Annotated in this window: 37 protein-coding genes; 11 read left to right on the forward strand and 26 right to left on the reverse strand. The window is 70.7% G+C overall.

What is annotated here, in order from left to right; translation table 11 throughout:
- Positions 1-127: 127 nt before the first annotated feature.
- Positions 128-1,306: a glutathione-independent formaldehyde dehydrogenase gene (locus tag AB0J36_RS26215; RefSeq protein ID WP_357120326.1), complete on the reverse strand. Its 1,179-nt coding sequence runs from the start codon at positions 1,304-1,306 to the stop codon at positions 128-130.
- Positions 1,307-1,463: 157 nt separating this feature from the next.
- Here AB0J36_RS26215 and AB0J36_RS26220 point away from each other — a divergent pair, with 157 nt between their 5' ends.
- Both AB0J36_RS26220 and AB0J36_RS26225 read left to right on the forward strand, forming a co-directional pair.
- On the forward strand, positions 1,464-3,143 hold the full coding sequence (locus AB0J36_RS26220) for an ATP-binding cassette domain-containing protein (RefSeq protein ID WP_363661212.1): 1,680 nt from the start codon (positions 1,464-1,466) through the stop codon (positions 3,141-3,143).
- Complete coding sequence (locus AB0J36_RS26225; RefSeq protein WP_363661213.1) at positions 3,133-4,581, forward strand: aminotransferase class V-fold PLP-dependent enzyme; 1,449 nt, start codon at positions 3,133-3,135, stop codon at positions 4,579-4,581. Before AB0J36_RS26220 ends, AB0J36_RS26225 begins: the two co-directional genes overlap by 11 nt.
- Positions 4,582-4,595: 14 nt before the next feature.
- On the opposite strand, the gene AB0J36_RS26230 is transcribed toward AB0J36_RS26225, so the two are convergent.
- Positions 4,596-4,994: a hypothetical protein gene (locus tag AB0J36_RS26230; RefSeq protein WP_355050417.1), complete on the reverse strand. Its 399-nt coding sequence runs from the start codon at positions 4,992-4,994 to the stop codon at positions 4,596-4,598.
- A 291-nt stretch (positions 4,995-5,285) separates the two neighbouring features.
- Between AB0J36_RS26230 and AB0J36_RS26235 the strand changes: the two genes are divergently transcribed.
- The 4 genes from AB0J36_RS26235 to AB0J36_RS26250 all read left to right on the forward strand — a co-directional run bounded on the left by AB0J36_RS26235 (position 5,286) and on the right by AB0J36_RS26250 (position 9,385).
- Positions 5,286-6,542: a family 16 glycosylhydrolase gene (locus AB0J36_RS26235; RefSeq protein ID WP_363661214.1), complete on the forward strand. Its 1,257-nt coding sequence runs from the start codon at positions 5,286-5,288 to the stop codon at positions 6,540-6,542.
- A 153-nt stretch (positions 6,543-6,695) separates the two neighbouring features.
- Positions 6,696-7,718, forward strand: a complete 1,023-nt coding sequence (locus tag AB0J36_RS26240; RefSeq protein ID WP_357120341.1) for a DUF4331 family protein — start codon at positions 6,696-6,698, stop codon at positions 7,716-7,718.
- A gap of 121 nt (positions 7,719-7,839) precedes the next feature.
- Positions 7,840-8,385 carry a hypothetical protein gene (locus AB0J36_RS26245; protein ID WP_357120344.1) on the forward strand — a complete coding sequence of 182 codons (546 nt, stop codon included), beginning with the start codon at positions 7,840-7,842 and terminating at the stop codon, positions 8,383-8,385.
- Between the two features lie 16 nt (positions 8,386-8,401).
- On the forward strand, positions 8,402-9,385 hold the full coding sequence (locus AB0J36_RS26250; RefSeq protein ID WP_357120347.1) for a hypothetical protein: 984 nt from the start codon (positions 8,402-8,404) through the stop codon (positions 9,383-9,385).
- Between the two features lie 345 nt (positions 9,386-9,730).
- Here the strand turns inward: AB0J36_RS26250 and AB0J36_RS26255 are convergent, their stop codons facing one another.
- The 3 genes from AB0J36_RS26255 to AB0J36_RS26265 all read right to left on the reverse strand — a co-directional run bounded on the left by AB0J36_RS26255 (position 9,731) and on the right by AB0J36_RS26265 (position 13,855).
- Complete coding sequence (locus AB0J36_RS26255; protein WP_363661215.1) at positions 9,731-12,691, reverse strand: fibronectin type III domain-containing protein; 2,961 nt, start codon at positions 12,689-12,691, stop codon at positions 9,731-9,733.
- Between the two features lie 200 nt (positions 12,692-12,891).
- Complete coding sequence (locus AB0J36_RS26260; RefSeq protein WP_355050424.1) at positions 12,892-13,122, reverse strand: DUF2188 domain-containing protein; 231 nt, start codon at positions 13,120-13,122, stop codon at positions 12,892-12,894.
- 73 nt (positions 13,123-13,195) lie between these two features.
- Positions 13,196-13,855 (reverse strand): M23 family metallopeptidase, encoded by a 660-nt coding sequence (locus AB0J36_RS26265; protein ID WP_357120805.1) that lies wholly within the window; start codon positions 13,853-13,855, stop codon positions 13,196-13,198.
- A gap of 83 nt (positions 13,856-13,938) precedes the next feature.
- On the opposite strand from AB0J36_RS26265, the gene AB0J36_RS26270 reads away from it, so the two are divergent.
- From AB0J36_RS26270 to AB0J36_RS26280, 3 genes are read left to right on the forward strand one after another with little or no spacing between them, the layout of a single operon-like run.
- Complete coding sequence (locus AB0J36_RS26270) at positions 13,939-16,353, forward strand: PEP/pyruvate-binding domain-containing protein (protein WP_363661216.1); 2,415 nt, start codon at positions 13,939-13,941, stop codon at positions 16,351-16,353.
- A 26-nt stretch (positions 16,354-16,379) separates the two neighbouring features.
- Positions 16,380-17,072 (forward strand): hypothetical protein, encoded by a 693-nt coding sequence (locus AB0J36_RS26275; protein WP_357120359.1) that lies wholly within the window; start codon positions 16,380-16,382, stop codon positions 17,070-17,072.
- Between the two features lie 13 nt (positions 17,073-17,085).
- A complete protein-coding gene (locus AB0J36_RS26280) occupies positions 17,086-17,673 on the forward strand; it encodes a TetR family transcriptional regulator (protein WP_357120362.1) in 588 nt (195 codons plus the stop codon).
- Between the two features lie 37 nt (positions 17,674-17,710).
- Here the strand turns inward: AB0J36_RS26280 and AB0J36_RS26285 are convergent, their stop codons facing one another.
- The 4 genes from AB0J36_RS26285 to AB0J36_RS26300 form a co-directional block, all read right to left on the reverse strand.
- A complete protein-coding gene (locus AB0J36_RS26285) occupies positions 17,711-19,027 on the reverse strand; it encodes a hypothetical protein (RefSeq protein ID WP_363661217.1) in 1,317 nt (438 codons plus the stop codon).
- A 13-nt stretch (positions 19,028-19,040) separates the two neighbouring features.
- A complete protein-coding gene (locus tag AB0J36_RS26290; protein ID WP_357120368.1) occupies positions 19,041-20,567 on the reverse strand; it encodes an alkaline phosphatase D family protein in 1,527 nt (508 codons plus the stop codon).
- Positions 20,568-20,680: 113 nt separating this feature from the next.
- A complete protein-coding gene (locus tag AB0J36_RS26295; protein ID WP_357120809.1) occupies positions 20,681-21,658 on the reverse strand; it encodes a hypothetical protein in 978 nt (325 codons plus the stop codon).
- Between the two features lie 5 nt (positions 21,659-21,663).
- Positions 21,664-22,938 carry an MFS transporter gene (locus AB0J36_RS26300; RefSeq protein ID WP_357120371.1) on the reverse strand — a complete coding sequence of 425 codons (1,275 nt, stop codon included), beginning with the start codon at positions 22,936-22,938 and terminating at the stop codon, positions 21,664-21,666.
- A 224-nt stretch (positions 22,939-23,162) separates the two neighbouring features.
- Between AB0J36_RS26300 and AB0J36_RS26305 the strand changes: the two genes are divergently transcribed.
- Positions 23,163-24,539: a DNRLRE domain-containing protein gene (locus tag AB0J36_RS26305; protein ID WP_357120374.1), complete on the forward strand. Its 1,377-nt coding sequence runs from the start codon at positions 23,163-23,165 to the stop codon at positions 24,537-24,539.
- Positions 24,540-24,735: 196 nt separating this feature from the next.
- Complete coding sequence (locus AB0J36_RS26310; protein WP_363661218.1) at positions 24,736-25,779, forward strand: hypothetical protein; 1,044 nt, start codon at positions 24,736-24,738, stop codon at positions 25,777-25,779.
- Between the two features lie 108 nt (positions 25,780-25,887).
- Here AB0J36_RS26310 and mmsB read toward each other — a convergent pair whose 3' ends face one another.
- The 17 genes from mmsB to AB0J36_RS26395 form a co-directional block, all read right to left on the reverse strand.
- Entirely contained in the window at positions 25,888-27,138 is a 1,251-nt protein-coding gene (gene mmsB, locus AB0J36_RS26315; RefSeq protein WP_357120380.1) for a multiple monosaccharide ABC transporter permease, read from the reverse strand.
- Positions 27,135-28,673, reverse strand: coding sequence for a multiple monosaccharide ABC transporter ATP-binding protein (gene mmsA / locus AB0J36_RS26320; RefSeq protein ID WP_357120383.1), 1,539 nt, complete (start codon positions 28,671-28,673; stop codon positions 27,135-27,137). Before mmsA ends, mmsB begins: the two co-directional genes overlap by 4 nt.
- Before the next feature lie 82 nt (positions 28,674-28,755).
- On the reverse strand, positions 28,756-29,901 hold the full coding sequence (gene chvE, locus AB0J36_RS26325; protein ID WP_357120386.1) for a multiple monosaccharide ABC transporter substrate-binding protein: 1,146 nt from the start codon (positions 29,899-29,901) through the stop codon (positions 28,756-28,758).
- Positions 29,902-30,110: 209 nt separating this feature from the next.
- Positions 30,111-31,106, reverse strand: a complete 996-nt coding sequence (locus tag AB0J36_RS26330) for a LacI family DNA-binding transcriptional regulator (RefSeq protein ID WP_357120389.1) — start codon at positions 31,104-31,106, stop codon at positions 30,111-30,113.
- Positions 31,107-31,506: 400 nt separating this feature from the next.
- Complete coding sequence (locus tag AB0J36_RS26335; RefSeq protein WP_357120392.1) at positions 31,507-33,642, reverse strand: RICIN domain-containing protein; 2,136 nt, start codon at positions 33,640-33,642, stop codon at positions 31,507-31,509.
- A 354-nt stretch (positions 33,643-33,996) separates the two neighbouring features.
- Positions 33,997-35,499, reverse strand: a complete 1,503-nt coding sequence (gene araA, locus AB0J36_RS26340) for an L-arabinose isomerase (RefSeq protein ID WP_357171503.1) — start codon at positions 35,497-35,499, stop codon at positions 33,997-33,999.
- A gap of 26 nt (positions 35,500-35,525) precedes the next feature.
- Positions 35,526-36,518, reverse strand: coding sequence for a galactofuranose ABC transporter, permease protein YjfF (gene yjfF, locus AB0J36_RS26345; RefSeq protein ID WP_357120398.1), 993 nt, complete (start codon positions 36,516-36,518; stop codon positions 35,526-35,528).
- Positions 36,515-37,585, reverse strand: a complete 1,071-nt coding sequence (locus AB0J36_RS26350) for an ABC transporter permease (protein ID WP_357120401.1) — start codon at positions 37,583-37,585, stop codon at positions 36,515-36,517. Before AB0J36_RS26350 ends, yjfF begins: the two co-directional genes overlap by 4 nt.
- Positions 37,582-39,123 (reverse strand): sugar ABC transporter ATP-binding protein, encoded by a 1,542-nt coding sequence (locus tag AB0J36_RS26355; RefSeq protein ID WP_355050441.1) that lies wholly within the window; start codon positions 39,121-39,123, stop codon positions 37,582-37,584. Before AB0J36_RS26355 ends, AB0J36_RS26350 begins: the two co-directional genes overlap by 4 nt.
- Positions 39,124-39,311: 188 nt before the next feature.
- A complete protein-coding gene (locus tag AB0J36_RS26360; RefSeq protein ID WP_357120405.1) occupies positions 39,312-40,304 on the reverse strand; it encodes an ABC transporter substrate-binding protein in 993 nt (330 codons plus the stop codon).
- 120 nt (positions 40,305-40,424) lie between these two features.
- Entirely contained in the window at positions 40,425-41,117 is a 693-nt protein-coding gene (locus AB0J36_RS26365; protein WP_357120408.1) for an L-ribulose-5-phosphate 4-epimerase, read from the reverse strand.
- On the reverse strand, positions 41,114-42,796 hold the full coding sequence (araB, locus tag AB0J36_RS26370; RefSeq protein WP_363661219.1) for a ribulokinase: 1,683 nt from the start codon (positions 42,794-42,796) through the stop codon (positions 41,114-41,116). Before araB ends, AB0J36_RS26365 begins: the two co-directional genes overlap by 4 nt.
- Positions 42,797-43,340: 544 nt before the next feature.
- Entirely contained in the window at positions 43,341-44,129 is a 789-nt protein-coding gene (locus tag AB0J36_RS26375; RefSeq protein ID WP_363661220.1) for an ABC transporter permease, read from the reverse strand.
- Positions 44,126-45,094: an ATP-binding cassette domain-containing protein gene (locus AB0J36_RS26380; protein ID WP_363661221.1), complete on the reverse strand. Its 969-nt coding sequence runs from the start codon at positions 45,092-45,094 to the stop codon at positions 44,126-44,128. Before AB0J36_RS26380 ends, AB0J36_RS26375 begins: the two co-directional genes overlap by 4 nt.
- A 32-nt stretch (positions 45,095-45,126) precedes the next feature.
- Complete coding sequence (locus AB0J36_RS26385) at positions 45,127-45,969, reverse strand: DUF4097 family beta strand repeat-containing protein (protein WP_357120420.1); 843 nt, start codon at positions 45,967-45,969, stop codon at positions 45,127-45,129.
- A gap of 61 nt (positions 45,970-46,030) precedes the next feature.
- On the reverse strand, positions 46,031-46,558 hold the full coding sequence (locus tag AB0J36_RS26390) for a hypothetical protein (protein ID WP_357120423.1): 528 nt from the start codon (positions 46,556-46,558) through the stop codon (positions 46,031-46,033).
- A gap of 66 nt (positions 46,559-46,624) precedes the next feature.
- Positions 46,625-47,743, reverse strand: a complete 1,119-nt coding sequence (locus AB0J36_RS26395; RefSeq protein WP_357397059.1) for an FUSC family protein — start codon at positions 47,741-47,743, stop codon at positions 46,625-46,627.
- Positions 47,744-47,830 lie beyond the last annotated feature (87 nt).

Genomic DNA, 47,830 nt, shown 5'->3' on the forward strand with positions numbered 1-47,830 from the left:
CGGCGGGGCGAGGCGGGGCGGGCGGGGCGGGGCGGGGGCGGGGCGGGGGCGGGGCGGGGGCGGGGGCGGGGGCGGGGCGGGGGCGGGGGCGGGGGCGGGGCGGGGGCGGGCGGTGGAGGTCGACCGGTCAGCTGGGGTGCAGCACCGCCTTGATCACCGCGTCCTCGCGGCGGTCGAAGCTGCGGTACAGCCCCGGCGCGTCGTCGAGAACGCCGTGGTGGGTAACGATCACACCGGGCCGGGCCCGGCCGGCGACGACCATGTCCCGCAGCAGCACCGTGTAGCGACGATCGTGCGTGCGTCCGAACCGCACGGCGACGCCCTTGGTGAACAGCGTCCCCCAGGGCGCGACGAGATCCTCGCGGGCGCTCGCGCCCGGCCGCGGGTGTAGGTCCTTCTCGGGGTAGACGCCCGCCACGGCGATCGAACCCGCGGGATTGACCAGCCGGGCGGCGTCGGCGATCACCTGGTCCGGGCGCTCCTGGTCGGGGTGCTCCCGGTCGCGCGCCTGGAAACCGACCGCGTCGATGACCCGGTCGATCCCGCCCAACTTCTCCTCGCCCAGCGGCAGACCGGCCCGCGCGCGGTCGGCGCGGATCTGCTCCACCGGGTCACCGAGGCGGAAGTCGACCGGAACCGCGCCGAGCTCACCGGCCTTGTCGAGCCGGGCGTCCACCCCGTCGACGCAGTAGACGACCCGGGCGCCCCGCAGCAGCGCCGAGTACGCGCCGAGCAGACCGATGGTGCCGGCGCCGAACACGGCCACGGTGTCGCCGGCCTGCACCTCGGCGAGGGTCGCCGCGGCGTGCCACCCGGTCACGAACGCGTCGGCGAGCAGCACGAAGTCGTCCTCGTACGCGTCGCCCGGCTCTCCCGGCACGGGCACGCAGTTCGCGTCGGCCCACGGCACCCGCAGCAGGTCGGCCTGGGCGCCCCGGTACGGACCCATCCCGGCGTAGCCGTAGGCGGCGCCCGGCCCCTCGGCCCGTGCCCGCAGGCAGGCCGCCGAGAGCCCGCGCGAGCACATCACGCAGGTGCCGCAGAACAGGTGCGTGGGGATCACCACCCGGGTGCCGGGTCGCACGGTCTGCACCGCCGAGCCGACCTCCTGCACCACACCCAGCGGCTCGTGGCCGAACACCAACCCCGGTTCGGCGCCGGTGCGCCCGTCGTACATGTGCAGGTCCGTGCCGCACAGGGCGGTGGACGTGATCCGCACGAGCGCGTCCGTCGACGCCTCGATCCTCGCGTCGGGCACCTCCCGTACCGCGACGTCCCGAACGTCTACGTAGACGACGGCTCTCATACCGGCTCCCCCTCAGATGGTGGAGCGTCGGTCTTCCCCCGGTTGGCCGATTCATGCCGGGGCGATCGACGGGCAGGACGGTCCGCCGCGCGACGTAGCATCGGCGAAGCACGATGTCAGGGGCACCACCTCGCCGACCGGATCGGGCACCTTCGACATGACGACCGAACAGACCACGTCCCCACCGCGCACCGGCGTCGGCATCGTGGCCCGTGACCTGGGGGCGACCGTCCGAGGTGGACGTCGCGTCCTCGACGACATCTCGCTGACCGTCGCGCCGGGCGAGCTGGTCGCGATCATCGGGGTCAGCGGCGCGGGCAAGACCACCCTGCTGGAGACGCTGGCCGGGGTCCGCCGACCGGCGGCCGGCACCGTGGGGTACGACGATGACGGTGTCCCGGGCTCGGTCGGCTTCGTCCCGCAGGACGACATCATCCACCGCGAGCTACCGCTGGCCCGCACCCTGCGGTACGCGGCCCAGCTGCGCCTGCCACCGGGGACCGGCCCCGCCGAGGTGTCGCGCCGGGTGGCCGAGGTGCTCGCCGAGCTGCGGCTCACCGAGCGGGCCGACGTGCCGGTGGGTCGCCTCAGCGGCGGTGAACGCAAGCGCGCCAGCATCGCCGTCGAGCTGCTGACCCGACCCGGCGTGTTCTTCCTCGACGAGCCCACCTCCGGGTTGGATCCGGCGATCGCCGTGGACCTCCTGCGGGCGCTGCGGACGCTCGCCGACGCCGGTGCGACCGTCGTGCTCACCACCCACCAGGTCACTGACGTGGACCGTTGCGACCGGGTGGTCGTGCTGACCCGCGAGGGGCGGTTGGCGTACGCCGGCACGCCCGACGCCGCCCGGGAGTTCTTCGGCCTGCGGTCCCTCGCGGAGGTCCACCTGCTGCTCGATGAGGAGTCCGACCAGACCGTCTGGCCCGAGCGCTTCGCCGCGTCGCGCGCCGTTGGACCGACCGCCACCACGGGCGACCCAGGCGGCAGGGGTCCGGGACGGCCGGTCGGCCGGCTGCGCCAGTGGTGGGTCCTCGCGGCGCGCAACGCGGAGATCGTCGCCCGCAACCGACTGACGCTGGCGATCCTGCTCGGCTCACCACTGATGGTGCTGGGGATGTTCGCGCTGCTGTTCCGCCCCGGCGCGTTCGACCCGGCGAGCCCGAGCCCGACCGTCACCGTGATGATCCTCTTTTGGATCGCGTTCGGCGGCTTCTTCTTCGGCCTGACCTACGGTCTGCTCCAGATCTGCACGGAGCTGCCGATCCTGCGCCGGGAGCGCCTGGCGGGTGTCCGGCTGCTGCCGTACCTGATGGCGAAGGTCGCGGTGTTGCTGCCGCTGCTCGCCCTGGTGGACCTGGCCCTGCTCGGGGTGCTGCGCGGCATGGACCGACTGCCGCCGGTCGGCGGCGGCGACTTCGCGGCCCTGTACGCGACCCTGCTGCTCTCCTCGGCGGCCGCGCTCGCGCTCGGCCTGCTCTGCTCCGCGGCCGTCTCGGACGCGGCCCAGGCGACCCTCATGCTGCCGATGCTGTGCTTCCCGCAGGTGCTGTTCGTCGGGGCGATCCTGCCGGTGCCGGCCATGGCGGACGGCGGCCGGTGGCTCAGCTACGCGATGTCGAACCGCTGGGCGTTCGAGGGGTTGGGGCACACCGCCGGGGTGGAACGGCTGTGGCGCGACGGCGGCTCACCGCTCGGCCCGCCGCTGTCGCAGACGTACGGCGACACCTTCGCGCGAGCGGTCTGGGTCGACTGGCTGGTACTCGGCGGGTTTGTGCTGCTCTCGCTCGCGGCGACCTGGGCGGTGCTGGTACGGCGGGAGGCCCGCCGTGCGGCCTGAGCGCGCCCCTGCCCTCTCGCCGACAGACCTGCCCGGGTACGCCGACACCGCGCGGATCGACGAGTTACGCGCCACCGAGTACCCGCACCTCGACCGGCACGGCCAGGTCTACCTCGACTACGCCGGGGCCGGGGTGACCGCACGGGCCCAGGTGCGGGCGCACCACGACCGGCTGCTAACGGGGCCGTACGGCAACCCGCACTCGGAGAGCCCGACCAGCGCGGCGGCCGGCTCGCTGGTGGAGTCGGCCCGGCGGGCGGTGCTCGACTTCTTCTCCGCCGACCCCGCCGAGTACGCGGTGGTCTTCACCCCCAACGCCAGCGGCGCCTGCCGTCTGGTCGGCGAGGCGTACCCCTTCGGACCGACCGCACCCTTCGCGCTGACCTGGGACAACCACAACTCGGTCAACGGCATCCGCGAGTACGCCCGGGCGGCCGGCGCGGCGGTGCGGTACGTGCCGTTGAGCGGCCCGGAGCTGCGGGTCGCCGAGGCAGACCTGGTCTCGGTGCTCGACGCCGGCAGCGGGGTTCGGTCCGGCCGTCGGGGGCTGTTCGGGTACCCGGCGCAGAGCAACTTCTCCGGCGTGCAGCATCCCCTTGGCTGGGTCGAGCTGGCCCACCGGCACGGCTACGACGTGCTGCTGGACGCCGCCGCGTTCACCGCCACGAACCGGTTGGACCTGCGCGCCGTCCGACCCGACTTCGTCTGCCTGAGCTGGTACAAGCTGTTCGGTTATCCGACCGGCGTCGGCGCGCTGCTGGCGCGTCGTGACGCGCTGGCCCGGCTGCGCCGTCCGTGGTTCGCCGGGGGCACCATCAGGGCGGTCAGCGTGCAGGGTGACTGGCACCGCTCGATGGACGACGAGTCGGCGTTCGAGGACGGCACGCTCAACTTCCTGAGCATTCCGGACGTGGAGTTCGGGCTGCGGTGGCTCGACTCGATCGGCGTGGATCTCGTGCACAGCCGGGTCGGCCTGCTCACCGCCTGGTTGCTGGACCGTCTGACCGCGCTGCGGCACCGCACCGGCCAACCGCTGGTGCGGGTGTACGGGCCGGCCACCGGCGAGGGCCGGGGCGCGACCGTGACGTTCAACGTGCTGCGGCCGGACGGCACGCCGGTCGACGAGCGACTTGTCGCCCGGGAGGCCGCCGCGGCGGGCTTCTCCCTGCGGACCGGATGCTTCTGCAATCCGGGTGCGGGCGAGGGGGCGTTCGGGATCACCCGGCAGACGCTGCGGCGACGCCTGCTCGCCCAGATCGGTACGATCGACGAGTACCTGGACGCGCTGGCGCTACCGACCGGCGGCGCGGTCCGGGTGTCGTTCGGGCTGGCGTCCACCGCGGCCGACGCCGAACGCTTCGTCGCCTTCGTGGAGTCGTCCTACCTGGACCGGGACGGTGAGGTCGGGCCGCCGTTGCCGCCCCGGCTCCGGTGCTGACGTGCCCTCCGGGGCTAGCCGACCTGGGCCACCGGCGCCGGGCGGTGCGTGATCTCCTCCATGAACGCGAACCGGGCGGTCAGCTCGGCGAGGGTCGCCCCCTCCCGCCAGGCCGAGGCAACCTGGGCGACCTGGACCAGGTCCATGCAGTCGCCGCGGGCCAGCACCTCGCCCGCGGAGCGGACGTCGATCATGAAGTACCGGGCCTGCGAGCCCAGCCCGACACAGACCACGCCCTGGTCGGAGTGCAGCTCGGCGCAGGTGAACCGGGCCCGCCCCTGCTCGGGTGCGGTCACCCGGCCGATGTCGAGCCGGTGGCGGTCGGCGGTCTCGATGAGCGCGGGGGCCAGGCCACCCCGCTCGACCAGATCCGGGTAGAGGCGCACACCCAGCGCCGTCGACGCGTCGCTCATGACTGACTCCCACTTCCTTGTGACAGAGACCAGCAGCACGCAGGTTACGGGGAGGTTTCCTGCGGACCTCGTCATCCTGTCCCGCGTGGACGCTCCACGGCAATAGGAAGTGTCGATTCGACCGCTATCGAGGGGTGCGATCGGGCGGTAACGGACCGTCGCGGCATTGGAAACACTCTTGACAGAAAGGTCACCATATCGACATGCTTCGCTTGGAGAGCGCTCTCCAAGATTCTCTGCCGCGCCGTCTCCGACGCGCCGCCTCCCCTTCACCTCGCTGAGGAGCCTCCCGTGTTCACAGCCCGCCCCACCTCCCGCAGCCGCCCCCTCGTCCTCGCGGCGGTCGCCCTCGTCACCACCCTCGCCACCCTCACCCTCCCGGGCCAGTCCGACCGCGCCGAGGCCGCCATCGGCGGACTCACCTGGCAGGACGAGTTCAACGCCCCGGCCGGTACGCCCGTCGACGCGAACAAGTGGCGCTTCGACATCGGCGGCGGGGGCTGGGGCAACAACGAGCGGCAGTACTACACCAACAGCACCAGCAACGCCGTACACGACGGTCAGGGCAACCTCGTCATCACCGCCCGCCGGGAGAACCCCGCCAACTACCAGTGCCACTACGGCCGTTGTGAGTACACCTCGGCCCGGCTGCTGACGGCGGCGACCTTCACCCAGACGTACGGCCGCTTCGAAGCCCGCATCAAGATCCCGCGCGGCCAGGGCATCTGGCCGGCGTTCTGGATGCTCGGCACCGGCGGCGGGTGGCCCGACGCCGGCGAGATCGACGTCATGGAGAACATCGGCCGGGAGCCCAACACCGTCTACGGCACCGTGCACGGCCCCGGCTACTCGGGCAGTGGCGGCATCACCGGCAGCCGCACGATCGGCGGCCCGCTCGCCGACGGTTTCCACGACTACCGGGTGGACTGGGAGCCGGGCGCGATCACCTGGTACCTGGACGGGGTGCAGTACCACCGGGTCGACCCGGCCCGCCTCGGCGGCAACCGGTGGGTGTTCGACCACCCGTTCTTCATGATCCTGAACGTGGCGGTCGGGGGAAACTGGCCCGGCTACCCGGACGGCTCCACCCAGTTCCCGCAGCAGATGCTCGTCGACTACGTCCGGGTGTCGAGCTACACCTCCGACGGCGGCAACCCGCCGTCCGGCACCACGCGGCTCCGGGGAGCGCAGAGCGGGCGCTGCATCGACATCCCGAGCGCCAACCCCGTCGAGGGCGCCAAGCTGCAGATCTGGGACTGCAACACAACCGCGGCGCAGGCGTGGACCTTCGCCTCCGACGGGACCGTCCGGGCGATGGGCAAGTGCATGGACCCGGCCTGGGCCGGCACGGCCAACGGCACCGAGGTCAACCTGGTCAGCTGCAACGGCAACCCGGCTCAGCGCTTCACGCTCAACAGCGCGGGCGACCTGGTCAATCTCAGCGCCAACAAGTGCGTCGACGTACGGGAGGCCAACCCCAACAACGGCGGCAAGCTGCACCTGTGGGACTGCCTCGGCGCGTCCAACCAGAAGTGGTCCCGCTTCTGAGCAGACCGGCATGAGCGAACGGGCCGTCCGAGCGCAGCCTCGGACGGCCCGTTCGCGTGCGCGACAGTGCCCCGAACCCGATTCGGTCGGGCGACCACCCAGCGACCGCTATGTTCGGTTTAGTCCGTATATAGCCATCACGGGAGTGAGCCCATGTCGCACCACCTCGACACCCCCCTCGCGGCCCAGGGAGGTCAGCTCTACATCGACGACCTCTACGTCTTCGACGGCGACCACGCCACGGTGTTCGTCATGGACGTCAACAGCTCGGTGACCAGGGCCGACATCAAGCGTGGCTTCCACGCCGAGGCCCGCTACGAGTTCAAGATTCACTTCAACGGGGCGGACACCGAGGAGCTGACCTACCGGTTCGCGTTCGGCGAGCCGGACGGCAACGCCACGCAGACCCTCCAACTGTACGAACTCACCGGCGCCGACGCCCGGGACGACGCCGCCATGGGCACTCCGATCGCCGAGGGCCGGACCGGCGAGGTGACGACCGGGCAGCGTGTCCGGGTCTGGGCGGGCCGGATCACCGACCCGTTCTACATCGATCTCGGCGAACTCGCCACCATCAACGGCGCGGTCAAGAACGGGGCGAAGGTGGACCGCTCGACGTGGCGGGCCGATCAGGCGACGAACAGCTTCGCCGGCACCACGGTCGAGTCGATCGTCCTGGAGGTCTCCCACGACGAGCCGCTGCTGCGCGAGGGCACCGAGATCGGCGTCTGGTGCCGGACCCTGCTCGCCACCGACGCGGGCGGATGGCGGCAGATCAACCGCGCCGGCCACCCCATGATGTGGCCCGTGTTCTGGCCGCACGACACCGACTTCTCGGATCCGGCGAACTTCCGGCACCCCAAGCAGGACCTGCCCGAGGACGGAGAGGAGATCGCCAAGGCGGTCGCCGGGGTCGTCGCGGCGAACGGCACCGCGCCGGACCCCCAGGCGTACGGCTGGAGCGTCGCCCGCGCGCTCTACCCCGACGTGCTGTCGTACACGGTGGGCACGGCCGCGAACTACGGCTTCGCGGTCCGCAACGGTCGCACCATGGCCGACAACGCGCCCGAGGTGATGTTCTCCCTGGTCCTGAACACCGGCACCACCTCCGGACTCACCCCCGACGTCACGAAGGCCGCCCGCGCCGACGCGTTCCCGTACGTGGTGCCGGCCTGACCGCCGCACGGGCCTGGCGGCGACCCAGCCGGATGACGGTGGTGTCGTTTGACCGTTTTGGGAGACTCTGCGTGGTTAATCTCTGAATCACATCCGTTGGGCGATTCAGATAGGAGATTTGATGCGCAGGAAACTTCTCGCGGGCGTGGCCGGCCTCGCCGCCGCCCTCGCTCTCGCCGGGCCGGCAGCCGCCGACACGACGGGCGACACCATCGTGACCCTGACCGTCGATGCCGCCGGTGGTCTCTCGATCACCGTACCGGCGACGGCGAACATCGGGCACGGCGTCGAGGGCTCGTCCGTCACCGGCCTGCTCGGCCCGGTCACCGTGCTCGACCAGCGCGGCTCGCTCACCCCGAACTGGACCGCCAACGTCATCTCCACCGACTTCACCACCGGCGGCGGCAGCTCCGGGGAGACGATCCCGAACATCAACGTCCTGTACTGGTCCGGTCCCGCCACGGCGACCGCCGGTGGGGGCACCTTCACTCCGGGGCAGCCCACCTCGGCCCAGCAGGTGATCATCAACGTGCCCCGCACCGCGATGAGCCACACCGGCGGTACGGGCAACAACTTCGCCACCTGGAACCCGACGCTGGTGGTGGACATTCCGGTCGGCACCGTCCAGGGTGTCTACACCGGGACGGTGACACATTCGGTGTTCTGAACCGCTCGGCCGGCTGGTGTTGCTGGCCTCGGTCGCCCTCGTGGCGCTCGGGGTGTCGGCGGCACCAGCCGTTGCCGCGCGGGAGCAGCGACAGGAACCCGCCGACGATGCCGCGATCAGCATCCGCATGCTGGACATTCCCGCGAGTCGGGTGCAGGACCCCCGCGCGCAGGTCTACATCGTGGACCACCTGAAGCCGGGCACGACGATCCACCGTCGGGTCGAGGTGCAGAACACCTCGGACGAGACGCAGAAGATCGACTTTTACTCCGGGGCGGCGTCGGTGGAGAAGAACGCCTTCGCCGTGCCCGAGGGGCGTACGGGCAACGAGCTCAGCGGATGGATCCGGCTCAAGACCGCCAGGCTGGAGTTGGACCCGGGCGAGCGGCGACCGGTCGAGGTCGAGATCGCCGTCCCGAGCAAGGCGTCCAAGGGTGAGCGGTACGCCGCGATCTGGGCACAGGTCACCAGCTCGAAGGAGCGCGGCGGCAACGTCACGCAGATCCACCGGGTCGGCATCCGGGTCTACCTGGACGTCGGCCCCGGCGGTGAGCCACCGACGGACTTCCGCATCGACGGACTGACCGCGGAGCCCGGAACCGGCGAGTTTCCCGTGGTGTCCGCCAAAATCACGAACACCGGCCAGCGCGCCCTGGACATGACCGGCACGCTGTCGCTGCGCAAGGCGGCGGTGCAGGCCGGACCGTTCAAGGTGACGAACGGCGTGACGATCCTGCCCGGCCAGAGCGGCCAGGTCCGCGTCGAGGTCAACCAGTCGTTGCCCGCGGGCACCTGGGAGGTGCACGCGACATTCGCCAGCGGCACCGTCGAGCGCACCGCGACGGGCACGATCGTCCTGCCCGTCGCCGCGCCGATGGCGGTCACGACGGCCACCGGGCCAGGCTGGCTGGTCTACGCCGTCGGCGGGCTCGCCGCGCTGGTCCTGGTCAGCCTCGGTGGCTGGCACCTCGTCCGCCGGCAACGGACCCGGCTGGCCTGACCGCCAACGCTCGACGTCGCCCGGCCGTTCCCGTACTGGAACGGCCGGGCGACGTCCTCTCGGAGCAGCCTCAGACCGGCCACCGGCCGGCACGCGGCAGGTCACCGGCCGGCACGCGGCAGGCCACCGGCCGGCACGCGGCAGGTCACGGCCGACGATCTCACGCCGCTATCTGACGAGGCGTCACCCGGAGGCACGTGTGGCGCGTCGTGCCGACCCGCGCGTGTCCCAGCGCTTCTCGGCGAACGCGTCGGACAGGTCGGTCACCCGACCCGGCATGGTGTCGTGAGAACGTCTCGTCGGCGCCGTCGACCGCCGCGTCCCCAACCTCTCTGGACAGAACACCTAGATGACCGAGTGCGTCACGACCGCCACATAGTCTCCGACCACCAGCCCGTTCGAAAGCCGCACCACAAGCGTCGGATTCCAGGTGGCGGAGTTCGCGCCGCCGGTCTGGCCGGACCAGCCGGCGGCCGTGCGCGGCGTGTCCAGTACGGCGCCGGGCTGCGGGAGGAACGTCCCGTCACCGGTGGTGGCGAGGGCTGGCCCGGAGGCGTACGTGATGTTGCTGTTCGGAATGGTCTCGTCCGACGTGCCGGAACCGGTGGTGAAGTTCGTGGTCGAGACGACGCTGACCCACCGTCCGGAGAAGGGGCCACGGTCGTCGGTGACGGTGACCGGGCCGAGTTGACCCGAGACACCTGTCGCATCCGAGGTGACGGTGCCGAGTGGGGAGATCGTCGGGACGCTGATGGAGAGCCCGCCGAGCGGACTGATGACCAGTTGCGCAGCCCTCGTGTCGGACTGGTTGAACGAGTCGGTCACCCGCACGGTGAACGGGAACGTGCCGGACGCCGTCGGTGTGCCGGCGAGCAGGCCGGTGGCCGGGTCGAGGCTCAGGCCGGGGGGCAGGCTTCCGGAGCTGACCGACCAGACGAAGGGACTCGTGCCGCCGGTCACCGTGAGCTGGTACTGGTACGGCACGTACGCCTTGCCCGGCGGCGGCGCGAAGTTCAGGGTCGGCGGCGGGTTGACCGCCACCGGCGCGGAGGGGGCCGACTGGGGGCCGGTACCGGCCGCGTTGATCGCGGCCACCCGGAAGGTGTAGGTGGCGCCGCCGGTCAGTCCGGTGACGACCTGGATCGTGGCGGTCCCGCTGAAGGTCTGGGGGGCCTGCGCCACTCCGTTGAGGTAGGGCGTCACCGTGTAACCGGTGATGGGCGAACTGCCGTTGGCCGGGGTCGTCCAGCTCAGCCTGGCGGCGGTCGTCCCCCCGGTGACCGAGGTGATCGCCGGTGCGCCCGGCAGGGTGTACGGCACCACCGCCGCCGACACCGGGCTGGCCGCGCTGGTGCCGTACGCGTTCACCGCGGCGACCCGGAAGGCGTACGAGGAGCCGGCGGTCAGCCCGGTCAGTGTGCGGCTTGTGGTGGAGGCGTCGAAGGAGAGGGTCGGTTGCGTGACGCCGTCCCGGATCGGGGTGACGAGGTACGCCGTGATCGGGCTGCCGTTGCTCGCCGGCGCGGTCCAGCTCACGGTGGCGCTGGTGACACCCGCGACGGCGGTCGGCGTGGCCGGCGTGGCGGGCGCCGAGGCGTAGACGTAGTTCGCCGACCCGGCGGCGCCTCGGGTGACGACGCTGACCGTGACCGTCGCCGCGCTGGAGCGGGCGGGCATCGAGGAGATGCCGAGGGTGCCGTCGGGGTTGACGGTGAAGCAGCCGGCCGCCGGGCCGGAGGTGCAGGGCAGCAGCAGCACCGACGTGCCGGCCTGCTGTTCGGCGGGCGTACCGATGGTGATCGCGGTCGCACCGGTGAGGTTGCTGCCGCCGACGGTGACGGCGATGCCCCCGGCGATCGAGCTCTGCGCGGGGGTGACGGTCACACCGCTCGGTGCGGTGGCTGGCGCGACGCCGGTGGCGATGCCGGAGTAGCCCGGGTTCGCGTCGACCGACGACGAGGTCGCCACCGTGGCGGTCTGGATCAGTGCCGGTGTCACCCCGGTTCCGGTCACGGTGGCGACGACGGTGATGGGCGGCAGGAAGGTGCCGCCGGGGAACGGGCCGTTGCTGTTGGTGCAGGTGATGGTCTGTCCTGAGGGTGGGCCGCAGACCCAGCCGGTGCCGACCGCGCCGCGCGGCGTGACGCCGGTCGGCACGGTCTGGGTGACCGAGATGGGCGACGTCTCCGTGGCGCCGGCGTCGACCCCCGCGATGATCGAGTAGGTGACCGGGTCACCGGGTTGCGGGGTGGGGCCGACCGCGCTGGTCTGCGCGACGTTGAGGTCCGGCACCTGGTTGAAGCTGACCGCCCGAGCCTCGTCGACCTCGTGGAAGTCGGTGACCGATCCGGTCGAGCCTACCCAGCCGAAGGCGAGTTGCCGGGGGTAGCCGTCGGCGTTCAGCCAGGTCGGCGACGGGTACAGGGTCGGCGAAACGACCGGCAGCGCGCCCTGAAGGGTCTGCGCGGAACCGCCGACCGGGGTGAAGCGGATCCGGTACTGACCGGCGGGAGTGGTGATCCCGCTGTCGGTCATGTACGGCGAGCCGGTGGTGTTGATGACGACCTCGACCGGCACCACGGACGCGGCCCGGGTGCTGGCCCGCAACGCCAGGGCGGGGGCCGAGGTGCTGCCGGCGCTGCTGTTGATCGCGCAGTAGCCGACGCCGTTGCGGCCCGGACCACGGACGACGACCTGCCCGGGTACGCGCCCCCCGGTGGTGTTGATGTACGGCGGGTTCGTGCAGCCGGTGCCCTGGTAGGTGCTGCTGCTGAAGTTGCCGAAGACGTCCAGCCCGATGCCCAGGTAGCCGTTGGACAGACCCGCCGACACGCCGTTGAACGCCGCCGAGTAGCCCAGCGAACCGCCCGTCTGACCGAGGGTCGCCGGGGACCTCGGGTTGGCGGGGTCGACAGCGGCCAGCGCGAAGGCGAGGCCGTCCGCGCCCGGGTTGGAGCCGCCGTACTGGTAGGTGTTGAAGGTGAGGTGCAGACCCTGCGAGGTGGGAACGCTGACCGCGCCGAACACCCCGCCCTGGCGGTTGATCGTGGCGGGGGTGAGGCGCAGCTTGCCCGCGCCCTGCGGGTCGGTGGAGGTGGTGCAGCTCAGTAGCGGGCCGGTGGTCGTGTTGCCGGCCGCGCTGAGGCAGGCGGCATTGGTCCCACCGGCGGTGGGCACGCCCGGCACCGTCACCGGGCCGATGCCGTTCGCGGTGTTGTTGTGAAAGGGCTGGTCGAACAGGACGGACCCGACGGCCGACGCCGGTAGCGGTGTGAGCGTCAGCGCCCCCGCGGTCACGGCGGCCACGAGAGCCAGGGTGCCCATCGGACGACACAGTCCTGGAAACGCCACGTCCATCCTCCGCTGGTCACTCCAATCCCAAAAGGGACTCTATACCCCAAAAGCCCCCAATACTCTGGGTACGCGGAAGCCGGCGAAGCCCATCCGGAAGCGGACCGGCCCCACTCGGTCACACCGAGGGGGCCGGTCCGCAGGCGGTGGGGTGATCAGCCCGCGATGTCGCGGGGGTCGCGGCTGCGCGGGTAGGTGTTCTTCTCCCCGATCGTGCCGTCCTGCTTCTTGATCACGTGCTCGACGCCCCGGTCGGCGGCCATCTCGCGGCCCTGTTCCTGCGCGTCGGCCTTGGTGTCATGCGTGCTGCTGGCCCGGTCGTTGCCCTCCGGGCGGTTCTTCCACTGGCCGTTCTCCTGGTACGTGTCGACATCGCCCTTGGTCATCGCCAGCTCCTTCCCTGCGTCTGCGCGGTCGTCCTCTTCAGTGCCCTGAGCGGGGGCGGGCAAACCGCCGTCCTCAGGAGACGGCCGGACAGTTGTTGCTCACCCGGCGGAGAATCTGCTCCTCCTCGTCGGTCGTGATGCCCGACGGCGTGCCGTCGAAGTGGGTCTCCACCTTGTCCCAACCTCGGCGCTGCTCGTAGTGCAGGTGCGGAGCGCCCGAGTTGCCGGTGCTGCCGAGTCGACCGATCTGCTCGCCCTGGGTGACCTTCTGACCGACCGTGACCAGCGGCGGTTCGAGGAGGTGCAGGTACTGCGTCTCCCAGGTGCCGCCGTGGTCGATCTTCACCCAGTAGCCACCGCCACGTCCGCGCGGCCCTTCCGGGTTCTCCGGCGTACGCCCACCCAGCGAGCCGTTGATGCCGGCCACCGTGACGGTGCCGCCGTAGGAGGCGAGGACGGGACGCCCCCACGACTCGCCCTCGATGGGGAAGAAGTCGACGTCGTAGTCGTCGTGGCCGGGGTAGGTGCTGAGCTGCCAGGTCTCCCCGCAGGTGACGGGCATCTGGAAGAGCGGGCGGGGACCGGCCGGTCGCAGCATCGGCACGACGACCACGGCGACGCCGGCGACGGCCGCCGCCGCGACGAGCGCGAGCAGGATGACGAGGGTTCGCCGACGGGGACGGCGATGGGCGCGGACTCTGGTGGGGCGGCCGGTCGTCACCGGCCCGAGCATGGCAGACGTCGGCCATCCTCGACCAGCGGCGATGCGTTGCAGTTGCATCGTCAAAGCGCTACGGTGGATGCAATGCAGTCGTATTGCAGCTGGGGGTCGGCGTGTACGTGCTCGCGTTGTCCGAGGTGACCGCCGAGATGAGTGACCTGGTCGGCGGGAAGGCAGCCGGGCTGGGCGCGCTGATCCGGCACGGCGAACGCGTACCCGAGGGGTTCTGCGTCACCACCGAGGCCCACCGACACGGCGTCGTACCGGTGGCGGAGATCATCGCGGCGTACGAGCGGCTCGGGGCCGGCCCGGTCGCCGTACGCTCCAGCGCCACCGCCGAGGATCTGCCGGACGCCAGCTTCGCCGGGCAGCAGGACACCGTCCTGGGCGTCACCGGCGCGGCGGAACTCGTCGCCGCGGTCGAGAAGTGCTGGGACTCCCTGCACAGTGACCGCGCGACCGCGTACCGCGAGGCCCACGAGATCGACCAGCATGAGCTGGCGATGGCCGTCGTCGTGCAACGCATGGTCACGCCCACGGTGGCGGGGGTGCTCTACACCGCCAACCCGCTGACCGGTCGGCGTGACGAGATGGTGGTCGACGCCGCGCCGGGACTCGGCACCACCGTCGTGGACGGCGGCACGGCCGTGGACCACTACGTCCTCGACGGCGTCGCGCGGGACGACACCGGGTGCCTGACGTCCGCGCAGTTGGAGAGGCTGCGGGCGGCCGGCGAGCGGCTGGCCGGGCACTTCGGCTGCCCGCAGGACGTGGAGTGGGCGATCGACGCGGACGACGTGCTGTGGTTGCTGCAGTCACGCCCGATCACCAGCCTGTTTCCCCTGCCGCCGGCCACCGGCAAGCCCCTCCCCCGCGTCTTCCTGGAGTTCGGCCACGTCCAGGGCATGCTGCGACCGGTCACCCCGATGGGCATGGCGACCCTGCGGGCGCAGATCACCGCGACGCTCGCGGCGCTCGGCGTCCGGGTGGAGATCGTCGACATCGGCGGCCGCCTCTACGGCGACCTGACCGACCTGGCCCGGAGCAGGTCGTCCCGGCGACGACTGGTCAAGCTCATGGCGGTCGACTTCGGCCCCCGGGCGCAGGCCGTGATGCGGCACGTCCTGGCCGATCCGCGATTCGCCCCGACCAGCGGCGGGCGCGGCACGGCACAGCGGGCGGCGTCACTACGGACCGCCGGCCGGGCGGCGGTGGGAATCGGGCGTGCCCTGGCCCGCCCGGACACGGCACGCATTCGGCTGTTCGAGGCGATCGATCAGCTCCGAGCCCGCTCGGTGGCCCCCGACGACCTGCGGACCACCGCCGAGCGGCTGCGCTTCGTCGAGGCGCGCGACGACACCGACCACAGCGACGCCATCATGTGGCCGATCGTCGCCGGCATGCTCGCCACGGCGCTGCCGTCCCCGCTGCTCAAGGGCATCGCCGGTCCGGACGAGATCCACGCCGTGCTCGGCGGGATGCCACACAACGTCACCATCGAGATGGACCTGGCGCTGTGGCGACTCGCCCAGGGCGTGGGTGAGCACCGGCGACTGCTGCTCGACACACCACCGGACGAGTTGGCCGCCCGTCACCTGCGCGGAGCGCTGCCCGACATCGGCATGGCCGACTTCCTGGACGCGTACGGGCACCGCGGTGCGGCCGAGGTCGACCTCGGGGTGCCGCGCTGGGCCGAGGACCCCACACCGGTCTTCGCCGCGCTCGCCAACTATCTCCGGGTCACCGACCCGGAGCAGGGCCCCGACCAGCGCTTCCGCCGTGCCGCCGCGACGGCCGAGACGGCGCTGAGAGACCTCGTCGCGCGGGCCCGCCGACAGCGGCCGGTACGCGGCCGGATCGCCGGTTTCCTGCTGGGTCGCGCCCGCTCGCTGGCGGGCCTGCGCGAGGCCGGCAAGTTCGCCGGGCTGTACCCACTGCGGGAGACCCGCCGACAGTTGCTGTTGATCGGAGCCGACCTGACCGACGCCGGGCTGCTGGACCAGCGCGACGACATCATGTTCCTGACCCTCGACGAGGTGCGTGTCGCCGTACACCAGGGTGTCGACCAGCGCGACGTCGTCGCGTCCCGGCGGTCCGCGCACCGCCGCGAGCTGCGTCGCCGGTCGGTGCCGGTGGCCCTGCTGTCCGACGGCACCGACGTCGAGACCGTCCTGGCACGGGTACCCGGCGGTGACGGGACGCTCGTCGGCGTGGGAGCGTCCGCGGGTCGGGTCACCGGCCCGGCCCGCGTCGTGCACGACCCGGCCACCGCCCACGTCGAGCCCGGCGACGTCCTGGTCACCGCGACCACGGACCCCGGCTGGACCCCGCTGTTCCTCACCGCCGCCGCCCTGGTCAGCGAGACGGGCGCGATCATGGCGCACGGCCCCACGGTGGCGCGGGAGTACGGCATCCCCGCCGTCATCTGCGTGCCCGACGCCACCCGAACGATCACCACGGGTCAACTCGTCACCGTCGACGGTGGCGCGGGCGCCGTGACCGTCCACTGACCACCCACCTGACCCCGAGGACGACGATGACCGAGACGAGGACGCCGAGCAGGGCGGCCGTCGGGCCGCTGCTGCGCCGGGCGGTCGTGACCGAGGCGGCGATGTGGCGCAGCCTCTACCTGTGGGCGCGTCGCCGTCCCCTGCCGCTCGGGCCGGGCGACGAGCCGTTCGGCTACCTCGGCGTGGTCAAGCCGATCCTCGGGATCTTCATCGCCCTGTCGGCCGTCGAGATCCCGATCTTCGACCTGATCGTCAGCCACGTGGTCCCCTGGCGGCCGGCCCGCTGGATCGTGCTCGGCCTCGGCATCTGGGGTCTGCTCTGGATGGTCGGTCTCTGGGCGAGCATGACCATCCACCCACACATCGTCGCCGACACCGGGCTGCGGGTACGCAACAGCTCCGGCATCGACATCTGGATCCCGTGGTCGGACGTCGCCGCGCTGCGCAAACGGCACCGCTCCCTGCCGTCGAGCAGGTCCATCCAGGTCGAGCGGGAGGGTGCGCGCCAGATTTTGCACATCTCGGTCGGCAGCCAGACGAGCATCGACGTCGTGCTGCGCCGGCCGACGACCTTCGACCTGCCCCGAGGCCGGTCCGCGCCGGTGGACGAGCTGCGACTGTACGCCGACGACCCCGACGGCCTGCTGCGCAGCGCCCGGGGCACGCCCGCGCCGGAGACTGACCGCCGCGCGACGGCGGCTCCCGGCCACCCGCTGTGAAACGATCGAGGCCATGCCCAAGAAGGTCGATCACCAGCAGCGCCGCACCCTCATCGCGGACGCGTTGATGCGGGTCGCCGCGGATCAGGGCCTGGAAGCCGTCAGCCTCCGTCACGTCGCCACCGAGGCGGGCGTGTCCGCCGGAATGGTCCAGCACTACTTCCGCACCAAGGACGAGATGATGGCGTTCGCGTTGAGCGTGGTCCGCGAACGCAGCCAGATCCGGGTCACCGAGGCGGTGGCGCGACTCGGCGAGGCCCCCGCGCCCCGGCTGCTGCTGCGTACGATCATCGCCGCGCTCCTGCCGCTCGACGCGCACACCCGCGACGACGGTCGGGTGGCGCTCGCGTTCCTCGCCTACACGGCGGTGCGCCCGACGGCCGCGACCGGTCTGCGCGAGGGCACCGCGCAGCTCACCGCCTTCGTCGCCAGCGTCCTGCCCACCAACGACGTGGCCGCCGCGGCCGGCCTGCTGGCGCTGATGGAAGGGCTCGGCGTCTACCTGCTCGGTGGGCAGTACACCGCCGAGCAGGCCCTCGCCGCCCTGGACGCCCAGCTGGACCTGCTCTTCGGCGGAACCCGCACGACCGACGGGCCGTGACCCGACGTCGAGTCACGGCCCGTCCCTCGCACTCCGCTCAGCCCACCCGAGCGGCAGCCCGCGCCTTGCGCTGGCGCAACTCCTCCGCGGTCATCAGCCAGGTCGAGTTCGTCGCCCCGAGACCGAGGAGCACCTGGTCGAAGCCGTTGCCGTCGTTGTCGTCGGTGTAGCAGAGGCTCACCTCGCCCCACGGGGACGCGGCGATGGCCAGGTCTTCCTGGCGGCCGGTCGTGGTCTGGCTCAACGCCTGCGCCGCCAGCCGACCCGTGCTGCTGCCGTCCGGGTTGAGGCCACGCGCCCAGACGTCCGGGTTGGCGCCGGACACCGTCCAGCCCACCACGACGTTGTCCTCGTCGTCGACGCCGACGCCGGGGGCGACGGCCCCGGACCCGGTGGACACCTGGACCTCGTCGTGGCGGGCCGCGCCGGCCGCGGTGAACGAACGGGCCCAGACGCCCGTCGTGCCGGTGTGGTCCGACTCCCAACCGACGGCGAAGTCACCGGAGTAGGTCGACGCGACCGATGCCCGCCGCTGCTGGCCGCCGCTCTGCGCGTTGGCCGTACGCCGGGACAGCACCACCGCGCCGTTCGCGCGCGCCAACCGGGTCAGACCGATGTTGTACGACCCGTTCGCGTCGGCGTCCTCGTCCCAGACCACCAGCGCCTCGCCGGAGGCGGACACCGCCACGTCGGGGCGGTGGTGGCTGCCGGTCGTCTGCGAGGCCGTCACCTCGTACCCCTTGCTGGTGGGGCCGGTGAAGCCGGCGGCCTTGACGGTGGCCGGCGCGGTTCCCTGCACGTCCTCCCAGACGACGGCGAAGCCGACAGCCGCGCTGGTGGGCGCGCCGTCCGGGTCGACGGCCACCTTCGGCCAGATCTGCTGGCCGGCGTCGCTGGCGTTGGCCTGCCCGGAACCGAGGATCGCGCCGGCCGGCGACACCACCCGGTACTGGATGTTGTAGACGCCGTTGCCGTCACCGTCGGCGGCCCAGACGACCACGGCGTTGCCCCGGTCGTCGAGCCCCACGTCGGGGCTGATGTGTCGCCAGGCGGCCCCGCTGGTGCCGCCGGTCGAGAGCTTCAGCTCGTAGCCGGGCGTGCCGTCGCGGAACAGGCGCAGGTAGATCTCGCTGTGGGTGTCGTCCTCGGGCGCGGTGCTGTCCCGGTCGTCCTCCCAGGCCACCGCGACCTGCCCGGCGCGGTTCATGGCGATGGCGGGCAGGTCCTGGTCGCCGGTCGCCACGCTGTTGGCGGTGGTCCAGGTGATCGCGTCGGCGGTCATGGCCTTCGGAGCGGGCGCCACGGCGGTCGGCAGCAGCAGGGACGCGGCGAGCAGTGTCGTGAGTGCGGTCATCAGGGTGCTCCTTCTACCCGGCCTGCAGGCCGGGCTGGCCGTCGAGGATGACGAACGAGCGCACCGTCGACGCGGCCGCGCCGTGCTCGGTCACCGTGTTCACCGCGCGGAAGTCCGCGCGGACCTGGCTGCGGCTGATCGTCGTACGGACGTAGCCGCGCCGGTCGGAGTAGAACTTCAGGTGCGGGTTGGTCGCCGCGTTCGGGATGGTGGTGCTGCCGGTCCCGTTGCCCGTCGAGGTGATCGAGGTGCAGACCAGCTCGGTGCCGATGGTGGCCGACGACGGGTTGGCGTAGTCGGCCTTCAGCTCGTTGGCCCAGGACTTGTGCACGTCGCCGGTGAGGACGAGCGGGTTGCGCACGCCGCGCTGCTGCCAGCCGCTCTGGATGCGGCTGCGCGAGGCCCGGTAGCCGTCCCAGGCGTCCATGTTCGCCGCCCCGCTCGCCTCGAACTGACGGGCGAAGAACACCTGCTGGCCGAGGATGTCCCAGGTGCCGTAGTGCTGGGCCAGCCCGTCGAGCAGCCACGCCTCCTGGGTCGCGCCGGTCAGCGACCGGGAGGTTAGGTCGGCGTCCGCGCAGACCTTCCAGCCGTCGCCGCACGCCTGGTCGTCGCGGAACTGCCGGGTGTCGAGCATGTGGAAGGTGGCGAGCTGCCCCCACCGCACGCGGCGGTAGAGTCCGATGCTGTTGCCACTCGGCGCGGAGGCCGGTCGCAGCGGCATGTTCTCGTAGTAGGCGCGGTACGCGGCGGTACGCCGGGCGGTCCACTGGGCGGCGGTCAGCGTCGGGCTGCTGTCGGCCCGGACCATGTTCGCGTAGTTGTTCTCCACCTCGTGGTCGTCCGGCACCACCAGCCAGGGCGCCGCCGCGTGCGCCGCCTGCAGGTCCGGGTCGGACTTGTAGAGGGCGTACCGGCGGCGGTAGTCGGCCAGCGACACGATCTCCGCGCCCACGTGCTGGCGCACCGCCGAGGTGTTGACGCCGCCCTCGTAGATGTAGTCGCCCAGGTGCAGGATCAGCCCCGGGTTCTCCTCGGCCATCCGCCGGTACGCCGTGTAGTAGCCGGCCTCGTAGTGCGCGCAGGAGGCGAACGCCATGACCAGGTCGCGGCCGAACGTGCCCGCCGCCGGTGCGGTCCGGGTACGCCCCACCGGGGAGATCTGCCCCTGGGCCCGGAATCGGTAGTAGTAGTCGGAGTCGGCCGCCAGGCCGCCCGCGACGACGTGCACCGAGTGGGCGTCGGCGTACCGGGCGACCACCGAGCCGGACGCGACCAGCGACGAGAAGCGGTCCGTGGTGGACACCTGCCACTCGACCGTCACGTCAGCGTCGGCCATGCCGCCCTGCCCGTCCGCGTTGAGCGGTGACGGCGCCAGTCGGGTCCACAGGACCACGCTGTCGGCGGCCGGATCACCCGACGCCACACCGAGTTTGAAGGGGTACGGCGCCGCGGCGCGAGCAGTCTGCCCGGGGGTTACCGCGGCGCCGGCGGCGGCGAGTCCACCGAGGACGAAGATGCGACGACTGAGCCTTGTCATGGTCAATACCTTCGAGGCCGTCGATGAACAGCGAAGGCTGTGGCGCGGAAGCCGACATGACGGGACGTTGGCCGCGTCAAGGCCGTCAGGTGTCGTGCCCCGCGACCGGGTCGTCAGGTCAGCGGCGACGGCGACTCGGCGTTGGGGATCAGCAGTTTCGGCGTGCCGGAGCCGTCGGCGGGGACGCCGAACACGTCCGGCCGGCCGTCACTCTGGCGCAGCGTGTAGGCCAACGTCGCGTCGTCGAGCCAGGCCGCCTGGTCGTCCACGCTGGCGGTCTCCGCCGTCGCGGTGATCCGCCCGGACGCCAGGTCGAGCACGGACAGCCGCCAGCCCTTCCTGGGGTCCGCGTCGATCGCCTGTTTGAAGGCGATCCGGGTGCCGTCGGGCGACAGCGACGGGCACTCGACGTTCTCCCGCAGCGTCGCCACGGTCCGGGCGGCCACGTCGCCGCGTACCAGGTAGCGCTTGCCGCCGGTCGACATGGTCGCGTAGAACCGGTTGTCGTCGGCGGTGAAGGTCACGCCCCAGTAGTTGACGTCCGGGCTGCGGTAGGCGCGGCCGTCCCGCGTGACGGCGAACCCCTCCAACGACGGGACGGTCGCCCCGGTGACGGTGTCGAGGATGCCGGTGCGGGTGGAGAAGCCGCTCGCCGTGTAGGAGTCGCCCCCGACGAACGTCGTCCAGGAGACCATCCGGCCCGACGCCGAGACCCGGGCCCGGTTGGGCAGGCCCGGCACGCTCAGCGTCCGCCTCTGGTTCAGCGCCGCGTCGAGCACCACCACCTGGTACGACCAGGCGGTATCCGGCTTCAGGCAGACGCCGGTGCCGGCCGCCGCGTACACCCGCAGGCATTCCAGACCCGAGACGGTACGCGGCCCGGCGGGGTCGGCGGTGGCGACGCTGGAGACGTGCCGGTCGGTGACGGCCAGCAGGCGCGGGCCCGGCGTCAGCGCGACCGCCTGGTCCCCGGCGGCGGCCGCTGGCGGGGTCCGGGGCGGCTCGGCGGCGAGGGCCGCGTAGCCCACCGCCCCGCTGGCCAACAGCACCGCCGAGGCGGCCACCACACCGAGCTTGGCCCGGGTCGACATCGCGGTCACGAGGACACCCTCCGAGGGATCAGACGGGACGGGGAAGCCAGCAGGAGCACGGTGACCACCAGGACACCGGCGACGGCCACGGCCGCCGCGAGGACCGCCGTCCGCGGCCCCCAGGCCTGCCAGGCCAGACCGAACACGACCGAGGAGACGAGGTACGCGAGCGCCTGCCCGGTCTGCACCAGCGCGATCCCGGTGGTCCGCAGCCGCGGTGGCAGCACCGGTCCGGCGAGCGCGATGAGCACGCCGTCGGTGGCCGCGTAGAACCCGCCGTAGAGCGCCAGCGTGAGCACGAGCGCCGGCCAGCCGTGCAACGGCCCGGCCAGCAGCAGGTAGGTCGCGCCGAGGGCGACGTAGCCGCCCACCACGACCGGCAGCCTCCCGACCCGGTCGGCCAGGACACCGAGCGGGGCGGCGAGCAGCAGGTAGGCGAGGCTGGTGCCCACCGCCAGCAGGGGGAACCACCGCAGGCCCAGGTCCTCGCGGCGTTGCAGCACCAGGTAGACGAAGCCGTCGCCGATGGTGGCCAGGCCGAGCATCGTCGCGGCCAGCAGCAGCCGACGGGCCGGCCGGCTGCGCAGCAGGCCCCACGCCTCGCCGACGGAGACCCGGGGCTCGTCCGGCGCGTCGGCGGGCTCGCCGCTCGGGCGCTCCCGGACGAACAGCACGAGCACGACGACCGCCAGCGCGGCGACGCAGAAGCTGGTGACGAAGACCGCGTCGTACGACTGGCCGACGGCCAGCAGGACGGCGAACGCGGCGAGCGGCCCGAGGAACGCGCCGACGCTGTCCATGGCCCGGTGCACCCCGAACGCCCGACCCAGCGCCTCGGGCGGGGTGGAGAGCGTGATCAGCGCGTCCCGGGGCGCGCTGCGCACGCCCTTGCCGAGCCGGTCGACGGCGATGACCGCGCCGATGGCGGGGACCGACCGGCCGGCGAGCAACAGCCCGAGCTTGGCGACCGCCGAGAGCGCGTAACCGACACCGGCGACGAGCTTGCGCCTCCGGAACCGGTCGGCCGCGAAGCCGCCGACGACCCGCAGCAGCGCGGTCGCGCCGGTGTGGACGCCGTCGAGCACACCGAAGGCCACCGGGCTGAGTTGCAGGCCCAGCACCAGGTAGAGCGGCAGGACGGCGGCCACCATCTCGGCCGAGACGTCGGTGATCAGGCTGACCGTGCCGAGCGCGACCACGTTGCCGCTGACCAGGGCGAGCCGGCGGCGGCGCGGCCCGGGTGGGTCGGCGACCGGACGGGAGACGGTCGACAGGTACACGCGCATCTCCTGGACATCGGTGGGCGACGGTCAGCCATCGTGACGATCCGGCGCGAAGGGCCACAAGGGAGCACAGGCTGCGGGCAGGCGTGCGGTGGGTGAACATCCAGCAAACATCGAGATGTTTCACTGTCTGAGCGTACTGTTCACCTGGCGGCAGTGCGCCGGTTCATCGACCTTCCTACGTTCCTTGCGCTCTACACCCGCAAACGAAGGGGTCCTGGATGGACATTCGAATCGCCCGCCCACCGGTGACGGTCGGTACGGTCGCGGTGCTCGTCGCCGCCACCGCCGCCGTCGTCCTGACCGGCTCGGGCACGGCCGCCGCGGCGAGCGTGACGTTCACGCCGGTCGCCGACACCTACGTCCAGAGCGACACGGCATCCACCAACTACGGCACGTCCACGCAGGTCGTGGTCGACAACTCGCCCGCCCGGCGGATGTTCCTGCGCTTCACGGTGAGCGGCGTCAGCGGCACAGTGACCAGCGCCAAGCTGCGGTTGCGCACGATCAGCGGCAACAGCGGCAGCGACGCCGGCGGCACGTTCCGGAGGATGTCCAGCACCACCTGGTCGGAGACCGGCACCACCTGGAACAACCAGCCGGCCATCGACGGGGCCACCCTCTCCTCGCTCGGCGCGGTCGCCGGCAACACCTGGTACGAGGTCGACGTCACCGCCGCGGTCACCGGCAACGGCACGTACAGCTTCGGCGCCACCTCGACCAGCGGCGACGGCGCGTACTACGACACCCGCGAGAGTGGCGGCGACGCACCGCAGTTGGTGGTCACGACCGGTACCACGACGCCGCCGTCCGGTGACCCCGTCCTCGTCGGGGCCGGCGACATCGCCACCTCCGGCTCCGGCGACACGGCCACCGCCGCGCTGCTCGACAACATCTCCGGCACTGTCTTCACGACCGGCGACAACGTCTACGACAGCGGCACCGCGACGCAGTTCGCCAGCTACTACGAGCCCACCTGGGGCCGGCACAAGAGCCGCACCCGCCCGTCGCCGGGCAACCACGACTACAACACGTCCGGCGCCACCGGCTACTACAACTACTTCGGTACGACCGCCGGCCCGAGCGGCCGGGGCTACTACTCCTACGACCTCGGCAACTGGCACGTCGTGTCGCTGAACTCGAACATCAGCATGTCGGCCGGCTCCGCCCAGGAGCAGTGGCTGCGCGCCGACCTCGCGGCCAGCAGCAAGCCGTGCACGATCGCGTACTGGCACCACCCGCTCTTCACGTCCAGCTCCGACCACGCGCCGTCCACGTCGACGCGCCCGCTGTACCAGGCGCTCTACGACTACAACGCCGACGTCGTGGTGTGGGGCCACAACCACGTGTACGAGCGGTTCGGCCCGATGAACCCGTCCGGTAGCTACGACGCCAGCCGGGGCATGCGCAGCTTCGTCGCCGGCATGGGCGGCGCGGACCACTACGGCTTCGGCACCATCCAGCCCAACAGCGAGGCGCGCAACAGCTCCGCCTGGGGGGTTCTGAAGTTCACCCTGCACTCCGGCAGCTACGACTGGCAGTTCGTGCCGGTCGCCGGCCAGACCTACGCCGACAGCGGCACCGGTAACTGCCACTGACGGCCCGATCCCGCTGCGCCGTTCGCGGCGCAGCGGGACTCTCCGTACCTCAGCACCGCCGTGACCAGCGCCTGCCCGACAATGCCGTGATCTGCGGCAAACAGGCCCAAAGTTGTCCAAGAGCCGGTTGAACCGTCGCCGGGCCACCCCGTAGTACCTCGGTACCGATCAGGACACCTAACCGAGAGGTCTACCAGTGGCGGCACCATGGGAAGAGTACAACCAGAGCTGGTTCCAGTACGACGGGCAGGGAAGTGTCGTCGACACCCGGAATCGCAATCCCGACGTCAGCCCACGAGACACAATGGTCGCTCTCTGGGAGAACATTGACGTGACCCGGCAGCTGGCCATGGCCGTAAACCTCAGCCAGCAGGCCATTGCCGAGTTCAACAACGTCAGACACCTTCCGGAAGACGCCACGCAAATCCTGGAGCGTCCCGACCTCAGCAACGATCTATTGAACGACGCCGCGGCAAGGTTGGCGGAGAGCGTCGCAGGAATCGAGCGGGCGGCCTCTGCGATGGAGACGTCCGTCCGCTTACTCAACATGGCTGGGGAGCGGTGGAACTCTCACCAAGGCGACTCACCGTACAACGAGAATATCGTGACCCTTCAAGCGGCGCAGTCGAGGGATGCGATCAACTCTATCAATACTTTTCTGAACATAAACCGGATCGCCACCGGGGCGATCGATGAGGCGAGAACGCGTGGTGTGCAGCACCCGGATTTCGGCCAGGCGCGCCAAGCGGCGACCCGGAGCCTCGATGATGTCCACCTAATGTCATCTGATGTCAATGTCCTCCTGTACACGAACGAGCGCGATGTGCGCGGGGTGTCCGACCTGGGCTGGCAGACGACGCCCACCCGGAACGATCTACCTGACCAAACAGTCGACAGGCTGGCGAACACACTCAGCGGCGGGGTCTACACCGACTCCAACCCGCACGGCGCACAACACTTCTCCACCACCGCGAGGAATGCGCAGGTAGCACAGGAGGCCATGAACATCCTGAGTGATGCGGGATTTAGCGAGCACGCGATGGCGTGGCAGGCGTATCACGCCCGGCAGCAGCACACGGCCGACACATTTCCGAGCGTCCAGTTCTACCCCGAGGGCCAATGGTCGGGGCAGGCGAACAGCCGGTCGGTCGGCGGCCCGGCGGGCGAGTCCATCGCCGACGAAACTACGACCAGCCAGCGGCATGGTGCCAGACGGCGGGGTGCACGGCGCCGGCGATGACCTGACCGCGTGGGCTCACAGCCCAGTCTGCGACGGGGTTCGGCGACCGAGCGACGTGTGCCCCCGCCCTCGAGATGGGCGGGGGCACACGTGCGTGCGGTCAGGGCATCAGCGGGTGCCGGCCGCCCGGCGCTTGTTGTAGACGTCGAACGCGACGGCGACGAGCAGGACGAGCCCCTTCACCACCGACTGCGTCGACTGGTCGACGCCCATCAGCTGCATGCCGTTGCTCATCACCGCCATGATCAGACCACCGACCATCGCGCCGACCACGGTGCCCACGCCGCCGGTGACCGCCGCGCCGCCGATGAAGGCCGCCGCGATCGCGTCCAGCTCGAACATGTTGCCGGCCGCGGGCTGCGCGCCGTTGGACCGCGACGAGTAGATGACGCCCGCCACGGCCGCGAGGAAGCCCATGTTGACGAACATCCAGAAGTTGACGGTGCGGACCTTCACGCCCGACAGCGCCGCCGCCGAGAGGTTGCCGCCGATCGCGTAGACCTGACGGCCGAAGACCGTCCGCCGGGTGAGCAGACCGTAGACCAGCACCAGCGCCGCCAGGATGATCAGCACGATCGGCAGGCCCCGGGCGTGGGCCAGCTGCCAGGCGAAGTACATGATGACCGCGCCCACCAGGACGACCCGGGCCACGAACAGCGGGAACGACTCGACCGGCTGCTGGTAGCGGATGCGCGCCAGGCGGGTGCGGAAGCCGCTCACCGCGTACCCGGCCACGGCGATCGCGCCGATCAACAACGTGAAGGCGTCGAAGCCGTTACCGCCGAGCAGGCCGTTGAGGAAGCCCGCCGCCACCTTCTGGTACTCGGACGGGAACGGCGACAGCGAGATGTTGTCGAGCACCCGCAGGGTGAGACCCCGGAACAGCAGCATGCCGGCCAGGGTCACGATGAACGCCGGGATGCCGGCGTACGCCACCCAGAAGCCGTGCCACGCGCCGACCGCGATGCCGACGGCCAGCGCCGCGAGGACACCCAGCCACCACGGGTGCCCCTGCTGGATCACGAGGACGGCGGACACCGCGCCGGTCAGCGCGACCACCGAACCCACCGACAGGTCGATGTGCCCGCCGATGATCAGGATTACCATGCCGATCGCGAGGACCAGGATGTACGAGTACTGCAGGACGATGTTGGTGATGTTGCCGGGGCTCAGTGACACCCCGTCGGTCAGTACCGCGAAGAGCGCCAGGATGACGACCAGGGCGACGTAGATCCCGCTCTGCCGGAGGTTGTTCAGCACCAGGGCCCGCAGGTCGCTCGTCCCCGTGTGCAGAGCGGCGGCCGGGGCGGTGTCCGACGGTGTCGGGCGCTCCGTCGAAGGGGTTTTGATGCTGGTCATCCGACGAGCTCCTTGTCCTTTGTCATCAGCTCCATGAGGCTCTCCTGGGTTGCCTCGCTCACCGGCTTCTCACCGGTGATCCGGCCCGCGGCGAGGGTGTAGATGCGGTCACACATTCCGAGCAGCTCCGGCAGCTCGCTGGAGATGACGATCACCGCTTTGCCGGCGGCCACCAGCCGGTTGATGATCGTGTAGATCTCGAACTTGGCCCCGACGTCGATCCCGCGCGTCGGCTCGTCCAGGATCAGCACGTCCGGGTCGGTAAAGAGCCACTTCGACAGCACGACCTTCTGCTGGTTGCCGCCGGAGAGCTTGCCGACCACCGCCATCACGCTCGTCGTCTTGATGTTCATGTCCCGCCGGCTCGACTCGGCGACCTTGATCTCCTCGTTGCCGTTCACCCAGCCGTACTTGGCCAGCCGGTCCAGGGCGGCGGCGGAGACGTTGCGCCGGACGTCGTCGATGAGGTTCAGGCCGTACCGCTTGCGGTCCTCGGTGACGTACGCGATGCGGTTGTCGATGGCCTCCGCGACGTTGCGGGCGTTGACCTCGCGACCGTGCATGAAGAGCTTGCCCTTGATGTCGCGGCCGTAGGAGCGGCCGAAGACGCTCATCGCCAACTCGGTCCGGCCGGCGCCCATCAGCCCTGCGATGCCGACCACCTCGCCGGCGCGCACCGACAGGTTGACGTCCTCGACGACCATCCGCTCCTGGGTCGGGTGCCGCACCGACCAGTCCTCGATCCGCAGCACCTCCTCGCCGGGCGACGATTCGCGGTCGGGGTAGAAGCTCTCGATGTCGCGGCCGACCATGCCCCGGATGATGCGCTGCTGGTTGACGTCGTCGGCGCGCATGTCCAGGGTCTCCACCGTACGACCGTCCCGGATGACGGTGGTCGAGTCGGCGATCGCGGTGATCTCGTTGAGCTTGTGCGAGATCATGATGCAGGTGATGCCCCGCTCCTTGAGCTGCCGGAGCAGGCCGAGCAGGTGCGCCGAGTCGACGTCGTTGAGGGCGGCCGTCGGCTCGTCCAGGATGAGCAGGCGCACCTTCTTGGACAGCGCCTTGGCGATCTCCACGAGTTGCTGCTTGCCGACGCCGAGCTGGATCACCGGGGTCACGGGGTTCTCGTGCAGCCCGACGGACGCCAGCAGCTCCGCCGCCTCGGCGTTGGCCTTGTTCCAGTCGATCAGGCCGCTGCGGCCCCGGCGCTCGTTACCCAGGAAGAGGTTCTCGGCGATCGACAGGTAGGGCACCAGGGCGAGTTCCTGGTGGATGATGACGATGCCATTGGCCTCGCTGTCCCGGATGCCCCGGAACTGCATCGGCTTGCCGTCGAAGAGGATCTCGCCGTCGTACGAGCCGGATGGGTGGACGCCGGAGAGCACCTTCATGAGGGTGGACTTGCCGGCGCCGTTCTCGCCGCAGATGGCGTGGATCTCTCCCCGACGTACCGCGAGGTTGACATCCTCCAGCGCGGTCACTCCGGGGAAGGTCTTCGTGATACGACGCATCTCGAGGATGGTGTCGTCCATGGTCACTGTCCTCTGTCGGTCTGGACGTTGCTCGATCACGGCGTCGGGCCCGGCGGTCGCCCGCCGAGCCCGACGAGGTGACCTACTTCTTGGCCTGACCGGCGGCGACCTCTTCCGCCGTCCAGTAGCCGGAGTCGATCAGCGTCGCCTTGATGTCGTCCTTGTAGACGGTCGCGATCGGCAGCAGGTACGACGGAACGACCTTGACGCCGTTGTTGTACGTCTCGCTGTCGTTGGCCTGCGGCGTCTTGTCCTGCAGGAACGCCTCGGCGGCGTTCGCGGCCTGGTCGGCCAGCAGGCGGGTGTCCTTGAAGACGGTCGAGTTCTGCACACCGTCGTTGATCAGCTTGATCGAGGCGATCTCGGCGTCCTGGCCGGTCACCACGGGCAGCTTCTTCTTGCCGGTAGCGCTGTAGCCGGCGTTCTGCAGGGCGGTGATGATGCCCCGGGAGATGCCGTCGTACGGCGACAGGACCCCGTTGACGACCGAGCCGTCGTTGTAGCTGGAGGTGAGCAGGTCCTCCATGCGCTTCTGCGCGGTCTCCTGCTGCCAACGCAGGGTGGCCACCTGCTCCTTGGTGGTCTGCTTCGACTTCACCTTCAGCGTGCCCGCGTCCATGAACGGCTTGAGGGTGTCCATCGCGCCGCCGAAGAAGTACTGCGTGTTGTTGTCGTCCAGCGAGCCGGCGAACAGCTCGATGTTGAACGGACCCTTGGCCGTGCCCTTCGAGCCGTCCTTGTTCTGCAGGCCGAGCCCGACCAGGAGCGCGGTGGCCTGCGCCACGCCGACCTTGTAGTTGTCGAAGCTGACGTAGAAGTCGACGTTCTTGCTGCCGCGGATGAGCCGGTCGTACGAGATGACCGGGATCTTCGCGTCGGCGGCGGCCTGCAGCTGACCGCTGAGCGCCGTGCCGTCGATGGCCGCGATGATCAGGACGTCCGCGCCCTGGGTGATCATCTGGTCGACCTGCTGCGACTGGGTCGGGATGTCGTCGCCCGCGTACTGCAGGTCGACCTTGTAACCCTTGGACTCCAGCTTCGACTTCACCGCGTTGCCGTCGGCGATCCACCGCTCCGAGGTCTGCGTCGGCATCGCGACGCCGATCGTCAGGTCCCCCGGCTTCTTGTCGCTGGTGTTGTCGCCGCTGCCGGCGCCTCCACCACTGCACGCCGCCAGGCTCAACGCCAACGCCGCGCTACCGAGAGCAACCAGGAATTTCCTGCTCACGGGCCGTCTCCTCTCCCGATTCCCCCCGCCGACCGCCGGGGCCACCTGTCATCTTTCGGGTAGTGTTAGCGCTCACATAGGGCACGTCAACACCTGATCCGAAATACCGGTGTCACGGTCTCGTAACGGAGACTTCCTCACCCGCACGACCTCGCGCAACCCCTCCCGACAGTTGAGCGGCTGGCGCAGGTCACGAGGCATCGACGCGCTTAGCGGCGCGGCGGAGCGACACTGTCGCGGGCGACAAGTGTCGGCGCGATGGTCTGGCGCAGGGCGCCGCCGCCATTGCCGTTGCCCGACTCGATCTGGGTCAGCAACATCTGCAGACTCGCCCGCGCCACCGCGTCGAAATCCGGTCGGACGGTGGTCAGCGGCGGAATGAAGTACGCCGCTTCCGGCACGTCGTCGAAACCCACGACGCTGATCTCGGCCGGCACCTTGCGCCCGAACTCGTGCAGCGCCCGCAGCACCCCCAGGGCGAGGTGGTCGTTGGCCGTGAAGATGGCGGTCACCTCCGGCATCCGGGCGAGCATCTGCCCGCACCGGTAGCCCGACGCCGCCGACCAGTCCCCGTGCATGAGGGGCGGTGGCTCCACCCCCGCGGCGAGCAGCGCCGCACGCCAGCCCTCGATACGACCGGCGCTGTCGAACCAGTCGGACGGCCCCGACACGTGCCACACCGTGCGGTGCCCGGCGTCGAGGAGATGCTCGGTCACCGCCCGCGCGCCCGCCACCTGGTCGACCGTCACCAACGGCACCGGACGGTGCGGGTCACCGTCGACCGTCACCAGTGGAACGTCCTTGGGTAGCCGCTCCAACGCCTCGCCGGCCGACTCCACCGGCGCGATGACCACGATGCCGGCGACCCGGTGCGCCAGGTGCCGCTCGACCGCGGCCGAGATGGAACGGTGGTCCAGGTCGCGCACGCTGCCGACGCTGACGGCGAAGCCCTCCGCCGCGGCGGTCTGCTCCAGGGCGGCCAGCAGCGACGCCGGACCGTAGAGGGTCGTGTTCTGTGCCACCACGCCGATGACCTGGGACCGGCCGGTCACCAGGGCGCGCGCCGCGCCGTTCGGGCGGTAGCCGAGTTCGGCGATCGCCGCCCGCACCCGTAACCGGGTCTGCTCGCGCACGTTGGGGTGCCCGTTGAGCACCCGCGACACCGTCTGGTGGGAGACACCGGCCAGACGAGCGACGTCTGTCATCGCGGGACCGTGGACGGCCATTTCACTCCCCCCGCCTTCAACCCGACCCGCGGCCCGTCGACGTTGACTGGAGCGGCCCGGCCCGATCCCCCTCGCTCAGCCACCACGCCGGTGCTGAATCGCAGGTGACCAGCGCTGGATCGCCGACAGTCTACGCCAGCGATCGCCCCGGACACGGCACGGCTGAACGCGAAGACACGGCGTGTGCCAGGTCGCGCCGGAGTTCCGCGCGCACCTCGCGCCGTCGCCCTCGGCCGGAAGTGGCCGCAACGGGCCGCCGCCCCGCTCCAAGCTCCTGGACAGAGCGTGGAACAGGGCGGCGACTGGTCTGCTGCGACGACACGAACCCTCCCCCTGCGGGGTGGGCGATGCCGTCACCTCACTCGTTGTGTGACCGGCGTCACGGTGTGGTCAGGTCGAAGCGGCGGACGGCGACCGAGCCGCCGAGCGCCTGGGTGGCGTGGTTGAAGATGGCGAACCGGTAGCCCATGAAGAACTGCCAGTTGTTCGCCAGCGTCAGGGCGTTGCCGAAGGACGTGAAGTTCACGCCGTCGGTGCTGTACGAGAAGCGCGCCTGCCGGCCCGAGCCCGGTCTGATGTCGGCGTTGGCGCGCAACCAGATCCGTCCGCCGGAGATGGCGGTGCTCGCCGCCTCGCTGCCGGTGCTGGTGGTGTTCCAGTTACCGTCCATCGTGAGACCGTTCTGCATCACCAGACGCGTCGATCCGTTGTCCCGCTTGATGCCGATCCAGGCGGACGAGTTGCGCAGCACCGCCAGGCCGGTGCGGTCACCGTCGCGCATCGTGGAGTAGTCCAGCTCGATGGTGGCGGTGGAGGTGGGGCCCTGGATCCGGTGCGTCAACGTGTTACGCGCCGCGTACAGGTCGCCGGTCACGGTGGCGGTCTGCAGGTTCAGCCCGTTGTTGACCGACCAGCGGCTGTTGTCCGGGTTGTGGTTCCACTCCCACTGCGGGCCGAGGGTGGTGCCGGCGAACGTGTCGGTGCCCGTCAGCGGCTTCACCGCACGCGGCGGAGCGGGCAGGTTCGGCTTCGGGTAGGAGCTGCCCCACGCGCCGTTGACGGTCTGCAGCACCGGCCAGCCGTCGCTGGTCCAGGTGATCGGCGCCAGGGCCGGCATCCGACCACCGGGGTACGCGTCGACGAACGACATGTAGTACCAGTCGCCGTTCTGGGTCTGCACGAGACCGCCCTGGTGGGGCACGCCGCCGCCCGAGATGGGACCGGGCAGGTTGAGCAGCACCTGACGCTGCTCGTACGGGCCGAACGGGCCGTTGGTCGACTTCAGCACGTACTGGCCGTTGGCGGGCCGGGTGAGCCAGATGTAGTAGGCCCCGTTGCGCTTGTAGAACCGGGCGCCCTCCAGCGTGCCGATGCTCGACGGGGTCTGGTACACCTGCTGGGCGCGTACCTGGGACTTCCCGTCGGCGGAGAGCTGGGCGACGCTGATCGTGGTGTTGCCGTACGCCACGTACATGGTGTCGTTGTCGTCGATCAGCATGCCCGCGTCGTAGTAGCAGTTGGGGATGGTGGTGTGCTTGCTCCAGGTGCCGTCGACGGCCGACGCGGTGTAGATGTGCGTCTGCGCGAAGTCGATGCACCCGGCCCAGTAGTACGTGCGGTTGCTCGGCCGGTAGTTCAACGTCGAGGCCCAGATCCCGTCGACGTACGCGTTGCCGCCGCTCATGTCGTACTTCGAGCCGAAGTCGAGCCGGGGCACGGCGTGCCCGGCGTACTCCCAGTTCACCAGGTCATACGAGCGCAGGACCGGTGCGCCAGGCGAGTAGTGCATGGTGGACGACGTCAGGTAGTAGACGTTGTCCACCCGGATGATGTCGACGTCGGCGAAGTCCTGCCAGATGGCCGGGTTCGAGAACGTGCCGTTCGACGGTGGCGGCGTGGTGGGGGGCGGCGTGGTGGGCGGCGGCGTGGTGGGGTTGCCCCCGCCGTCGACGCGGACGAGCTGCCACTGCTGGTTGGTGCCGTTCCAGTCGTCGTACTGCACGATGTTGCCACCGTCGGCCGTCGAGGCGCCCTGCACCTCCATGACCTTGTTGCTGTTGCGGTTGACCAGGCGGACGTAGCCGCCGTCCGAGTCGGCAAGCCGGAACTGCTGGTTGGTCCCGTTGTTGTCCGACCACTGCACGATCGCCCCGCCGTTGGCCGTCGACCGGCCGGAAACATCCAGCACCTTGCCGGACAACCGCGACTTGACCCGGTAGTAACCACTACCGGAATCCACGAACTGCCACTGCTGCTGGTTGCCGTTGTTACGCGTCCACTGCGTGATCCGCGCGCCGTCGTTCGTGGCCAGGTTGTAGACGTCCAACGCCTTGCCACTGTTGCGGTTCACCAGGACGTACCACGCGCTCGTGTCGACGGTGGCGGCCGACGCGGGCGCCGCGGCCACCGCCACGGCCGCGCCACCGACCACCAGTGCCGTCGCGGCGACGGCCAATCTCGACAGCCAGTTGCGCCGGCGTGGCGCACCCCGGGGAACCCGACCGATGGAAAGCATGATCCTCCTCTGCTGACGCGAACCGTGCGGTCTGGGCCGGCGTCCGCGGCACCGGGCGGGGCACCGAGCTGACCACGCCCGGCCATGTGATCGCTAACAGCACGCCCCGGGCGTCACGGCACACGATGCCGACGACGGGGGGTTAGGACGCGTGCACGGCCGGACCAGGCAATGACATCGACCACCTTGGCTATAGACTGTGAGCGATAACATGCTCTTAGTCAAGGCGTAACACAACCGGCCCGCCGGCCTGCTAATGCACGCGGCAGAGCCCGGACGCAAACCCGAACGGGTGGTCCACCCCGGCCCGCAGGCAGGGGTGGACCACCCGGTTCAGCAGAGGTTCGGCGCAGGTCAGAAGCCGCGCGCCAGCCGGTAGTAGGCCTGGTTCCAGCGGATCTCGTCGGCGAAGCGGCGCGTCGTGGTCTCGGCGTCGATCACGACCAGCTCGGTCCGGCTCATCTCGGCCAGATCGTGCAGCTCCTCGGCGCCCACCGCCTGCGAGAGCACCGTGTGGTGCGGGGCGCCGGCAGTGATCCAGGACTCGGCGGAGACCGGCAGGTCCGGCCGCGGTCGCCAGACGGCGCGCGCCACCGGCAGCCGGCGCAGCGGCTGGGGCGGCGGCACGACGTCGATCTCGTTCGCCACCAGCCGGAACCGCTCCCCCATGTCGGCCAACCCGAGCACCACCGCTGGGCCGGGGGCGGCGTCGAACACGAGCCGCACCGGGTCCTCCCGGCCGCCGATGCTCAGCGGGTGGATCTCGACGTTGGGCACGTCGGACGCGATGGTCGGACAGACCTCGAGCATGTGCGCGCCGAGCACCACCTCCTGGCCCGGGGTCAGGTCGTAGGTGTAGTCCTCCATGAACGACGTGCCGCCCGAGACCCCCACGGACATCGCCTTGATGGTGTGCACCAGGACGGAGGTCTTCCAGTCGCCCTCGCCGCCGAAGCCGTAGCCGTCCGCCATCAGCCGCTGGACGGCGATGCCGGGGAGCTGACGCAGGCCGCCGAGGTCCTCGAAGTTCGTGGTGAACGCCCGGAACCCACCGGCCTCCAGGAAGGCACGCATACCCAACTCGAGGCGGGCGGCGTACCGCAGCGAGTCGTGCCGCTCACCGCCGGGAAGCAGCTCGGCGCCCACGCGGTAGGTGTCGCCGTACTCCTTGACCAGCTCGTCCACGTCGGCGTCGGCGACCTCGCCGACCACCTCGACCAGGTCGTTCACGCCGTAGGTGTTGACCGACACCCCGAAGCGCAGCTCCGCCTCGACCTTGTCGCCCTCGGTGACCGCGACGTCGCGCATGTTGTCGCCGAAGCGGGCCAGGCGCAGCGACCGCATCGCCGACCAGCCGGTCGCCGCACGGGCCCAGGCGCCGACCCGGGCGGTCACCCGCGGGTCGCTGACGTGCCCGGCGACCGTCTTGCGGGCCACACCGAGGCGGGTCTGGATGTACCCGAACTCACGGTCGCCGTGCGCGGCCTGGTTCAGGTTCATGAAGTCCATGTCGATGTCGTCCCACGGCAGCAGGACGTTCGCCTGGGTGTGCAGGTGCAGCAGCGGCGTCTGCAACGCGTCCAGCCCGGCGATCCACATCTTCGCCGGCGAGAACGTGTGCATCCAGGCGATGACCCCGATCGCGCCCTGGGCGGCGGCCTCCCGGCAGACCCGCAGGATCTCGCCGCTGTTGGTCAGGACGGGCTTCCAGACCACCCGGGCGGGAATCTGCGGCGAGTCGTCGAGCGTGGCCGCGATCTGGCGGGACTGCTCGGCGACCTGCCGGAGCGTCTCCTCGCCGTACATGCCTTGGCTGCCGGTGAGGAACCAGATCTCGGGTTCGGGGTGTGGTGCCATGGGGTTGCCTTCCGCGAGAGGGGCGGTCACTTGTAACGGATTCCGATGAGTCGCTGCAGGAGGATGAACGCGAAGAGCAGGCCGCCGATCACGATCTTGGTCCACCAGGAGTTGAGGCTGCCGTCGAACGTGATGAGGGTCTGGATCACACCCAGGACCAGCACGCCGAGCACGGTGCCGAAAATGTAACCCGAGCCGCCGGTGAGCACCGTGCCACCGATGACGACGGCGGCGATGACGTCCAGCTCCATGCCGACGGCGATCAGCGGCGCCCCGGAGAGGGTGTAGAACGACAGCAGGATTCCGCCGATCGCGGAGCAGAGCCCGCTGATCGTGTAGACGGCGATCCGGGTACGCCCCAGCGGCAGGCCCATCAGCAGCGCCGACTGCGGGTTGCCGCCGATCGCGTGGACGTTCCGTCCCAACCGGGTGTACGCCAGCACGTACGCGGCGACGAGCACCACGGCGAAGGCGATCAGCACGCTGATCGAGACGAAGTTGCCCCGGGGATCGCCGATCCGCTCCTGCGACATCCTGGTCCAGAAACCGTCGGTGATCGGGATCGACGAGTCCGAGATGAACGTGCACATGCCCCGGGCGAAGAACATCCCGGCGAGCGTCACGATGAACGGCTGGATGTCGAAGAAGTGGATGACACAGCCCATCAACAGGCCGAGCGTCGGCCCGATGAGCAGCGCGATCACGAGTACGAGCGCCGCCGGCAGGCCCTTCTCCAACAGCGCCGCCGACACCATCGCCGTCATGGCGACGACGGACCCGACCGACAGGTCGATGCCGCCGGTGAGGATCACGAAGGTCATCCCCACCGCGACGACGAGCAGGAAGCCGTTGTCGATGAAGACGTTGAAGATGACCTGGACGTTCGAGAACGCCGTGTACTGGGACACGCCGATGCCGTACATCACCAGCAGCAGGGCGAGCGTGGCCAGCACCGGCACCTGCCGCCGGGGCAGCCGGAACCGGGTACGGCGGGGGGCGGTGAGCGATCCGGTGGTCATGCCGGCACCTGCTCCTTCGGCTTGTCGGCGACGGGGCGCGGCGGCGGGGTGCTCTTCCGTCGCCGGCTGAACCGGGCCCGGAAGGCCGGCGCCTGGATGAGGCACACAGCGATGACGACCACCGCCTTGAACAGCAGCGACGTCTGCGGCGAGATGTTCATGGCGTACACCGTGGTGGTCAGGGTCTGGATGATCAGCGCCCCGAGAATGGTGCCGCTGAGGTAGAACCGGCCGCCGGCGAGGGACGTGCCGCCGATGACGACCGCCAGGATGGCGTCCAGCTCCACCCAGAGGCCGACGGCGTTGCCGTCGGCGCTGGACACGTTGGCCGTCATCATGAAACCGGCGACGGCGGCGCAGGCGGCGCTGAGCACGTACACGAGGAAGATGACCCGGTTGGACCGGATGCCCGCCAGTCGGCTCGCCTCGGCGTTGCCGCCCACCGACTCGACGATCATGCCGAGCGCGGTGCGACGGGTGAACGCGGCGACGAGCAGTGCGGCGGCGAGCGCGATGAAGATGGCCAGCGGCAGGGTCAGCAGGTGACCCAGCCCGATGGCCCGGAACGGCCCCGAGTTGATGGTGATGATCTGGCCCTGGGTGATCAGCTGGGCGAGGCCGCGACCGGCCACCATCAGGATCAGCGTGGCGATGATCGGTTGAATGCCGATCACGGCCACCAGCACCCCGTTCCAGGCACCCAGCACCAGCGAGATACCGAACGCCATCGCGAGGGCGGTCAGCACCACGGCGAGGCTGCTCTGGTCGGTCTGCTTGCTGATGTACATGCAGGCGACCGCGCCGCTGATGGCGCAGATAGAGCCGACCGACAGGTCGATGCCGCCGGTCGAGATGACCAGCGTCATGCCCAGCGCCACGAGGATCAGCGGGGCGCTCAGCCGGAGGATGTCAATCGGCGTGCCGTACAGGTGCCCGTCCTTGAGCTCGATGGACAGGAACCCGGGCCGGTAGATCGTGTTCGCGGCGAGCATGACCACCAGCACGGCGACGGGCCAGAACAGCCGGTGACCGATCATCGTCCGATAGCGGCCCTTCGTGTCGTTCATCGGTCCGCCTCCTCCCGGTGGGATCCACTCGCGATCGTCTGCATGATGCGCTCCGCGTCGAGGTCCTCGTTGTTGGCGAGCTGCGCGACCATCTGCCGGTCCCGCATGACCGCCACCTTGTGGCTGAGGCGCAGCACCTCCTCCAACTCGGCCGAGATGAACAGCACCGCCATCCCACCGTCGGACAGTTGCGCCACGAGCCGCTGGATCTCGGTCTTCGCGCCGATGTCGATACCGCGGGTCGGCTCGTCCAGGATCAGCAGCCGTGGCTCGGTGATCAGCCAGCGGGCGAGGAGCACCTTCTGCTGGTTGCCGCCGGAGAGGTTGCGAACCGGCACCTCCGGGTCCGCCGGACGGATGTTGAGCGCCTTGACGTACTTGTCGACCAGTTCGTCCTGGCGGCGGCGCGGGATCGGGCGCAGCCAACCCCGGGCGGCCTGCATGGCGAGGATCATGTTCTCGCGGACCGACAGGTCGGGGACGATGCCCTCGGCCCGACGGTTCTCCGAGCAGAAGCCGACGCCCTGGTCGATCGCCTGCGCGGGGGTACGCAAACTGCTCGACGTGCCGTCGATCGCGACCTGCCCACCGTCGGCCCGGTCGGCGCCGAAGAACAACCGCGCCACCTCGGTACGCCCCGAGCCCAGCAGGCCGGCGAGGCCCACCACCTCACCGGGGTGGATGGTCAGACTGAACGGCTCGACCGCGCCCGCCCGGCCCAGCTTCGACACCGCCACCAGGGGGGTGCCCTCCTCGATCGCGGCCAGGTCGCGCCGGGAGTGCTCCTCGATTCCCTCGAGGACGTCGAGCTCCTTGCCGATCATCTTCTCGACGAGGCCGAGTTGGGGCAGCTCGGCGGTCAGGTACTCGCCGACGAGACCGCCGTTGCGCAGCACCGTGATGCGGTCGGCGATCTCGTAAACCTGGTCGAGGAAGTGCGTCACGAACAGGATCGCGATGCCCTCGTCGCGGAGCTGCCGCATGATGCGGAACAACTGCGCGACCTCACCCGCGTCGAGACTGGACGTCGGCTCGTCCAGGATCAGCACCCGGGCCTGGATGTCGATCGCGCGGGCGATCGCGACCATCTGCTGGATCGCGAGGGAGTACGAGCCCAGCGGCGCGCTGACGTCGAGGTCGAGGTCGAGACGGCTCAGGAGCGCGCGGGCGCGGCGGCGGACCTCGCCCCAGCGGACGGCGCCGAACAGCCTCGGCTCACGTCCGATGAAGATGTTCTCCGCCACCGAGAGGTTGGTGCAGAGATTGACCTCCTGGTAGACGGTGCTCACCCCGGCGGCCGTCGCCTGCATCGGCCCGCTGAAGGACACCGGCTCGCCGCCGAGGGTGATCGTGCCGTCGTCCGTGTCGTAGACGCCGGTCAGCACCTTGATGAGGGTCGACTTCCCGGCGCCGTTCTCGCCCATCAGGGCGTGCACCTCGCCGGGGAAGAGCCGGAAGTTGACGTCGTGGAGTGCACGCACCCCGGGGAAGGACTTGCTGATCCCGGTCATCGTCAGGACCGGACGGCTATCCGTCATCCCATCAGACCTCTTCTGGGGGTTGTCGACGCGGATGGGCCGTTGCGCTCCCACCGCGCCCGCCCGGCCCTTCACCTGGGCTCGGGCGGGCGTGGCGCGGGTCGTCGCGGGTCATGCCCGGTCCGTTCGTGGTTTACAGGGCGACGCGGCGGGGCCGCCACGCGAGCGTGGCGACCCCTCCTCGTCGATCAGTACTTGCGGGTGGGCAGAGCCTCCTTGGCCTGCTCCTGCGTGAAGGTGGTCTCCTCGGTCTCGATCCGAGCCGGCACCGTCTCGCCCGCCTTGACCTTCTTGGCGAGGTCCATCAGCTGAGGGCCGAGCAGCGGGCTGCACTCCGCGATGAAGTTGAACTTCCCGTCGGCGAGAGCCTGCATACCGTCCTTGACGGCGTCGACCGTGATGATGGTGATGTCCTTGCCCGGCACCTTGCCGGCCGCGGTGATCGCCTCGAGAGCACCCAGACCCATGTCGTCGTTGTGCGCGAACAGCACGTCGATCTTCGGGTTGGCCTTGAGGAACTGCTCCATGACCTGCTTGCCACCCGCCCGGGTGAAGTCACCCGGCTGCGAGGCGATGATCTTCAGGTTCGGGTTGGCGGCGATCGCCTCGCCGAAGCCCTTCTTGCGGTCGTTCGCCGGAGCGGCACCCGTGTTGCCCTGCAGCTCGACGATGTTGACCGGGCCCGTGGCGCCCTTCTTCTGCTCGACCAGCCACTCGCCCGCGAGCTTGCCCTCCTTGACGAAGTCCGAGCCGAGGAAGGTCTTGTAGAGGCTCTTGTCGGCCGAGTCGACCGAGCGGTCGGTCAGGATGACCGGGATGCCGGCGTCCTTGGCCTCCTTGAGCACGGTGTCCCATCCGGACTCCACCACCGGCGAGAAGGCGATGACGTCCACCTTCTGCTGGATGTAGTTGCGGATGGCCTTGATCTGGTTCTCCTGCTTCTGCTGCGCGTCGTCGAACTTCAGCTCGATGCCCGCCGCGGCCGCCGACTCCTTGATCGAGGTGGTGTTCGCCGTACGCCACCCGCTCTCGGCGCCGACCTGGGAGAAGCCCATCGTGATCTTGCCATCGTCCTTGGACCCGCCGCCGCCGGTGTCGCTGTTGCCGCAGGCCGCCACGCCGCCGATGAGCAGCACACTGGCGAGGACCGCGATAGCGCGCTGCGTTCGCATCTTTCTCATCAGATCTCCTTGGCTGGGTGTGGTGGGGACCGCGTCAGCCGCCGACGAGCAGAGGTGGCGTACGCGGGTGGTGCGTGCTGGTGCGTCGGTGGAGCAGACCGGCGGGCCGTGTGGAGACGGTCAGGAGCTCGCCGGTGCGACTGGTTGTTGGCCGTAGACGTTCTGGTAACGGTGGTAGAGAGCGTCGATGTCGGCCTGCGCGATCGGCACGGGCTGCCCGAGGGTGCGCGCCAGGTACGAGGTACGGGCCACGTCCTCGCACATGACCGCGGCCTTGACCGCCGCGCGGGCGTTGCGGCCGATGGTGAAGACACCGTGGTTGCGCATGAGCACGGCGGGTGAACGGTGCCCGGAGAGCGTGGCGACGATGCCCTTGCCGATGTCGTCGCCGCCGATCAGCGCGAACGGGCCCAGCGGGATCTCCCCGCCGAACTCGTCGGCCTGGGCGGTGAGGTGGCAGGGGATCGCCTCGCCACAGGCCGCCCAGGCGCTGGCGTACGAGCTGTGCGTGTGCACCACGCCGCCGACCTCGGGCATGGCGCGGTAGACGTAGGCGTGGGCGGCCGTGTCGCTGGACGGCGCCAGGTCACCCTCGACGAGGACGCCGTCGAGGTCGCAGACCACCATCGTCTCGGCCGTGAGGTCGTCGTAGCCCACGCCGCTCGGCTTGATGACCATGAGGTCCTGGCCGGGCACCCGCGCCGAGACGTTGCCGGACGTCCAGGCGACCAGGTTGTACCGGGTCAGCTCGCTGTGCAGGCGGGCAACGGTCTCGCGCAGTTCACCGATCTGCCGGCTCACCTCTGCGTTCATGCGACGACCTCCAGCGTGGCCTCGTGGGTGGGCACGGCGGCCTCTACCGCCGCGTTGCGGATCGCCCGGAGGCGGAGCATGACGTCGTTGCCGCCGCGACCGAAGTGGTCGTGCAGCGCCCGGTACTCGGCGTACAGGCCGTCGTAGGCACGGGCCCGCTCCGGGTCCGGCGTGTAGACGGCCTCGTGCACCCGCCCCATCGCCTGGGACGCCTCGTGGATCGACGGGTACGCCCCGGCGGCGACGGCGGCGTGGATCGCCGAGCCGAGCGCCGGCCCCTGCGCGGACGCGATGATGTTCAGCGGGCGCTTGGTCACGTCGGCGTAGATCTGCATCAGGAGCTTGTTGTTGGTGAGGCCGCCGGCGATCACCAGGTCGTTGACGGGCACCCCGGCCTCGACGAACGCGTCGATGATCATCCTGGTGCCGAACGCCGTGGCTTCCAGCAGCGCGCGGTAGATGTCCTGCGGGCGGGTGGCCAGGGTCATCCCGACGATCATCCCGCTCAGGTCGTGGTTGACCAGCAGCGAGCGGTTGCCGTTCCACCAGTCCAGCGCGATCAGGCCGTGCGCGCCGACCGGCTGGCTGGCGGCCAGCTCGGTGAGACGTTCGTGCGAGTCGAACCCGGCCGGTGCGCCGTGCTTGACGAACCAGCCGAAGATGTCGCCGACACCGCTCTGGCCGGCCTCGTAGCCCCACGCGCCGGGGCTGATGCCGCCGTCGACCACGCCGCACATCCCGGCGACCTCGGCCGGGTGCTCGCCGTTGACCACGTGGCAGGTGGACGTGCCCATGATGGCGACCAGCCGACCGGGCTGAACGGCCTGGGCAGAGGCCGCGGTGACGTGCGCGTCGACGTTGCCGACCGCCACGGCGATCCCCTCCGGGAGGCCGGTCCAGGCGGAGGCGCGGGCGCTGAGCGTGCCGGCCCGCGCGCCGAGCGGCAGCAGCGGACCGTCGAGCTTGGCCACGAAGTCGCCGAAGTCAGGGTTGAGCGCGGTCAGGAAGCTCTCGGACGGGTACTGCCCGTCCTGCAGGATGCCCTTGTAGCCGGCCGTGCAGACGTTCCGGGTCTCGGTGCCGCTGAGCTGCCAGACGATCCAGTCGGCGGCCTCGATGAACCGCTCGGCCCGGTGGTAGATCTCCGGGTCCTCCTCCAGGAGCTGCAGACCCTTGGCGTACTGCCACTCGGCGGAGATCTTTCCGCCGTACCGGCCGATCCACGGCTCCGACCGCTCATGGGCCAGCGCGTTGATCCGGTCGGCGTGCGGCTGCGCGGCGTGGTGCTTCCACAGCTTGACCCAGGAGTGCGGCCGGTCGCGCAGCTCGGGAACCTCGCACAGCGGGGTGCCGTGGGCGTCGGTCGGCAGCACGGTGCAGGCGGTGAAGTCGATGCCGATGCCCACCACCGCCGCCGGGTCCACCCCCGCCGCGGCGACCGCGGCCGGAACGGCGTGGCGCAGCACGTCGCGGTAGTCGTCCGGATTCTGCAACGCCCAGTCCGGGGGCAGCGACCGACCTCCGGGCAGCGTCTCGCTGATGACCCCGTCGCCGTACTCGTGCACCGCGGTCCCGAGCTCGGCACCATCAGAAACCCGGACCACCAGGGCCCGCCCGGAGAGGGTGCCGAAATCGACACCCACGACGTAGCTTTCGGCAGCTCCGCCCACACGCTCCATGTTCACCTCCACCGTTAACGGAGATAGTGTTAACGCTCACATCCAGCCTCGTCAAGACATCTACCTGCAACAGCTCCGTAACGGAACGCGGAGGCCGTACCGACTCGGGCGCGTCAATACCGGACCGGCGCAAGGCGCTCGATCCGGGGCAGCGGGCGGTCGTGACCCCGTCAGATGGCGATGACGATCGACGGCCGGCGCGGATGGCAGCGATAACATCGACGGCGTCGCCACCCAGGCATGATCAGACCCGTCGAACGCGCCGCCGCCGCGTCCGGACCCCTGACCCGGCGCTCCAGCACCCGACCGCCACGGCGGGTCGCTGGCCGGCGCGGCGTGTTATCGATAACATTCGATGCATGATCGCGGGGTCGACTCGTCGCCGGAGTGATCGGCTCCGGGCCGGCCGTGTCGGGGCTTTCCGGGCCCCGCCGGACGGGCGGGCCGGGCCCCCGGCTGACGCAGGGACCGCCCGGTGACACACCGACGACCCGGCCCCCATCCGGGCCGGGTCGTCGGTCGTCGGTCGTCGGAGGACGTTGGGTCAGGCCGTGCGCGGACGGTTGTAGAGCGCCTTGGCCCAGCAGAAGCAGCCGACCGTGATGACGGCGCACCAGGCGACCGCGAGGAGCCCGTTGACACCGATTCCGCTGCCGAGCAGCAGGCCGCGGAGCGTCTCCATGACCGGGGTGAAGGGCTGGTAGTCGGCGAACAGGCGGACCGGCGTCGGCATCGAGTCGGTGGGGACGAACCCGCTGCCGAGGAACGGCAACAGCACCAGCGGCATGGGCAGGTTGCTGGCCGTCTCGACGCTCCTGGTGACCAGGCCCAGGGCGACCGACAGCCAGGTGACGGCGACGGTGACCATGGTCAGCACGCCGATCGCGGCGAACCACTCGACGGCGTCGGCGGTGGGGCGGAACCCGACGAGCAGCGCCGCGCCGGTGACGGCCGCCAGGCTGACCATCGTCTGGAACACGCTGCCCACGACGTGGCCGGTGAGAACCGACGGTCGAAAGATCGCCATGGTACGGAACCGGGCGATGATGCCCTCGGCCATGTCCATGGCGACCGAGATCGCGGTGCCCTGCGCCGCGCTGGCCACCGTGATGAGCAGGATGCCGGGGGTGACGTAGTTGGCGTACTCGGCCCGGCCGCCGGTCGGTCCGAGGCCGGCGCCGAGCGTGCCGCCGAAGACGTACACGAAGAGCAGCAGAAGGATGACCGGGATGCCGATGAGCATCAGGGTCAGCGACGGGTAGCGGCGCATGTGCAGGAGGTTGCGCCGCAGCATGGTCGAGGAGTCGCGCAGGGCGAAGGGCAGGGTGCTCATCGCGCAGTGGCCCTTTCACGGCTGGAGGGGGCGTCGGGTTGGCCGGTGAGGGCGAGGAAGACGTCGTCGAGATCCGGGGTGTGCACGGCGAGACCGGCGACGGTGATGGAGCCCCGGTCTAGGTCGTCGAGGAGGGACCGCAGCGAACCCACCCCGCCGTCGCTCGGCACCTCGAGGGTCAGCGCGGCGTCGTCCCGGGTGGCCGTCGCGAACGTACGGGCCGCCGAGTCGAGTTGGCCCTGGTCGGTGAAGCGCAGGACCACGTGACCGCCCGGGATGAGCCGCTTGAGCTCGTGCGGGGCACCCTCGGCGATCAGCCGACCGTGGTCGAGGAAGGCGACGCGGTCGGCGAGGTGGTCGGCCTCCTCCAGGTACTGGGTCGTCAACAGGATGGTGACGCCCTCGGCGGCCAGCGCCTTGATGATGTGCCACATGGCGCGGCGGCTGCGCGGGTCGAGCCCGGTCGTCGGCTCGTCGAGGAAGATGACGCGGGGATCGCCGACGAGTGTCATCGCGAGGTCGAGTCGACGGCGCGTGCCGCCGGAGTACGTCGCGGCCGGCTTGTCCGCCGCTTCGGTCAGGTCGAACTGGTCGAGCAGGTCGGCGATCCGGCGGCGACCCGCCGCGCGGTCCAGGTGACACAGATCGGCCATGAGGTGCAGGTTCTCCCGGCCGGTGAGCAGGCTGTCCACCGCGGAGAACTGGCCGGTGACGCCGATCAGCTCGCGTACCGCGTCGGCGTCGCGGGTCACGCCGTGGCCGAGGACGCGGGCGTGGCCGCCGTCGGCCGAAAGGAGGGTGGAGAGGATCTGCACGGTGGTGGTCTTGCCGGCGCCGTTGGGGCCGAGCAGCGCGAAGATCGTTCCCTCGGTGATCATCAGGTCGATGCCGTCGAGCACGACCTTGTCGCCGTAGGACTTGCGCAGCTCGGTGGTGACGATCGCGGGTCTGCTGCTGCCGGTCATGGTTTCCTCATCTGTGGTCGGGCCGGGGCGCGTCAGGCGCGGCGGATGGTGATGTCGCCGTAGGACGTGTTGGCGCGGATCTCGACCGTCTCGTCGGTCTCGGCCGGGCTGTCGGCGGCGTCGAGGGCGTTGTGGACGCGGCCGTGTCGGGAGCTGACGTCGAGCCAGGCGGCGGTGCCGCGCCGGACGCCCACCTCGATCGCGCCGTAGGAGGTCTGTGACTCGATCGACCCGCGCACGACCTCACCCAGCCGCACGTTGCCGTACGCGGTGCGCGCCGCCACCGAGGCGGTCGACGCGTCGACGGTGATGTCGCCGTACGCGGTGTTGATGCGGACGTCGCCTCCGCTGCGCCCGATCCAGCAGTCGCCGGAGGAGTTCTTGATTTCGGCGGTGCCGTCTACCGCGCCGAGGCGCACCTTGCCGGACGACGCCTTCACCCGGGCCGAACCGGTAACACGCTCCACCACGACCTCGCCGTGGCTGCTGTCGATCTCCAACTGCCCGGTCTCCTCCAGCCGGATCGCGCTTCCGGTCTTGATCCGGCACTCACCGAGCCGACCCTCGCCGCGGAAGGCCGCCCAGGCCGCCTCGGCGTGCAGCCGCGTGCCGCTCGGCACCTCGATCAGGACGTCGACCGACGGGCCGGAGCCGAAGCCGTACCGGCGCCAGCTCTTCGGCACCCTGATCCGCAGCTGCCCGGCGGCGAAGTCGACGGAGGTCTGCTCGGCCGCGTTCACGTCGGCCTTGCTCGACGGGTCGCGGGGCCGTACCCGTACCACGGTGTCGGTGCGGTCGGTCGCGGCGATCCAGGCGTCCCCGATGGGCAGCTCGACCTGGACGGAGATCGGTTCTGGCGTGTCGAAAACAGGCATGGTGGTCTCCCGGGAGGTGTTGGCGGAGGCGGAAAGAGCTACGGGGTGGGTGTGCGGCTGCTCAGCGCGCCCAGCCGGTGACGTGCTGGCCGGACCTCGGGGGCTCCGGCCGGCGCGGCGGCTGACGGTCGGGGCCACCGGCCCCGACCGCGCCGGCGACGGCGCGCACCAGCCACGCGTTGACGGAGAGCCCGGCGCGACTCGCGGCCTCGTCGACGCTGGCCTTGAGGTGGTCGGGAAGGCGGAGGTTGATCCGGGACGTGCCGCCCTCGTCGCCCTCGGGTGGCAGCAGAGGCGCCGGGGCCGGAGCTGGCGCGGCGGGCTCGCCCGGCCCGTCCGTGGGCGCGGCGGCGGGTGCCACCACGAAGTCGGGCTCGCGTCCGCGCAGCCGGACGTGCACCGACCCGGGGGCGAGATCGCGGGTGATCTCGTCGGCCGCGTCGGACAGCGCCTCGAGCAGCGTGAGGTGGGTGGCCGCTTCGAGCTGGGTGAAGAGCCGTTCGGCCAGCGCCCGACTCTCCGGATCCACGCCCTCGGCTGCCACGGCGAACTCGTTACGCAGGTTCTCGACGTACGGCCTCAAGTCCATGGCACCATCATGGCACCACTTTGGCTCAGCATGCAACACCTGTGGCTCAGATTGCTGCCACGGTAGTCATCGGCGCTGCTCAGCGGGTGTGTCAGCGGTTGCGAACGCGCGGCGGACCACCCGGTTCGCGGCCTCCTGGCTCAGACCGGTGGCCACCAGCAGGTCGCTGGCGGTCGTCCGAACCTGCGCCACCACGACGTTCCCGGAGAAACCGACGCCTTCCCGGTAGGCGTCGCCAGCGGCGCAGACCGCCCGGAGCGCCCGCTCGCGCGCCTGAACGGGCTCCTTGCCGGCGGCGAACTGCCGCTGGAGCAGGCGTACCGCCTCGGCCAGGCCGGCGACCGCCGTGGGCAGGGGTTCCGGGACGGGCTCACCGTCCTCGAGCAGGGTCACCGCCCTACGGATCAGCGTTCCCGCATTGCGCATGGCCCGGTCGATCGGCTCCGCCGTGCGCGCGTACCGGGCCACCGGCCCCTGCCGCTGATGCCAGTGCACGGGTGAGAGGGTGCTGGCCTCCCGGGCACCCTGCGTCGCCTCGACGAGCGCACCCAGCTCGTCCTTGTTCTGCCGCAACCTCGCCCGGGCGGTCAGCGCGCGGTCGATGTCCCGGTCGGCCAACGCGCCGGCGGTGGCGTCGAGTTGGGCGCTGAGCAGGTCCAGCGCCGGTCGCGCGGCCCGGTTGAGCACCCGCAACGGGCTCAACGGCAGCAGGACGGCGGTGACCAGCAGCGCCACGGCGCCCCCGACGAGAGCATCCACGAAGCGGGGGATCTCCAGGTCGCGCACGGCTGGACTCAGCGTGGCGATGAGCACGGCCGTGGCGCCCGCCTGGATCACCACGGCCGCGCTGCCGACGAGGAACAGCGCGACGACGATCGCCAACACGACGATCAGAGCGAGCTGCCACCACCCGGTGCCCATCACCCCGAGCAGCAGGTCACCGACCAGCACCCCGACGGTGACACCGATGATCAGCTCGACGGTGCGGCGCAGGCGTTGCCCGACCGACGCCGCGAGGGTGGAGACCGCGGAGATCGGCGCGAACACCGGCTGCGAGACGTGCAGCACGTCGCGCACCACCAGCCAGGACAGCGCCGCGGCCACGCCGGCCTGCAGGGCCAGCCCCCCGATACCCCGAACCCGCCGCGCTCGATCCCGCAGCGTGCCCGACAGCTGGCCCCGCAGCCGCGCGGCCGCGCAGCAACTCCGGGGCGGAGTCGTCGGCGGTCAGCCCGAACCACACGGTCAGCGTCGGGTCGTGCCGGTCCCGGT

The sequence above is a fragment of the Micromonospora sp. NPDC049662 genome, from assembly GCF_040675055.1.
In the GTDB taxonomy this organism is placed as follows: Bacteria; Actinomycetota; Actinomycetes; order Mycobacteriales; family Micromonosporaceae; genus Micromonospora.

Coding starts and splice junctions, on each gene's coding strand:
- AB0J36_RS26215 (WP_357120326.1), bottom strand. CDS start 1,306: ATGAGAGCCGTCGTCTACGTAGACGTTCGGGACGTCGCGGTACGGGAG.
- AB0J36_RS26220 (WP_363661212.1), top strand. CDS start 1,464: ATGACGACCGAACAGACCACGTCCCCACCGCGCACCGGCGTCGGCATC.
- AB0J36_RS26230 (WP_355050417.1), bottom strand. CDS start 4,994: ATGAGCGACGCGTCGACGGCGCTGGGTGTGCGCCTCTACCCGGATCTG.
- AB0J36_RS26240 (WP_357120341.1), top strand. CDS start 6,696: ATGTCGCACCACCTCGACACCCCCCTCGCGGCCCAGGGAGGTCAGCTC.
- AB0J36_RS26245 (WP_357120344.1), top strand. CDS start 7,840: ATGCGCAGGAAACTTCTCGCGGGCGTGGCCGGCCTCGCCGCCGCCCTC.
- AB0J36_RS26260 (WP_355050424.1), bottom strand. CDS start 13,122: ATGACCAAGGGCGATGTCGACACGTACCAGGAGAACGGCCAGTGGAAG.
- AB0J36_RS26265 (WP_357120805.1), bottom strand. CDS start 13,855: ATGCTCGGGCCGGTGACGACCGGCCGCCCCACCAGAGTCCGCGCCCAT.
- AB0J36_RS26275 (WP_357120359.1), top strand. CDS start 16,380: ATGACCGAGACGAGGACGCCGAGCAGGGCGGCCGTCGGGCCGCTGCTG.
- AB0J36_RS26280 (WP_357120362.1), top strand. CDS start 17,086: ATGCCCAAGAAGGTCGATCACCAGCAGCGCCGCACCCTCATCGCGGAC.
- AB0J36_RS26285 (WP_363661217.1), bottom strand. CDS start 19,027: ATGACCGCACTCACGACACTGCTCGCCGCGTCCCTGCTGCTGCCGACC.
- AB0J36_RS26290 (WP_357120368.1), bottom strand. CDS start 20,567: ATGACAAGGCTCAGTCGTCGCATCTTCGTCCTCGGTGGACTCGCCGCC.
- AB0J36_RS26295 (WP_357120809.1), bottom strand. CDS start 21,658: ATGTCGACCCGGGCCAAGCTCGGTGTGGTGGCCGCCTCGGCGGTGCTG.
- AB0J36_RS26305 (WP_357120374.1), top strand. CDS start 23,163: ATGGACATTCGAATCGCCCGCCCACCGGTGACGGTCGGTACGGTCGCG.
- mmsB (WP_357120380.1), bottom strand. CDS start 27,138: ATGACCAGCATCAAAACCCCTTCGACGGAGCGCCCGACACCGTCGGAC.
- mmsA (WP_357120383.1), bottom strand. CDS start 28,673: ATGGACGACACCATCCTCGAGATGCGTCGTATCACGAAGACCTTCCCC.
- AB0J36_RS26330 (WP_357120389.1), bottom strand. CDS start 31,106: ATGACAGACGTCGCTCGTCTGGCCGGTGTCTCCCACCAGACGGTGTCG.
- AB0J36_RS26335 (WP_357120392.1), bottom strand. CDS start 33,642: ATGCTTTCCATCGGTCGGGTTCCCCGGGGTGCGCCACGCCGGCGCAAC.
- araA (WP_357171503.1), bottom strand. CDS start 35,499: ATGGCACCACACCCCGAACCCGAGATCTGGTTCCTCACCGGCAGCCAA.
- yjfF (WP_357120398.1), bottom strand. CDS start 36,518: ATGACCACCGGATCGCTCACCGCCCCCCGCCGTACCCGGTTCCGGCTG.
- AB0J36_RS26350 (WP_357120401.1), bottom strand. CDS start 37,585: ATGAACGACACGAAGGGCCGCTATCGGACGATGATCGGTCACCGGCTG.
- AB0J36_RS26355 (WP_355050441.1), bottom strand. CDS start 39,123: ATGACGGATAGCCGTCCGGTCCTGACGATGACCGGGATCAGCAAGTCC.
- AB0J36_RS26360 (WP_357120405.1), bottom strand. CDS start 40,304: ATGAGAAAGATGCGAACGCAGCGCGCTATCGCGGTCCTCGCCAGTGTG.
- AB0J36_RS26365 (WP_357120408.1), bottom strand. CDS start 41,117: ATGAACGCAGAGGTGAGCCGGCAGATCGGTGAACTGCGCGAGACCGTT.
- araB (WP_363661219.1), bottom strand. CDS start 42,796: ATGGAGCGTGTGGGCGGAGCTGCCGAAAGCTACGTCGTGGGTGTCGAT.
- AB0J36_RS26375 (WP_363661220.1), bottom strand. CDS start 44,129: ATGAGCACCCTGCCCTTCGCCCTGCGCGACTCCTCGACCATGCTGCGG.
- AB0J36_RS26380 (WP_363661221.1), bottom strand. CDS start 45,094: ATGACCGGCAGCAGCAGACCCGCGATCGTCACCACCGAGCTGCGCAAG.
- AB0J36_RS26385 (WP_357120420.1), bottom strand. CDS start 45,969: ATGCCTGTTTTCGACACGCCAGAACCGATCTCCGTCCAGGTCGAGCTG.
- AB0J36_RS26390 (WP_357120423.1), bottom strand. CDS start 46,558: ATGGACTTGAGGCCGTACGTCGAGAACCTGCGTAACGAGTTCGCCGTG.